Annotated in this window: 42 protein-coding genes (1 of these 42 running past the window's edge); 25 read left to right on the top strand and 17 right to left on the bottom strand. The window is 54.5% G+C overall.

Going from position 1 to position 57,671, the window contains the following annotated elements; translation table 11 throughout:
- The 4 genes from G491_RS0102410 to G491_RS0102395 form a co-directional block, all read right to left on the bottom strand.
- A protein-coding gene (locus tag G491_RS0102410; protein ID WP_028313453.1) for an ATP-binding protein crosses the window boundary here: on the bottom strand, positions 1 to 693 show its 5' portion. The gene continues 51 nt to the left of window position 1, outside the view; the window shows 693 of its 744 coding nt (coding positions 1-693); it begins with the start codon at positions 691 to 693; its stop codon lies beyond the left edge, outside the window.
- 373 nt (positions 694 to 1,066) lie between these two features.
- Complete coding sequence (locus tag G491_RS0102405; RefSeq protein WP_028313452.1) at positions 1,067 to 1,501, bottom strand: Hsp20/alpha crystallin family protein; 435 nt, start codon at positions 1,499 to 1,501, stop codon at positions 1,067 to 1,069.
- 132 nt (positions 1,502 to 1,633) lie between these two features.
- A complete protein-coding gene (locus G491_RS0102400; protein WP_028313451.1) occupies positions 1,634 to 2,734 on the bottom strand; it encodes a hypothetical protein in 1,101 nt (366 codons plus the stop codon).
- A 36-nt stretch (positions 2,735 to 2,770) separates the two neighbouring features.
- Positions 2,771 to 4,174, bottom strand: a complete 1,404-nt coding sequence (locus G491_RS0102395; protein ID WP_028313450.1) for a TIGR01777 family oxidoreductase — start codon at positions 4,172 to 4,174, stop codon at positions 2,771 to 2,773.
- 114 nt (positions 4,175 to 4,288) lie between these two features.
- On the opposite strand from G491_RS0102395, the gene G491_RS35245 reads away from it, so the two are divergent.
- The 3 genes from G491_RS35245 to G491_RS0102380 all read left to right on the top strand — a co-directional run bounded on the left by G491_RS35245 (position 4,289) and on the right by G491_RS0102380 (position 6,520).
- A complete protein-coding gene (locus G491_RS35245) occupies positions 4,289 to 4,537 on the top strand; it encodes a hypothetical protein (RefSeq protein WP_157467932.1) in 249 nt (82 codons plus the stop codon).
- A gap of 141 nt (positions 4,538 to 4,678) precedes the next feature.
- Complete coding sequence (locus tag G491_RS0102385) at positions 4,679 to 5,305, top strand: TetR/AcrR family transcriptional regulator (RefSeq protein ID WP_028313449.1); 627 nt, start codon at positions 4,679 to 4,681, stop codon at positions 5,303 to 5,305.
- An 84-nt stretch (positions 5,306 to 5,389) separates the two neighbouring features.
- On the top strand, positions 5,390 to 6,520 hold the full coding sequence (locus tag G491_RS0102380; protein ID WP_028313448.1) for an Acg family FMN-binding oxidoreductase: 1,131 nt from the start codon (positions 5,390 to 5,392) through the stop codon (positions 6,518 to 6,520).
- Positions 6,521 to 6,544: 24 nt separating this feature from the next.
- On the opposite strand, the gene G491_RS0102375 is transcribed toward G491_RS0102380, so the two are convergent.
- The 6 genes from G491_RS0102375 to G491_RS0102350 form a co-directional block, all read right to left on the bottom strand.
- Positions 6,545 to 8,275: a glycosyltransferase family 39 protein gene (locus G491_RS0102375; protein WP_028313447.1), complete on the bottom strand. Its 1,731-nt coding sequence runs from the start codon at positions 8,273 to 8,275 to the stop codon at positions 6,545 to 6,547.
- A gap of 160 nt (positions 8,276 to 8,435) precedes the next feature.
- Positions 8,436 to 9,704: a mechanosensitive ion channel family protein gene (locus G491_RS0102370; protein WP_028313446.1), complete on the bottom strand. Its 1,269-nt coding sequence runs from the start codon at positions 9,702 to 9,704 to the stop codon at positions 8,436 to 8,438.
- A gap of 110 nt (positions 9,705 to 9,814) precedes the next feature.
- Positions 9,815 to 11,755 (bottom strand): acetate--CoA ligase, encoded by a 1,941-nt coding sequence (gene acs, locus G491_RS0102365; protein ID WP_028313445.1) that lies wholly within the window; start codon positions 11,753 to 11,755, stop codon positions 9,815 to 9,817.
- Positions 11,756 to 12,245: 490 nt separating this feature from the next.
- Positions 12,246 to 13,007, bottom strand: coding sequence for a glycerophosphodiester phosphodiesterase family protein (locus G491_RS29140; RefSeq protein WP_051326981.1), 762 nt, complete (start codon positions 13,005 to 13,007; stop codon positions 12,246 to 12,248).
- 239 nt (positions 13,008 to 13,246) lie between these two features.
- A complete protein-coding gene (locus G491_RS0102355) occupies positions 13,247 to 13,615 on the bottom strand; it encodes a response regulator (RefSeq protein ID WP_035217536.1) in 369 nt (122 codons plus the stop codon).
- Between the two features lie 389 nt (positions 13,616 to 14,004).
- Positions 14,005 to 14,421, bottom strand: a complete 417-nt coding sequence (locus tag G491_RS0102350; RefSeq protein WP_028313443.1) for a nucleotide triphosphate diphosphatase NUDT15 — start codon at positions 14,419 to 14,421, stop codon at positions 14,005 to 14,007.
- A gap of 109 nt (positions 14,422 to 14,530) precedes the next feature.
- On the opposite strand from G491_RS0102350, the gene G491_RS0102345 reads away from it, so the two are divergent.
- From G491_RS0102345 to G491_RS0102305, 7 genes are all read left to right on the top strand, one after another.
- Positions 14,531 to 15,193, top strand: a complete 663-nt coding sequence (locus G491_RS0102345; RefSeq protein ID WP_028313442.1) for a DUF7986 domain-containing protein — start codon at positions 14,531 to 14,533, stop codon at positions 15,191 to 15,193.
- Between the two features lie 148 nt (positions 15,194 to 15,341).
- Positions 15,342 to 15,611 carry a DUF3781 domain-containing protein gene (locus G491_RS0102340; RefSeq protein WP_028313441.1) on the top strand — a complete coding sequence of 90 codons (270 nt, stop codon included), beginning with the start codon at positions 15,342 to 15,344 and terminating at the stop codon, positions 15,609 to 15,611.
- Positions 15,612 to 16,107: 496 nt separating this feature from the next.
- Positions 16,108 to 17,202, top strand: coding sequence for an acyl-CoA dehydrogenase family protein (locus tag G491_RS0102335; protein ID WP_015947090.1), 1,095 nt, complete (start codon positions 16,108 to 16,110; stop codon positions 17,200 to 17,202).
- Between the two features lie 101 nt (positions 17,203 to 17,303).
- The gene (locus G491_RS0102330; protein WP_015947089.1) at positions 17,304 to 18,494 is read left to right on the top strand and encodes an acyl-CoA dehydrogenase family protein; all 1,191 of its coding nucleotides are present in this window, start codon (positions 17,304 to 17,306) and stop codon (positions 18,492 to 18,494) included.
- A 29-nt stretch (positions 18,495 to 18,523) separates the two neighbouring features.
- The gene (locus tag G491_RS0102325) at positions 18,524 to 19,048 is read left to right on the top strand and encodes a hypothetical protein (protein ID WP_028313440.1); all 525 of its coding nucleotides are present in this window, start codon (positions 18,524 to 18,526) and stop codon (positions 19,046 to 19,048) included.
- 426 nt (positions 19,049 to 19,474) lie between these two features.
- On the top strand, positions 19,475 to 20,788 hold the full coding sequence (locus tag G491_RS0102315) for an arylsulfotransferase family protein (RefSeq protein ID WP_028313438.1): 1,314 nt from the start codon (positions 19,475 to 19,477) through the stop codon (positions 20,786 to 20,788).
- Positions 20,789 to 21,108: 320 nt separating this feature from the next.
- Positions 21,109 to 22,155, top strand: coding sequence for an acyltransferase family protein (locus G491_RS0102305; protein WP_028313436.1), 1,047 nt, complete (start codon positions 21,109 to 21,111; stop codon positions 22,153 to 22,155).
- 77 nt (positions 22,156 to 22,232) lie between these two features.
- Here the strand turns inward: G491_RS0102305 and G491_RS0102300 are convergent, their stop codons facing one another.
- Positions 22,233 to 22,946 (bottom strand): HD domain-containing protein, encoded by a 714-nt coding sequence (locus G491_RS0102300; protein WP_051326980.1) that lies wholly within the window; start codon positions 22,944 to 22,946, stop codon positions 22,233 to 22,235.
- A gap of 363 nt (positions 22,947 to 23,309) precedes the next feature.
- Here G491_RS0102300 and G491_RS0102295 point away from each other — a divergent pair, with 363 nt between their 5' ends.
- The 3 genes from G491_RS0102295 to G491_RS0102285 all read left to right on the top strand — a co-directional run bounded on the left by G491_RS0102295 (position 23,310) and on the right by G491_RS0102285 (position 27,135).
- Positions 23,310 to 23,744, top strand: a complete 435-nt coding sequence (locus G491_RS0102295; RefSeq protein ID WP_028313434.1) for a response regulator — start codon at positions 23,310 to 23,312, stop codon at positions 23,742 to 23,744.
- Positions 23,745 to 24,102: 358 nt separating this feature from the next.
- Positions 24,103 to 25,587 (top strand): DEAD/DEAH box helicase, encoded by a 1,485-nt coding sequence (locus tag G491_RS0102290; RefSeq protein WP_248635296.1) that lies wholly within the window; start codon positions 24,103 to 24,105, stop codon positions 25,585 to 25,587.
- 48 nt (positions 25,588 to 25,635) lie between these two features.
- Positions 25,636 to 27,135, top strand: a complete 1,500-nt coding sequence (locus G491_RS0102285) for a glycosyltransferase family 39 protein (protein WP_028313432.1) — start codon at positions 25,636 to 25,638, stop codon at positions 27,133 to 27,135.
- On the opposite strand, the gene G491_RS0102280 is transcribed toward G491_RS0102285, so the two are convergent.
- On the bottom strand, positions 27,048 to 28,469 hold the full coding sequence (locus G491_RS0102280) for an MFS transporter (RefSeq protein ID WP_028313431.1): 1,422 nt from the start codon (positions 28,467 to 28,469) through the stop codon (positions 27,048 to 27,050). The two genes, G491_RS0102285 and G491_RS0102280, sit on opposite strands and share 88 nt — an antisense overlap.
- 190 nt (positions 28,470 to 28,659) lie before the next feature.
- Between G491_RS0102280 and G491_RS0102275 the strand changes: the two genes are divergently transcribed.
- The 5 genes from G491_RS0102275 to G491_RS0102245 all read left to right on the top strand — a co-directional run bounded on the left by G491_RS0102275 (position 28,660) and on the right by G491_RS0102245 (position 37,682).
- Positions 28,660 to 30,369, top strand: a complete 1,710-nt coding sequence (locus tag G491_RS0102275; protein ID WP_028313430.1) for a long-chain-fatty-acid--CoA ligase — start codon at positions 28,660 to 28,662, stop codon at positions 30,367 to 30,369.
- A 511-nt stretch (positions 30,370 to 30,880) separates the two neighbouring features.
- Positions 30,881 to 32,974, top strand: a complete 2,094-nt coding sequence (locus G491_RS0102265) for a ribonucleoside triphosphate reductase (RefSeq protein WP_028313428.1) — start codon at positions 30,881 to 30,883, stop codon at positions 32,972 to 32,974.
- A gap of 547 nt (positions 32,975 to 33,521) precedes the next feature.
- Complete coding sequence (locus tag G491_RS0102260) at positions 33,522 to 34,052, top strand: REP-associated tyrosine transposase (RefSeq protein WP_028313427.1); 531 nt, start codon at positions 33,522 to 33,524, stop codon at positions 34,050 to 34,052.
- A gap of 352 nt (positions 34,053 to 34,404) precedes the next feature.
- The gene (locus tag G491_RS0102250) at positions 34,405 to 35,097 is read left to right on the top strand and encodes an anaerobic ribonucleoside-triphosphate reductase activating protein (protein ID WP_028313426.1); all 693 of its coding nucleotides are present in this window, start codon (positions 34,405 to 34,407) and stop codon (positions 35,095 to 35,097) included.
- 152 nt (positions 35,098 to 35,249) lie between these two features.
- Positions 35,250 to 37,682, top strand: coding sequence for an efflux RND transporter permease subunit (locus G491_RS0102245; protein ID WP_028313425.1), 2,433 nt, complete (start codon positions 35,250 to 35,252; stop codon positions 37,680 to 37,682).
- Between the two features lie 4 nt (positions 37,683 to 37,686).
- Here G491_RS0102245 and G491_RS0102240 read toward each other — a convergent pair whose 3' ends face one another.
- The 3 genes from G491_RS0102240 to G491_RS33250 all read right to left on the bottom strand — a co-directional run bounded on the left by G491_RS0102240 (position 37,687) and on the right by G491_RS33250 (position 39,551).
- A complete protein-coding gene (locus tag G491_RS0102240; protein WP_028313424.1) occupies positions 37,687 to 38,202 on the bottom strand; it encodes a cache domain-containing protein in 516 nt (171 codons plus the stop codon).
- A 280-nt stretch (positions 38,203 to 38,482) separates the two neighbouring features.
- Positions 38,483 to 38,764, bottom strand: coding sequence for a hypothetical protein (locus tag G491_RS0102235; protein WP_028313423.1), 282 nt, complete (start codon positions 38,762 to 38,764; stop codon positions 38,483 to 38,485).
- A gap of 94 nt (positions 38,765 to 38,858) precedes the next feature.
- Entirely contained in the window at positions 38,859 to 39,551 is a 693-nt protein-coding gene (locus tag G491_RS33250) for an XRE family transcriptional regulator (protein WP_015947072.1), read from the bottom strand.
- 144 nt (positions 39,552 to 39,695) lie between these two features.
- Between G491_RS33250 and G491_RS0102225 the strand changes: the two genes are divergently transcribed.
- The gene (locus G491_RS0102225; protein ID WP_015947071.1) at positions 39,696 to 39,959 is read left to right on the top strand and encodes a MerR family transcriptional regulator; all 264 of its coding nucleotides are present in this window, start codon (positions 39,696 to 39,698) and stop codon (positions 39,957 to 39,959) included.
- Between the two features lie 75 nt (positions 39,960 to 40,034).
- Here G491_RS0102225 and G491_RS29130 read toward each other — a convergent pair whose 3' ends face one another.
- Positions 40,035 to 41,990 (bottom strand): PAS domain-containing hybrid sensor histidine kinase/response regulator, encoded by a 1,956-nt coding sequence (locus G491_RS29130; protein WP_084511251.1) that lies wholly within the window; start codon positions 41,988 to 41,990, stop codon positions 40,035 to 40,037.
- Positions 41,991 to 42,459: 469 nt separating this feature from the next.
- Between G491_RS29130 and G491_RS29125 the strand changes: the two genes are divergently transcribed.
- From G491_RS29125 to G491_RS0102180, 4 genes are all read left to right on the top strand, one after another.
- Positions 42,460 to 49,227 carry a C25 family cysteine peptidase gene (locus tag G491_RS29125; protein WP_157467925.1) on the top strand — a complete coding sequence of 2,256 codons (6,768 nt, stop codon included), beginning with the start codon at positions 42,460 to 42,462 and terminating at the stop codon, positions 49,225 to 49,227.
- An 857-nt stretch (positions 49,228 to 50,084) separates the two neighbouring features.
- Complete coding sequence (locus G491_RS0102195) at positions 50,085 to 51,119, top strand: DUF2333 family protein (protein ID WP_028313421.1); 1,035 nt, start codon at positions 50,085 to 50,087, stop codon at positions 51,117 to 51,119.
- Between the two features lie 12 nt (positions 51,120 to 51,131).
- Positions 51,132 to 51,686, top strand: coding sequence for a hypothetical protein (locus G491_RS0102190; protein WP_028313420.1), 555 nt, complete (start codon positions 51,132 to 51,134; stop codon positions 51,684 to 51,686).
- A 188-nt stretch (positions 51,687 to 51,874) separates the two neighbouring features.
- On the top strand, positions 51,875 to 53,572 hold the full coding sequence (locus G491_RS0102180) for a DUF6909 family protein (protein ID WP_028313419.1): 1,698 nt from the start codon (positions 51,875 to 51,877) through the stop codon (positions 53,570 to 53,572).
- On the opposite strand, the gene G491_RS33245 is transcribed toward G491_RS0102180, so the two are convergent.
- Positions 53,573 to 55,834 carry a hybrid sensor histidine kinase/response regulator gene (locus tag G491_RS33245; RefSeq protein WP_051326977.1) on the bottom strand — a complete coding sequence of 754 codons (2,262 nt, stop codon included), beginning with the start codon at positions 55,832 to 55,834 and terminating at the stop codon, positions 53,573 to 53,575.
- Between the two features lie 441 nt (positions 55,835 to 56,275).
- On the opposite strand from G491_RS33245, the gene G491_RS0102165 reads away from it, so the two are divergent.
- Both G491_RS0102165 and G491_RS29115 read left to right on the top strand, forming a co-directional pair.
- Positions 56,276 to 56,482, top strand: coding sequence for a hypothetical protein (locus tag G491_RS0102165; RefSeq protein WP_028313417.1), 207 nt, complete (start codon positions 56,276 to 56,278; stop codon positions 56,480 to 56,482).
- Positions 56,483 to 57,201: 719 nt separating this feature from the next.
- The coding region (locus tag G491_RS29115) for a POTRA domain-containing protein (RefSeq protein WP_035217527.1) at positions 57,202 to 57,671 on the top strand (470 nt) is incomplete at its 3' end.

Genomic DNA, 57,671 nt, shown 5'->3' with positions numbered 1-57,671 from the left:
GTTTCGTCCGATTTGGATCAGCCCGATGGGCATGTCCACGCCGGCCTTTTCCACGGCCTTCTGTGCGGCGTACACAAAACCCTTGCAGCATGGCACGTCCATAAACATGACGGTCAGGGACTTGGGCGTGGCGCCTTCCAAAATCTGGGCCAGCTTGTCGATATGGGCCTGCAGGTCGTCCAATTTGGGGCAGCCCATGGCGATGGCTTTATTGGGCAGCACTTTCTGATGAAGCGCCGGGTTGGAAGCCGCCGCGCAGTCCGCCAAAAGCACCAGGTCGGCGCCTTTTAAAAACGGCGTGTTGGGCCCCATCAATTGCAGCTTGACGGGCCAGTGGCCCAGAGAGGAAGCCCCGGCTTCTCCGGGAGTCCCCTGGGGGGGCATGGTCATGATCATGGCCTGGGAGGACGGGCAGCCGAATCCGGCGGGCGCCTTGGGCGCACCATCCTTCATCTTGGCCATTCTTTCGTGCACGGCTTCCTCGTCAAACTCAGGGGCTTCCCGTTCGATGAGGTGCAAGGCGTCCTGGGGGCATTCGCCCAGGCAGGCGCCCAGACCGTCACACAGAATGTCCCCGACGAGCTTGGCCTTGCCGTCAATGATTTCCAGAGCCCCTTCCGCACAGGAGAGAATGCACTGTCCGCATCCGTCGCATTTTTCCTCGTCGATCTCGATGATTTTTCTAAGAGCCATGGTTTGCCTCCTGTATTTGTTTGGCCGGTATTTTCGGTCGTTTTTTTTTGTTATGTCCGGGGAATTGGGTTCCGTCCCCGTTGTTGACTCCAGTTATAGGACGGAAACAGCGAGCGGTCCTTGACCTGAGTCAAGAATGAAAACTTTTTTTGAATTTTTTTAATTGGGGCTGATTTTCTTTTTGAAGCAAAATACATACCACTGGATTCGTGGGCATGTACGGGAGACAAATGGGCAAACTGGTCCGACCAGTAACCCAGTGAACCAGTTGGCGTTGGATTGTGATTTTGCGCGTGAAGAAAAAACAGGCGCCAGGGCAAAGCCTGGCGCCTGGTTAATTTCCATTCAGGCCGGGGAGGCCATTGGGGGTATATCAGTTGATCTCGATTTTCCTGGTTTTTTCCTCCTCAGTCTTGGGAAGGACAATCTTCAATACGCCGTCGGCGGTTTCGGCTTTGACGCCGCCCAGGTCCACGCCGTTGGGGACTCGCAGGCTGCGGGAAAAGCTGCCGTAGCTGCGCTCCACCACGTGGTAGGTATCGGTTTCCTCTTTCTTTTCCTGCTTTTTTTCACCCTTGATGGTGAGCAGGCCTTCACTGAGGCTGATGTCGATGTCTTCCTTGGCCAAGCCCGGGATTTCCGCGGTCACCACGTACTCCCCTTCGTTTTCCGCAACATCCAGAGAGGGGACCCATTCCTTGTCTTTGGCAAGCCCCAGGCCGAAGTCTTCGAACATGCGATCGAACAGGTCCCAGGCGGGACGAGCCAACAGTCCTTGCCTACGAAGTTCAGGTAAATATGCGTTCATAATCGCACCTCCTTTAATAATTATATCAAGCGGTTAATGCCGCCTTACCGCAACTGTAAAGTAATCATTTTCAAAAGGCAGTCAAGGAGGTTGCACAGCAATTTTTGATTTTTTGAGGTGCGTAGAACAGCCCTAAATCGGCCCTGGATCGGCCAGTCTGTGGGTGAAAAATATGGTGTACAACACGGCTATGTAACCGCCCACGGCCGCAAAGGCCAGCATGGGATGCAAATGGCCGATGGGCGCCAGCCCGATAACCACAAACCAATGCCAGCCGATGAGTGTTTTGGAATTCAGGCTGATGGGAAAGTCGTAATACCTGGCAATGACCGCCAGCCCGCACAGATTCCAGCCGTACAGGGAGGCGAAGGCATGGAGCCGAAGCAGCCATCTGTATTTTTCGGAGGCGTATCCCGGGCCTATCTCCAGGAATATGTAGGCGATGCCCGTGACGGCCGTAAACAAAAGAAAGCCCAGGCCGGAGGTCAGGAATTGCTTTTGCTGCTGGGGCAGGCCCAACTTCATGTGGATGCCCAAAATCATGATGACGGCGGCGAAAAGGCACAAAGTCACCACCACCTGCCAGGCAAGTTGCTCGAATATGATGAAGATGAAAAAAATGATCACGCCCAGGTTGATGGCCCAGAACCCCAACTCCTTCAAAGGGCCGGCCGCGCCTTTGTCGCTTTTTTCCATGTAAGAGAAAATCAGCGACATGGTGATGAGGGAGGACGGAAAGCTGAATCCCAAAAAGAACACGTTCAAGGTCAGCTTGGGCAGATAAATCCAGTGCATGAATTGGTTGTTCAATATGACGGCCGTGGAGATGAACAGGCTCATGGACAGGCACAGGAGCGAAGCCTGATGAAACTTGGCGGAGACCGGCTCGTTTTTCCGTACGAACCCCCATGGAAACACGGAGAATTTTTCCATGCGGATGCTTTCCACGATTCCGGCCATGATGACCGATACGATCATGGCGGTGATGTACATTTCCAGAAACGCCAGGATGGCGTACCCGATTCCCAGGATCAAAAAGCACGTGGTCCGGAGCGTCAGGCGTCTTTTCTCTTCGCTGAAAAGCAGGATGATGGTTCCGCCGCTGCACAGGTTGAAAAGGAAAATGTGCAGCCTTTCAAAGCTGTGGGCGGAGGTTACGAAATAATCCAGGTATCCGAAGGCCAGGGCCAGGGACATGAGGCTTGCAAAAAAAATTTTCAGTCCGGAGCTCATATTTTCCTCTATCTTTTCAGGGCGGCGTCCAAATTATTATTCCTTCTCATCCTGCTGCAAAGACTCCCCGGTTTTGCCGAGCATATGGCGCAGGGCGGCTTCCAGGCCGGGATACCGGAAATCATAGCCCGAGCCCGCCAGTTTTTCCGCACTCACCCGTGCGCTGGCCAGCACCACTTCCCGGCCCTTCTCCCCAAAGACCGCGTCCACGGTGAAGGCAGGAACCGGAAAGAACGCAGGACGCTTGAGCACGCCGGCCAGAGTCCTGGTGAATTCCAGGTTGGAGACCGGCTCCGGCCCCACGATGTTCACCGGGCCTTCCACCTTGTCGCTGCAGACCAGGTGGAACAGGGCGCCCACGGCGTCGTCTATGCCAAGCCAGCTAAGATATTGTTTGCCGCTCCCCACCTTGCCGCCCAGGCCCATCCGGAACAGGGGCAGGAATTCCGCCAAGGCGCCTCCCTGGGGGGATAAAACCACGCCGATCCGGCCTAAAACGGTGCGGATGCCCGCATCCACGGCCGGCTGGGCCGCCTTTTCCCAGCGGTCGCACACCTCGGATATGAACAAATCTCCGGGGCCGTCCGATTCCGAAACAAGGCGGTCGCCTGTATCCCCGTAAAATCCGATGGCGGAAGCGCTTAAAAACACCTTGGGCTTGGGATTCATGGCTGCGGCTGCCTGGGCCAGAAGCCCGGTTCCAAGCTCCCGGCTGTCGATAATCCGGCGTTTTTTCTTGTTGGTCCACAATCCCTGGCCGATGTTGTCTCCGGCCAGATGAATGATGGCGTCCGCGCCGTCCAGGTCCCTGGGATTCAACTTGACGTGGACCGGGTCCCAGAAGATTTCGTCTTCATTGGCGGGCTGTCGGCGAACCAGCTTTTTGACCTTATGCCCGCCCGTGGTGAGGAACGGGACCAAAGTCCTGCCGATCATGCCCGAAGCGCCGGATATGACAATGGTCATGGGTTTGGCGGCGAGTTTTTTATGCAAAGCCACGTCCTGGAGCACGGTTTCGTGCCGCCACGTGAACATGGTTTCCAGTTGCTTGGCGGTCCACCATCCGGCCGCCGGGCTGGAAACAAAGGATAAAGGCAGGCGGTATTCCACGTTGTCTTCGTAAATGCAGTCGCCGTTATCCGGGTGAAACCGGTGCTTGTGAATCCATTCCGCAAAGGGGCCGCTCACCTGCTGGTCCGCAAAAAATCGGTTTTCCTCCAGGGCGAAATGCTCGCTGCGCCATTTATAGGCGATTGGGCCTGTTTTCAAACGGAGCGTAACCCTGCTCCCTACTTCCAGGAGTCCGGTCTTTTCCAGCACGGCCATGTCGGTCCAGGGAGGCGTCAGACGCTCCAAGGCGCCGGGCCTTGCATGCCAGGCAAAGACTTCCTCCACCGAAGCGGGAATGCGGGATTTTTTGACAAATATGGTATTCGGCATAATGGGTTTGCCCCTTTTATTCAATTTGCAGCGAAAAACGATTTCTTAACGGCTGCGTACATTGTCATTTTTCAACAGCGCCCATGATTGTGCATCAAACGGAATTTTTATCACATGACACAATGTAATCTGATTATCATCGTCTGGCAAGGGTTTGGAGGAACGTTCACCATACTTATCTCCACATTCTTCCTCGCTAAATTGCAGGCCTGTCAGGGAGATAGGCTCATGTCCCCGGAAATCTATAGCTCCCTTGAATGCTCCTTCTCCACGAAAGTCGTCATCCCGGCGAGGGCGGTCCGCTTTTCGGGGCCGTCCCGCAAGCCGGGACCCGGCGTCATCTTGGACCTGCCTTTAAAATAATTTCTTGCTCGAACGCAATTTGAAATCTGTTCGTTTGCTTTTTTGGAGGGACAAGTAAAAAAAACTTGACGGCAGGGGGCTTTGTACATTAAGTCACCAGTTAGTGACTTTTAGGGCGGACGCCTCAGAAAAAGGATAATCATGAAAACCCCCACACGAAATAGGGAAGCCACCAGGCTCAAGCTCATCAACGCCGTGGGCCAGGTGCTGGCGGAAAAAGGCTTCACCCATTTGGGCGTCAACGCCGTCGCCAGGCAGGCTGGGGTGGATAAGGTGTTGATTTACCGCTATTTCGGCGGGATGCCCGGGCTCATCAAAGCCTTTGGGCAGGAGGGAGACTTCTGGCCGTCCATGGAGGAGCTGGCCGGGGGGGATATCGACGCCTACCGGGTTCTTCCGTTGGAGGAAAAACTCAAGATCATGGGCCGGAACTATCTGGAGGGCATCCGCAAGAGGCCTTTGACCCAGGAGATCATGGCCTGGGAGATGGTGGAGCGCAACAACCTCACGGAAGAGCTGGAGATCATCCGGGAAACCCGGATGCTGCGCTTTGCTGATCTCTTTCTTCAGGTGGGCGAGGAGGCCGTGGACGTCATGGCGGTGATCGGACTGATGGGAGCCGGTTTAAGCTATCTGATCTGCCGGAGCCGCAGGATTCGCTGGTATAATGGGATTGATCTGGAAAACGAGGAGGGCTGGAAGCGTTTGGAAAACGGGATCGATCTTGTGGTGGAGGGGGTTGCAGGGCTGATGCAGGCGCGGGACTAGCCGGGTGTTTGCGTACATATTCGGGCTAGGGAGCGCGCTTTTTTTTATTTATAATGTCACCAATTAGTGACAAAGGAGAGACTGATGAACAGTCGACGCAGCTTTATGAAAGATGCTATGGCCGCAGGCCTGGCTTTCGCCGCCGGACCTTTACTTCCCGCCCGCGCCTCCAATCCCCGGGCCTTCCGCCGGGAGGCGCTTCCGGATAACTCCCTGTCTTTTCTCGACGGCCCTGAACAGGAAATTCTTCATCTGGCCAGCCTGGCGCCCAGCGGCCATAACAGCCAGCCATGGAGAGTGCGGGTTGCAGGACCGGGGCGTTGGATCGTGGAGGCAGATCCGGCCCGCCGGCTGCCTGCGGTGGATCCCGAAAACCGGGAGCTGCTTTTGTCTTTGGGCGCTTTTGTGGAGAATTTATCCCTGGCGGCTGGCGCTTTGGGCTTCCGGGTGGAAGCGGAAACCATAGCGGAAGGCCGGGGGGACAGGGATATTGTGCGGATTTCCCTAATCCCAGACCGGCGCCAGCCCTTTCCTGGGGAGTTGATGCGCCTGCGCCGCACCGTCAAGACGGGGCAAGCGTCCAGGGAGATTTCTTCCAGGGACATAAAGGCCCTTTTTCAGCATATGGACGGGCTCGCCCATTATTTTTCCTGCGGTTCGCAGCACGCCTCCTGTATTCGGGATGCGACTGTCGAGGCGTTTCGCGCCCAATCCTTTCGGGACGACGCCCAGGAGGAGTTGGTCAGGTGGCTGCGCTTGTCCAACCGTTCCGTAAAAGAACACAGGGACGGGTTAACCGTCGCGGGCATGGAAATCAGCGGCATGACGGGCTGGTATTTGCGGAATTTCGGAAAGCCGGAGGATTTTTTAAAGAAATCTTTCAGGGAGCAGGGCGCGGACCTCGCAGCCAAAACGGCCGCCGAAGGCGCGGGGTGGATTATCATCACAAGCCGCGGGGATTCGGTCGGCGACCTCATAAAAACAGGACGGCGCTTCGAGCGCATGGCCCTGGAAGCCAGGGCTCTCGGCATTGGAATTCACCCCATGACCCAGGTTCTGGAAGAAGCGACCGGCCAGGATGCTATCGCAGCCAGCCACGGCAGGCCCATGCATCTGCAGTTTGTGCTGCGGGCGGGATATGTGGAAAAATATCCCAAGCCGGTTAGTCCCCGCCGTTCATTGCCAAGTTTTGTGCGCGGCCCTGGGGCGGTCTAATCAGCAGGGAATCATGGGGCGTTTTCAATCAGCGGTTGCGCCGGGGGCGTCTTCTCCGTAGACGACAGCGAAAACCTCTGCATCTTCCGTCTCAAATGAGGGAGTGGGATTTTTTCCTAACTTGTTTTCGGGAAAAAAGCCCTTTTTGGTTACATAAAAAATAGTCGCCCCTTTTTTTAGATCGCACTCATTTTCGACGTTGGGGAGCCCCGCCCTATACATATAGTATTCGGTGGTTGCATCCGAATTGTGGCCGTGAGGGATCATCATGTCTCCCTTTTTCATGTGGGTCGATAGGTAGCACACGACTTTATGGGCATCCGGGAAATACCCCGTCGCCGGATTGACCGTCACGGGATCCTGGACGGCCGTCACTATAGCAGCCGTCAGGGAAAGGACCAGCAAAACGCTTTTTCCTGTTTCTTTGAATTTGCCGGCCAATAGGCAATAGCCCGCGTCCATCGCAACAAGGGCGAAGGGCGGCAGGTATATCCACGTTCTGGGAAAAGGTATGGACCGTTTGGCCAACAGAATTATCAAGCTGCAAACGAGAATGATAGGCGCCAGCCAGATTCCCTGTTGGTTTTTTAGCCGGGACAAATGAAACAGGCCCAATGCCAGTATAATAAAAAGCAACATCAGGACGACCGGAGACAGCCCCAGGGCCATCTGATTTCCCATTTGAGCCAAATGTTCCGGCAGTTTTCCCAAAAAGAGTCCCAAAGGTTTGGCTTTGACGAACTTGTTGCTGATTATGTGGCTCACCCCGTTGCTTGCTATGATCACGGGAGTATATAAGAACAGGGCTCCCGACAGGCTAAAGACGGCGCAGGGCGCAATAAAGCCGGCTGCAATGTCTTTGGGGCGGGCTCCGTTGATTTTCATGCAGGCCGCCGTCCAGACGGTGATTCCCGCAGCCGGAAAAAGAAATGTCGGGACGTCGAATATTCCCAGGCTGATGATCAGAGAATAAAGAAAGCATAAGGGAAGGTTGGGCTTTTCCGCCAGCCTGAGTCCTGCAATAGCAAGGCAAATGCTCAGCAGGCAAAGGATGGTGTATCCCCGGGCCATGGAGCTGTACAATATGAAATACGGAAGGACGGCTGTTAAGGCCGCAGCAAAAAAGCCGGATTTTCTGGATTTGAGAATCAGTCGCGTCAGCAGAAAAACGGCGGGAATGCATAATACTCCCGCGGCAATGGACGGCAGCCGGATGGCGAAAGGACCGGTTCCAAACAGCGTTACGGAAAGTTTCACGAACAAAGTATGAAGAACGTGATTGTTCGGGGCGGAATAGGAGAATAGATATAGAGCGCCGTTATTGACAAATTGGAGAAATGTGTGGGCCTCGTCAAACCGCATGGGTTGAAAAGCAAAATACACCCTGATGCCCGCGCCGATCAGCACAAAAGCGCCGATCCAGGCCCATTCCCCGCGGGTTTGGGTCTGGCTTCCCGCCCATTTCAGCAAGTCCATGGCTTCCGTAAAAAGCAGCTTGCTCCAATCCGTAATTTTTTCCGCCAGGGTTCCCGCTTTTCTCTTGAGAGAAAAAAAGGCCGCCAGGGCCAGCGCTATAAAAATCATTCCCCAGACGCTAAAAACCAGGTCGCACATAGGGCCGTGGGACGCCCAGAGGGGGTGGGGGGCTATTTCGCCGAAAACTTCGGCTGAAAAATGGAAATTTCCGAATAGGAATAAAATGCAGCCAGCTATGGCAAGGCCGCTGATTTCGATCAGAGGGTAATGTTTTTTCATCCCAGTAAGACGTCCAATTCCGGCAAAGCTGTTGTCAGAGAGAATATGAAACGGAGCATGGTAATTCTGTGGGTCTACTTAATGCACTGAAGCCCTATACACAACCCAAAATAACAAGATTTCCGCCAAAATGGAGTAAAGAAAATACAACAGGGGCCGTTTATCCTTCCTTGTTTTGGAATGCGCCCCAGTTGCGCATATCCCTGCCCGTGGGGTTTTGAAAGACTCCCAGGTCGAATTCCGGCAGAATCGCCAGCAAATGGTCGAATATATCGGATTGGGCGGCCTCGTAATTGGCCCAAACCTTGTCTTTGCAAAACACGTAAATTTCCAGGGGCAGGCCGTTTTCTCCGGGCGGGAGCTGCCTCACCAGGAATGTCATGTCCGGATGAACCAGGGGGTGGTTTTTCAGGTACGCGCTGACATAGGCCCGGAACGTGCCGATGTTGGTCAGCTGGCGGCAATTGATCTTATTTTCTCCGTCCGATCCCAGGGCGGCGTTGTGTTCGGCCAGTTCAACGCCTTTGTCTTCCATGTACTTGGAGATGTAACGGATGCGGGAGAACCGCTGCATCATGTCTTCCGTGCAGAATTTGATGGTGTTCATATCAATGTGTATGGCCCGCTTGATCCGTCTGCCGCCGGACTCCTGCATGCCCCGCCAGTTCTTGAAGGAGTCGCTGATGAGCGCGTAAGTGGGCACGGTGCTGATGGTCTTGTCGAAATTGCGCACCTTGACGGTGGTGAGGGTGATTTCCTCCACGTCGCCGTCCGCCCCGTATTTGGGCATTTCAATCCAGTCCCCGTGCTTGAGCATTTTGTTATAGATCAATTGAATGCCCGCCACAAAGCCTAAAAGGGGATCTTTAAACACTAAAAGGAGAACCGCGGTCATGGCGCCAAGACCGCTTATGAAATACACCGGGGTTTTGTTGAAGACCACGGAAATGCCCAAAATAAGGGCGATGAAGTAAACCGCAATCTTAACGACCTGGACGATGCTGGTCAGGGGGATTTCCCTGGAAACGGCCAGGTTTTGATACATGGCGTGCAAGGCGTTGATCAAAGCCGTGATCACCAACATGCCCGTAATGATGAAATACAGCCTGAGTCCGCCTTGCAAAGCCAGCCGGGCCTGGGGGTATCCCGCGGCCAGCAGGGGCAGGGCGAAATGCACAACCAGGGCGGGCGCCAATAGGGAAAGCCGCCTGAACACCTTATGCTCAACCAGGACGTCGTCCAGGGTGGTTTTGGTGGCCGCTTTCAACTTGGGGATGACGGTGTCGGCCAACCGGCGGGCCGCATAAAGGGCGGCGGCGCTGAGAATGACCGTCGCCAGGACCACGATGATTCTTGCCAGGAATTCGGCGGTCGCCTGCGATAACTCCGCCTTCATCAGTATTTGTTCGATCCATTGAAGCTGGGCCATTAAGCAATCCTCGCTAAAAAAAGCAAAGCGCGGCCTTAATTAGGAACGGCCGCGCTTTAGTATCAGTTGTTATTGAATTTCAGATCCATAATGGCGGATCTTACAAATTATCACCTGCAGGCGTCAATCCTGTTTTTAATCAGGGCCTCCACCACCGCCGGGTCCGCCAGGGTGGAGGTGTCGCCCAGGTTATCCAATTCGTTGCACGCCACCTTACGCAAGATGCGCCGCATGATCTTGCCCGACCTGGTTTTGGGCAGGCTGTCGGTAAACTGCAGCACTTCGGGCGTGGCGATGGGGCCGATGTCTTTACGGACGAACAGGGAAAGCTCCTTTCTAAGTTCCTCCGACGGCTCATAACCGGAGGACAGGGTCACGTAGGCGTATATGGCCTGGCCCTTGATGTCATGCGGAAAGCCCACCACCGCCGCTTCGGAAACCGCCGGGTGCGCCACCAGGGAGCTTTCGATCTCCGCGGTTCCCAAACGGTGGCCGGACACGTTGATGACGTCGTCGATGCGGCCGGTGATCCAGTAATACCCGTCCTCGTCCCTGCGGGCGCCGTCGCCGCTGAAATAAGTTCCGGGGCACTGGATGAAATAGGTGGACTTGAACCGCCGGTGGTCGCCGTATACGGTTCGGGCCAGGGCCGGCCACGAGTCCAGCATAACCAGGTATCCTTCCCCCGGCCCTTCCAGTTGGTTGCCTTCTTTATCTATCAGGGCCGGCTGAATTCCGAAAAAGGGCCGTGTGGCCGAACCCGGCTTTAAGGCTGTTGCGCCGGGTAAAGGCGTAATCATAATGCCGCCCGTCTCGGTCTGCCACCAGGTGTCCACAATGGGGCAGCGCTCTTCGCCCACCACCCTGTGATACCACAGCCAGGCTTCCGGGTTGATGGGTTCGCCCACCGTGCCCAGCAGCCTCACGGATGTGCGGGACGTCGCCTTCACCGGCCCGTCCCCCTGCTGCATGAGCGCCCGGACCACCGTAGGCGCGGTGTAGAAAATGTTCACCTGATGCTTGTCGCAGATTTGCCAGAACCTGGAAAAATCCGGATAATTGGGGATGCCTTCAAACATGATGGTGACCGCCCCGTTGGCCAGGGGGCCGTATATGATGTAGCTATGGCCCGTCACCCAGCCGATGTCGGCCGTGCACCAGTAAATGTCGCCGTCGTGATAGTCGAAAACGTACTGGTGGGTGAGGGATGTATATACAATATAACCGCCTGTGGTGTGCAGCACCCCCTTGGGCGTGCCCGTGGACCCGGACGTGTACAGGATGAACAAGGGATCTTCCGAATCCATGCTTTCAGGCGGGCACTCCGTGCTTTCCTTGGCTGTCAATTCATGCCACCAGAGGTCCCTCCCCGCCTTCATGGGAACGTCCGCGCCGGTGTGCTTGACCACAATGCATTTCTTGACCATGCCGGCCTTGTCCATGGCCTCGTCGGCGGCTTCTTTCAGGCCAATCGCCTTGGGGCCGCGCAGGCCCTCATCCGCGGTAATGAGAATGGTGCACTCCGCGTCCGTGATCCGGTTCGCCAAAGCGTCGGGCGAAAAGCCCGCAAACACGATGGAATGGATGGCGCCGATGCGGGCGCACGCCAGCATGGCAACCGCAAGCTGGGGAATCATGGGAAGGTAGATGGAAACCCGATCCCCCTTTTTGACCCCGCAGGATTTCAAGACGTTGGAGAAACGGCACACCCTCTCGTAAAGCTGGCGATAGGTGATTTTCTCCTCCACCCCGGGCTCGTTGCCCTCAAAAATAATGGCTGTCTGATCCCCCCGCTTCTCCAGGTGCCTGTCCAAACAATTGTAGGCCACGTTCAGTTTGCCGTCCAAAAACCATTTGATGTCTACGTCCCCGTTAAAACTGGAATTCTTGACCTTGCTAAAGGGCTCGAACCAGTCAATGCGCTGCGCTTCCCGAGACCAGAATGCATCAGGATCGTTGACCGATTCATCATACATTTTTTGGTAACGCGCGTCGTCGCACCATGCTCTTTTTTGCCAATCTTCAGGGACGGTGAAAAGGTTGTTTGACATGCTTGCTTCTCCTTTGCTGAAACGGTTCCTGTTACAAACAACGAGCAGCTTCCAAACACTAAACCCACTACAGGCGAGGGCTTGATTTTTGATTTTAAAAGAGACGAAATAAAACTTCGAAAAAGGATATTTACTAGCCAGAGGCAACTTGGAGATTACGGCTGAACTGCTTGGATAAAGCCGGGGAACATCCCGTCGGCCGACAGGACGACTTCCGGTAAGGTTGATACAACGATATCACGTTCAATGGTTTTATGACCATAAAAAAATTGGGTAAAAAATTTCACTCGAAAACATTTTTCTTGTGTGAGCGGCGTTCAGGCCCATAACAAGGGAGAGTTGCTGAATAAGCGCCGCTTCTCCCTGGAACTGCGCTTCGACCTGGAGTCGATTTGTCCTTTGGTTTAACTAAATCTTCGGGCGCGGCATTAAGTCTGAGAAAAGGCGCCCCGCTCTGAATACCGGGCGCAGCCGCCCCTCCATCCCTTAACTATGAATTGCGGCTGAAGTACTCCCGGACCTTTTCCGGATGGTTGGTCGTGATGGAATGCAGGCCCATGCCCCGGTACCACGACGCCTGCTGGGGCGTGTCCACAGTCCACACGTGAACCTCCAGGCCCTGGTTGTTCAAATACTGCACCAGGGTTTTGTCCAGGGACTCCTGCTGTTCGATGCTGATGCCGTCCGCGTTAGCGGTCCGAGCTTTTTTCAAGAGGCCGGAGGGCGTGTTGGCCTGATAGGGCAGGTAGGTTTCCTTTAAATAGCTGGAAAGCCAAAAGCCCTTCACCTCCGGGACGGCTTCCTTCCAATCGCGGATGACTTCCGGGTTAAAGCAGATGACGGCGATGTTTTCCGGGGGCGCCGGAGACTCTTCCAGAATCTGTTTTAAAACCGGAACGATTTCAGGGCCGCATTTGATTTCTATGAACAAACGCTTTCCTTCGGGCAGAGTCTCCAAAACTTCGGAGAGCAACGGCAGGTGCTCCCCTTGCCGGATTCCCTTGCCAAAGGCGCGTTTGGCCTTTTTATAGGATGCCTTGGCAATTTCAAGATCGCCGAAAAGCGTGCGGGATATAACCGGGTCGTGGTGGCACACGATCAGGCCGTCGCGGGTAAGGTGCACGTCGGTTTCTATTCCGTCCGCATTCTGGTTCCACGCTTCATCAAAGGACGCCAGAGTGTTTTCCCTGGCCGCTTCAGGAACCCCGCGGTGGGCGATGATCAGGGACTGATAGGTATGTTGCGAATCCAAATGATGGGTCCTGACGGGCGCTGAATTTGGCATATAATTAGGAAGCCTTGGTAAATGGTTAAAGAACGCGAATCAATCCTATTATACTAATATAAACACACGGGAAGATTTAATAAAGTCTATAATGGAAAAAATTGGAAAGAAAAAGTCCGGTGGAGAAGCGCAAAGGCGTAAAAGCCCCGCCCTCCGCGGGTTGCAGCACGACAATCGCCAATGGGGGAAGCCCGGGAAACCCGGGGCTACGCCAGCAGGGCCTTGACCGCGCTTTTCAGGTCCCCCATCCCAAAAGGCTTGGGAAAGGTCCTGTGCGCCCCCTTGTTCCGGGCCGAGGCCAGATCCACCCCGCCTCCCCCGGAAGCATTGGCCGACATGGCGATGATTTTGACGTGGGGAAAGCTCCTGGTCACTTCATCGATCACTTCCAGGCCGTTTCGCTCCGGCATGGCGAGATCCGTAATGATCACGTCAAAGGGCTCTTCCCTGTAAATGTTTTGAGCCGCCATTCCATCCGAGGCCTCATAGACCTCATACCCGTCCGATTCCAGAACCTGGCGCAGCATGCTGCGAATCATGGATTCATCGTCAACAACAAGAATACGGGATTTCATGGCTTTCATTTCCTGTGTCCGGGTTATCCGGCCTGGCCGGAAAAGGGGCGGGCCTTAAGCCTCGCCCGGCGTTTTGTATGTAGGCACTGATAAACAGCATATTAGGCATAGATCTGAAGCAATTAGTATGCCATAGTAAGTCATAAATCACTTTAAATCTTGGATTTACTAATTTTATGCTATTATTAAACCATTTGTTAAGTATTTTAAATGATATTTTTTGGTAAATTTTAAGGCTTGAGTAGGAGTCGGAAAGATGATTCAACTATTTACAGCGTCAAAAATCTTGGCTAACAATTTGAAAAAACGTCAATTTTCCTGCATGGCAGGAATAAATGAACAGAGTGCGGGTAAAGGCGTTCTAATTTTGCGCCAAGGCCGCGCCTCAATCATGGCGATGCAACTGATCGGGGAAAGCCTTTCATTAAGAGATTCTGCAGGGATAAAAACCGGGGTTCAGGCAAGGCGTCCGGGGCGAACCACTCCCACCCGGAACACTTGTGGGGCTCCCTTAAGGTCAAGTCCCCGGAGGCGTACTCGCAGACCATGAACAGGGTGATGTAATGCTTGCCCTCCTTTTCAAACAGGTCGTTGGTGTAAGGGCCCGGCCGCATGTTTTTGACGGACATGCCGGTTTCCTCCATGACCTCGCGGACCGCGCACTTTTCCGGGCTTTCCCCAAACTCCAAATGGCCGCCGGGCAAGGCCCAGGTTCCCTCGCCGTGGGCGTTTTTCCGCAATCCAAGCAAAACCTCGCCCTCCTTATACACAATCACCGCAACCCCGATCCGGGGGATTTTTTTCATGGCCTCGGCTCCTTCTTAAAAATCTGGACTTCTCAATGTCAACTCCTATGCTCTTTCCTGATTGTATGCTATTTTACAAATAATTTCATCCAAGGAGAGAAAACGCACCATGATTCCCAATGACTTGGAAAAGACCGTAAAAGAATACAAAAGGGTCTGGCCCATATTGACCCAACTGCAAATGGAAATTATTGGGCTGGCGAAAAAGGACGCGTTTTTGGCCTGCGCCAAACGCCTGGGAATGTTAGCCAGGCAGGACGGCAAAAAAGTCGTGGTTTTTGAACATGAGTTGGAAAGCGACGTTTATCATGATTATCTGATTTACATGCACCGGCCCCGGGGGATGAGCCTTGTCCGGCAAATGCTTAACCTCAACCGCTATCCCCAGGGAAGCGACCAAAAAAATTTGTTGGAGAATATGGTCAAGGCCCGCTTTTCGGTTTTTTGGGTAAAAGAGGTCATCCGCCCTGCAGGCTTTATCGGCCTGGATATCGTGAGCGGCGAAGAGAATTTTATTCTTGACCGGTCAATCGCTAAACAAGATGCTGTGGGAGCAGTGTTAGGATTGCGAATTTTTCCTTTCGGGGATATCTGGATGCATACGGGAGCGAATCTTTCTATAGGGCGGCTTGAAGACCAGAGCGAAATCCAACCCCAAAATAAACTTCTCACTGAAAAAGAGGAGCGGGAATTGAATGAGGAGGCCATTTTCAGATACCGGGAAGTGCTTCGTGAACAAATGGAGCAGGAGGACGGCCCCGGTTATTATTAGGGCCTGCTTTTATAATGACTCAGTCGTGTTAAGTCTTATTGCGTAGGGCCTTTAATGAGAACAAAGCGCCTATAATGCAATCCGCCGTCCTTGAGACGTGCGACCCGCCTCCGACCGCCTTGTCAAAAGCAGGGAGGGAACAAAAGGAATGGACGAAGATTTAAGAACAACCATAGCGGATCAATTCAAAAACACCCAATTGGGGTTTATGAGGATCAAGAAAAATCTCGGGATAACGCATTTTTCTGATATTGAAACGGAAAAATTTCTAAAAAGGATAATTTTGGCAACGCCCATTGCCGCCATAGAAAGCAAGGGTAAAAATCACTATTTCACCTGTTCGGCATTTAATGCCGTCTTAACTATTAATGCCAATTCGTTTACCATTATTACCGCAAAAAAAATAACGAATGATTGAAAGGCGTTGGGGCCTTTGAGCTCAGTCCAGGGGGGGCTTCCCTATTGGACGCAGCGGCCAAAGCCCCTCAAATCGTTCGGCAACAGGCGCCCGGGGGGCATCAATGGGCGTTCATAGAAAGCATCCGTTCAATATTGGGAATTCAATTTTACTAGTTTAGTCAATTATTGCTAAATAATAGGTAATTTATTCAATTATATACCAAAAAGTAATTTGCTCCTTGTTTTTTTTGTTAAATCAAAAAAAGCACTAGTTTTCTTTTTATTTTTACTTGTAAAAAAAATGACCGTGTGTTCAAAAAAAGATTGACTAAGCGAAAAAAATCTTTATGATGGCCCAAAGACTGACACGTCAGTCTAAAATAGCGCCTGCTCAGACCGGGCCGTCCCAAAAACAGGCCGGATCGCTCTCCCAAACCGGCCCCCTTAGGGACGCACGATGCACCAGCCCGGTATTTTCCGAATCGATAGCAAAACGAACACAGATGGAGGGTACTATGTTTGATTTGTCGTTGTCCAAGGAACAAAAAATGGTGAAGGACTCCTTTTCCAAATTGGTGAAGGATCTCATCGCCGACAACGCACACGAAATGGACGAAGCCGGGGAGATTCCCGTGAGCGCCGTCCAAAAGGCCTGGGAGTTGGGTTGCTCCGTGTCCGGGGTGCCCGAGGAGTTCGGGGGGTACGGCATGGAGGATTCCCCCATTTTATCCGCCCTGGTTTTGGAGGAACTGGCCTACGGAGACATGGCCTACGCGGTCGCCGTCACGGCCCCCTCCCTGTTCATCACGCCCATCAACGACATGGGGACGGAAGACCAGAAAAAGGCCTTTTTGCCCAATGCCTGCACGGACGACTACCATGTCTACACCATGGCCATGTGCGAGCCCCATTTCGGAGCGGACGCGGTGAGCCTCAAGACCACGGCCGAAAAGAAAAACGGCTCCTACGTGCTGAACGGCGTCAAGTGCTTTGCACCCTGCGCCTCCCAGGCCGAAAAGATGCTGGTCTCCGCCAGCCTGGACGGCGAGAACAACCTCTTTGTGGTGGAGAAAGGCGCGGCAGGCCTTTCCGTCAGCGAAAAGGAAAAGAACCTGGGCCTTTACAGCCTGGAAACCAATACCGTCACCCTGGAAAACTGCGAGGTTCCCGCGGACGCCCGCATAGGCGGCGACAAAGGCGTGGATTACGACCGCGTCCTGGCCCGCTCCCGGGTCGCCATGGCTTCCATGGCCGCCGGCATGTGCCGTTGCTCGTTGGACATCGTCAAGCAATACGCCGTGGAAAGGGAGCAGTTCGGCGAACCCATCGCCCACAGGCAGTCCATCGCCTTTATGATCGCGGAAATGGCTTACGAGACAGACGCCATCAGGCTCATGGCCTGGCAGGCCGCCTCCCGCCTGGAAGCCGGCAAGAGCGCCAAACGGGAAGCCTACTTGGCCAAGCTGTACGCCGGTGAAATGGCCATGAAAATTTGCGACTACGGCGTCCAGATTCTCGGCGGTCACGGATACATCCGGGAAATGAACGTGGAGCGTTTGTACCGGAACGCCCGGAGCATCGCCTGCGTGGAAGCCTTGTCCATGGCCTAAGCGCCGCCAATCCGTCGCTGCAAGCGGAGGCGTGTTTACTAAATCCGCCGCCGCGCTTCAAATATGCAATGAATCATCCCTAAGATGAACAGGAGGATGTGATGATAAATCTGGAACTGCCTGATTACCTGGATAACATGAAAACCCAGATGAAGGGTTTCGCCGAAGGGCTTCTGCGCCCCATCGCCCGGAAATACGACGAAGCGGAGCACACCTACCCCGTGGAGCTGGACGTGCTCAAGGGCATGCCCGTCATGAGCCGCCCCAAGAAAAAAGCAGGGGAGGAGAAGCCCAAAAAGGACGCGGAAAGAAAAAACGGCTCCAATATGAGCCAGGCCGTCACCGTGGAATCCATATGCTGGGGCGACGTGGGCCTCATGCTCAGCATCCCCGGCGCCGGCCTTGGCAATGCAGCCATCGTCGCCGTGGCCACGGACGAGCAAATGGAGCGCTTCGGCTCCAAATGGGCCGCCATGGCCATCACCGAGCCCGGCTCCGGCTCCGACGCCGGCTCCATCCAGACAACAGCCGTTCTGGACGGGGACGAGTGGGTGCTGAACGGCGAAAAGATCTTCGTCACCTGCGCGGACCGTTGCGACGCCGTGGTGGTCTGGGCCAACGTGGATCCCAGCGCCGGCAAGGCGGGCATCAAGTCCTTTATCGTGGAAAAGGGAACCCCCGGCTTCACCCTGGAAAAGCTGGAGCACAAGCTGGGCATCCGGGCTTCCGATACCGGCACCTTTTTCCTCAAGGACTGCCGCATTCCCAAGGACAACATCCTGGGCAGCGCCGAAGTCAAGAAATCCACCGAGGGCTTCAAGGGCGTCATGAAGACTTTTGACAACACCCGCCCCATGGTGGCCTCCATGTCCAACGGCGTGGCCGGCGCCTCCCTGGAATTCCTCAAGCAAAAAATGGAGGAAGCAGGCATAGCCCTGGACTATAACGAAAACACCAACAACGTCAGCGCCATGCAAAAAGAATATTACATGATGGAAGCCAACCTGGAAGCCATGCGCCTCCTGACCTACAAGGCCTCCTGGATGGCTGACGAGAAGATTTTCAACAACGTGGAAGCCTCCATGTCCAAAGCCAAGGCGGGCCGCGCAGGAACCCTCATCACCCAAAAGGTGTGCGAGCTCCTGGGCTCCATGGGCTTCACCCGCGAGCACCTGGCCGAAAAATGGATGCGCGACAGCAAGATCCTGGACATCTTTGAGGGCACCGGCCAGATCCAGCACCTGATCGTGGCCAGGAATATCCTGAAACTCTCCAGGAACGAGTTGAAGTAACCATGTAGAATTTTGCGCTTGAGGAACCGATGCTCGAAGATTTTACCAAAAAGCAGACCGTCCGCGCAGGGCGTTTGAGAAAAGGCCTTTTAAAAACGCCGGTGGCCGGCTCCGCTTATAAAAAGGCCGAAGGCCTGGGCCTGAAAATGGGATTTGCCAATCTCATGTACAGTTACACCTGGCTGTTCAGGATGACGGCCTTCCGCCACGATTCCTTTAAGGAGCGTCTGGCGGAAAAGGAGTTCACCCTGCTTATGAAGGACAAGGAGGGGGCCTCCCAAAGGTGGTTTTGCTTTTCCGGCGGAAAGATCAGGACCATGGCCCAAAAGGGCCCGGAGCCGGATTTCTCCTTGATCTGGAAAACCATCCCGGCCGGATGCAAAATCATGGCTGACATGGCCATGGGCAAACCAAAGGTTTTGAAAAACGCAATCATAGACGGAAACTTACTCTTAGCAGGGGATGCGGCCATGGTGGCCTGGTTTTTGGAAACCAACAACCAAATGGCCAAGCTTAATCGAAAGAGGGCGAAACCCAAAAGCCGCATGGTGTAGGGGGGTGGGGCGCCGGCCGGAAGCCTACCGGCCGGCGTCCCCGACTATCCCGTCTCCCCTGCATTTATCTCCTGCGCCCGCCGCCGCGAAATCTTGATTCCGCCCAACCCGGAGCCGCGCCCAACCCGGGGCCGCGCCCATCCCGGGGCCGCGCCCATCCCGGAGCCGCGCCCAACCCGCCTCGGATAGCTTGTCCTTTAAAAGAAAGAATCATCCGGAAACGTTTTTTCTGGCGCTGCTTTTTTAGCAAGGGCGCCGCATGCGCCGAAGGCCTTGCTTCGCAGGGCTATCCCTTCGCTCCCCTTTTTGCCGTGACGTCTGTGGGTTAATTCTGGTATGACCTCCGTGTGAAGTAGATTCATTCTCCCAAAGACGCTCGCCATTTCCGGATCAGGTTTGGAAATCGCCTATAAGGAAGGTCGTTTAATGAAATCCAGATTCGCGTTGATTTATATTGTGGCAGTTCTTTTTTTTATCTGGGGCGTGCTTTTCGCCAGATATGAGTGCTTTCCATGGAATCTGGCGGGGGATTATCTTGTCCAGATAGAAGACTTTGCAAAAGGGGACCCTTTTGACGACACTCCGTTTTTAAAAAGGCTTCAAGGGGTGTTTTCCCAGAGCACCGTCCAGTTCGAGGGGGGGAAGTACAACGTCATAGGGGCGGAGCAATCGCTTGCGCCCGATTTCTTTTATGCCGGCCAGAAGAATCTGCCGATTTTGCTCACGGCGAAAGAAGATGGGGCCTATCTTGTTTACGGGGTTTTTCACGATGCATCGGACGACATTTCCCCTTACGCCCTGCTGATCGGCGTGGACGGCCGCACCGTCAAGCGATCATGGAAAATCCCCTTCCTGGAGCAAAGCAAGCACGTAAGGCGCATGCTTATAACCGCAGAGGGCGATCTAATCACGAACAATTCGGACGCCCTCAGATGCTATTCCTGGTGCGGCGACCTGAAATGGGAAATCCCGCCCAGCGGTTTCCACCACGAAATGGATGAGTACGAAGGCAAGGTGTACCTCTGGAGGGGGGACGCTGTGGCAGCCGTGGATCTCCATGATCAAAGCGTCAAGACCGTTTTGAAAATGAGCGATCTTATCCTGAACAATCCGGACGTGAGCCTTTTAAGGGTTCCCTTGAACGACGCCTTCCGTTATTCCGAGGACTATAGGGAAAATACGGCTTATGACGAGAAGGATCCGGATTTGAAAAACAAGACAAAGGCCTACCGATGCGATGACCCGTATCATCAGAACTCGGTGATGGTGAATAAAGGCGTCTGTTCAAGGTATCCCAAGGACGCCCTGCTGCTGAGCTTCAGGCATCTGGACGCCGTCATGGTGGTGGAGCCCCGCACCGCCAAGATTTTGTGGATGGAGCGCTTTGACCGTCAACACTCTCCAAGATGGCACGCCGACGGCATATCCGTCTTCAACAACCGCACCCACTTTGACGCCACCAAAATCGAATATGTGGGCTTTGACGGCGCAAGGGAAACGATTGTGGACGGGGAAAAGTATAATATCCACCGGAGGATAACTGGAAACCATCGTTTTTTGAAGGACGGGTCCATGATGTTTCTTGGCAACCCGCCGGAGTTTTTTCATTTGGACGAGCAAGGGAGAAAAATCACCCATTTTATAAACCTGTATGACGACAGGTCTCTCATCGTCACCAATGCTTATTATATCGAGCAAGCAGACCTGGATCGGTATGAATCCCATTGCAAGGGCGAGTAATTTTAGGCATAGCAAGAACGGCGTCTAACAGGCGCCGCGATAGTTTACGCGTAAACAGCAGGAATTATCTGTCTGCCCAAAAACAAAATTGCAATTTTTCGAGTTTAATGGTAATGATATACGGATAGGCGTGAGATTTTTTCATGCCAAATGGCCTTGGAATCCCCTAAAAATCACTATGCATGTCTATCGCGCGCCGACGCCTCTGAGCGTTAAGGCTGAGTTCGCTTTGCAAGCGCCGGACAAGGCGGGGTTTCGCCTTTTTTTTAAAATCGCCCGTTGAGGCGTCTCATCCGAATATCATTTTACAAAAGAGTCCTATGAACGGCAATGCTTTGACCCAGGAACGGAACGCAGGCTACGATTTTTTACGGTTTATCGGAATTTCAGCCATCATTGGAGCGCACGTCGATCTTCCTCCGCTTTTTTTTCAGTTTAGAAACTTTGACGTCCCCTTGATGGTTTTTCTGGCGGGCATATCCTTTTCTCAGTTTTCATCCGCACACTATACTTCGTATTTCAAATACGCCCTATCCCGCTTCCATAGAATCATTCTTCCCACCTGGATATTCCTGGCGCTGCATAATTTTGTCTATTACATGCTTTACGACAAAGCGCCGGACTTGAATATTATAATATCCCAAATCACCCTCATAGGCGGGACCAAAGTCGGGATTTGGATAATCAGGACCCTGGCGATTGTCGCACTCATTGCGCCGCTTTTGAATTATCTGAATAAGATCTCCAAAAAGGATATCGTCTTTTATATCGTAATTTTTCTGATATACTTCTCCTACGAGATTTTAATCAGAGTTTGCTTTCTGCACCGGGAAAAAATCAACATAATCCTGATTTTTAGCTTAATGGCCCCGGCAATGGCTTACGGCAGCATTTTCCTGTACGGGTTGCGGGCTCGGTTTTTTGGGAAAATATCGTTAATCGTTCACATGGTTATCGCCCTATCCATCTATATTATATATACTTGGTTAATATATGGCTACGCGGGCAAATTCGTTCAAACGCAACTGTTTAAAAATCCTCCCCAGATATATTATTTTTCCTACGCAATGCTCATGACGATTGTTCTTTATTATATAGTGCGTTTCCGGAATCCAAAAATCATGAATTTTCGCCTGTTCCGCTTCATCGGCCGGTCAACGCTTTGGATTTATTTATGGCATTGGATGTTTATTCTGATATTCCAGTATATAAAGCTGTATTCAAGCATCATAACCAGATACTTTTTGGTTTACGCCTTGGCGGTCGCAACCGTTTACATTCAAACCATGATTGTCGAATGGGCCGTCAAAAAGATTCCCATGAAAAAGGGCCGCCAAAAATTTATCAGAACGGTTTTTACAGGATGATCAGTGCGGGCCGCCGTGGAAGGGTCTACCCCGGATTCCCGGGGGCGTTCCTTTGAAAACTGAGGAAAAAGCCCGTTTTACTTCAACCCTTCGTATTCCGCCAAAAAACGGGCGAAAAAAGCCGTCATAAAGGCGTGGCGCTTGCCGGCGATGCGCTTCCCCTCCCGGGTTTGCATTCGCTCCTTGACCTTTTTCAGCTTCACCTCAAACTCCCGAAAGCCCGTGTCGTCCTCCGTATAAGGCTTGGACTTAAAAGGATCTTTGCCCGGGCTGTGCAGCCTCGCTCCAACCTCTCCCGCAAAGGCGAAGGCCCTGGCTACTCCGATTGCGCCGATGGAATCCAACTTATCGGCGTCGAACAATACCTTGGCTTCCAGGGTTTCGGGCGCCTCTCCTTTGCGAAATCGGTGGGCGCGGATGCAATGGAGAATGTTTTCCGCCTTATTGGGCGGCAATCCCAATTCCTGAAGCAAGGGCGCAGCCATCTCCGCCCCCTTTTGGGCGTGGCAAATGGACCCGTTGGAAGCGTCCTGCCTGGCCCTGCCTATGTCGTGCAGACAGGCGGCCATAACCACCACCTCCTGGTCAGCGCCTTCCGCTTCTCCGATTCGCCGAGCCAAGGCAATGACTCGCTGGGTGTGGTCCCAATCGTGACTGGTGCGCGCCTTGGCGAAAAGGGCCCGGGCCGCCGCCTCCACCTGATCGGCTAATGACTCCCCTTGATTTTTATCTTTTTCCATGCTTGTGTACTCCGGCGGGTCCACAATGCCTATCTTTTTGGAAAAACTCAATAATTTGAATTCCTTTCCGAATTTTCGAATATTTACAAAATTTTGGATCAAAAAACAACATATAAGGGTGTATTTTTATGGCGAATTAGGGTGTGAATGGCGTCACATTTTTATTGTGAAACCCTTCATTGAGAACTGTCGCTAATAGGGATACTAATAACACACTAAAAAATTGGGCGGTACGCTTTTTTAAAAAAAGGCGGCCGCTTTTTTTGTCATCGATTTCTCCATTCTATCCTCTGGGAATCTGCCGGCTTCCATCCATCCAGCTGATGAACCCTGTAAAGTCATGTTCAAGAAATTTCCCTTTGCTTCCGATAAAGGTTCAAAAGAACGTTTTCGCCATAAGAAAGGGACTTCGATATGGGATGCAACACATCAGAAAAAGGCTTGATCCGCAACAACCGCATATTATTTGTCGATGACGAGGAAAACGTAACATCCATAATGAACATGATGCTGGAAGGCTTGGGTTATGAGGTGACCAGTCATGCGGACGGCGCCAAGGCTTACGAGGATTTCACCCAACGCCCTGACGGGTACAGCCTGGTTATTTGCGATCAGGTAATGCCCGGCATGTCGGGCATGGATTTGCTGGAAAAAGTGAGAGGCGTCAGCCCGGAGACGCCGGTGATTTTATGTACAGGCTATACAAGCGACGAGTTGCAGGAGCAAGTTAAGAAGAAATCCGTTTCCGCTGTACTCACCAAGCCATTCGCCATGCAAAAACTGGCCCGCGTAATCAGCACCGTTTTGGACAACGCCTACGAAACACAAGCGTATGGCTGCGCGTCTTAGCGCCGCACGCGCTCTTTCATAAAAAAATGAAGGGGCGCCAAGCCCTCGTAAAAAGGCATTGCAAGCCCCTTCGCTTTCCAATTGGCAGGCATATCCTGCAGGCGGAAAGCGGCGGGGCTTTGTCATTTAATTCCAGAATATTAAAGACCTTTCTTGCCAATTGATTCAAACATGCTATAGTAACCGGGTTATGAAATATCAATCAACCCGGCTGGGAGGCCTGCGTGAACCCCATGATTCGCGTAAAAGCCCGCCCGTCCGGTGGTTATTGATTAGAAAACCAGCCGCCGGGCCGCCTTGATTAGGGCGCACACCGGCTTCCGGCTGGCCGAATATACGAAAGTCCCGGAGCAGCCGGGTGGGAAAGGATAGAATGACCCAGGATTCTGAAATCGATCAGACTGAAGAAAGGGCGGCCGGACCGCGCTTCCTCACAAACACCACATTTGCGGACTTTGATCTGCCGGAAACATTGCTGGAAGGCCTGAAGGACGCCGGCTTTGAACGTTGTACGCCTATCCAGGCCCAGGTTCTGCCCGTGGCCCTTTCCGGCAAAGACATCGCCGGACAGGCTCAGACCGGCACGGGGAAGACGGCCGCTTTTCTCGTTCCCATGTTTTCCAAACTGTTAGGGCTGGAAAAACGGAGTAAAACCCTGCCCTCCGCCCTGATTGTGGCCCCCACCCGGGAGTTGGCCCTGCAGATATACGAAGAGGCCGTTGTTTTAGGCGGGCACACGGATTTCACCATCGCCCAGGCCATCGGCGGCATGGATTACCGCAAGCAAATGGACATCCTCAAGCAGGGGGCCGACGTTCTCATCGGCACGCCGGGCCGCATTATCGACTATTACAAACAAGGCATTTTCAAGACCCACGCCATTAAATCCGTGGTGATCGACGAGGCGGACAGGCTTCTGGATTTGGGCTTTGCAAAGGACATGCGCTACATCCTGCGCAAAATGCCCCATTACGAAAAGCGCCAGTCCATGCTTTTTTCCGCCACCCTGTCCTACAGGGTTTTGGAACTGACCTACGACTATATGAACCTTCCCGAGTTCATATCGGTCACGCCCGAAGAAGTGACGGTCAAGGGAATCGACCAGATTTTATACCATGTGGGCCAGGATCAGAAGCTCCCCTTGCTTCTTGGCGTTTTTAAAAACGAGGATTGGACCCGGGCCCTGGTTTTTGTAAACACCAAGTCCGGCGTGGAGTTTGTGGCCCATAAATTGAGGGGAAACGGGTTCCCGGCCGGCGGCATTACCGGAGACCTCCCCCAGCGCAAACGATTGCAATTGATGGAGCGCTTCAAGAACGGGGAGCTTTCCATTCTGGTGGCCACGGACGTGGCGTCCCGCGGCATCCACGTGGAGGACGTCAGCCATGTCATTAATTACGACCTGCCCCAGGACCCGGAAAACTACGTCCATCGAATAGGCCGTACGGCCAGGGCGGGCAAGACGGGCAAGGCAATCTCCCTGGCATGCGAGCATTACGTGTTCCACCTGGAGCCCATGGAGGAAATGATCGGCTTATCCCTTCCTGTGGAATGGCCGGAGGAAGAGTACTTTCAGGAAGACAAAGCCGGACCCATGCCGGCCAGAAAACGCGGCCCCAAGCCGGACCAGGGCCAAGGCAGGGGCAAAGGCCGGGGAGGAAAGCGCGGCGGAAAGCCAGGGGGAGGACCCCGGCGGAGGAAGCCCCGCAAGGAAGGCGGAAGCCCAAGCCCCGAAAACGCCCCCGTCCAGGCCGATGGAGAAGCCCCGAAAAAGAAACCCAGGAGAAGGCGCCGCAGAAAAAAGAAGCCCGCCGCCTCCCCGCCGTCCGAAAACCAGTCCTGAATCCATCCGCCCGGCTGCAAAACCGGGCGGTAAACCCAAAAACAATCCATGACCAAACCCGCCCACCCAGCCTGTTATCCTATCCTGTTCCTGGCCGCTCTGGGCTGCCGGCTCATTTTTTTTTACAACCACGGGACGGCCGAAGTCTTTGGAAAATACCCCTATTTCGCGCAACAATTGCTTCAGGGCCGCGACCTGGGAGAGCGTCTCCTGGACCTGAGCCCCCTGTACCTCTATTCCATGGCTTTTTGCATGGGCCGCCTGGGCCTGTCCATCCACGCCCTGGAAGCCGTGCAGCTTTTTCTGGGCGCCCTGAACGTCCTGCTGATATTCGCCGTGGGGCGCCGCCTTATGGGATGCCTTGCAGGGTTCTCAGGGGCTTTGTTATACGCCTTTCACGGCAATATCATGGCCTTGGAATCCACCTTTGAACCCCTGGTCCTGCTGCTTTTCTTAAGCCTTTTGTGCATCCTGTTTTTGGTTAAAGCTCAGGACTCCAAAAACAACTACAACAAGCGATTCAAGCTCATTGCCGCGGCCGGGCTTTTCGCCGGATTGGCCCTGATAACCAAGCCCAATTTCGGGCTCTTCTGCCTGGGAATAGCTTTCTGGCTTTTTGCGGCTTTCGACCCAGGCCTCAGCTTAAAAAGGCGTACAGCCCTGGCCGCTGTTTTTTGCATTCTGGCCGGTCTCGTCATTCTGCCGATCTCCGTGCGGAACTATATTAAGTTTGATGATTTTGTGGCCGTGTCCGACTCCTACGGCAGGCTTTTTTATAATGGAAACGGGGGCGCGGCAGCGGCGTTCTTTCCCCAGAACCTGGAAGGCCAGGACGCAGTCCCGGACGGAAAGACGGACCCGGATCACAGCCACGTCTTTTTTCGGGAAAGGGCGTCCGCCATGGCCGGGCGGGATTTAAAGCCGTCGGAAAGCGCCCGGTTCTGGTTTCTGACGGGCTTGAGAGATTTAAAAGCAGACCCCAAAAGGGCGGCGGCGCTCTGGAGCCAAAAGGCGGCGCTTTTTTTTCACGGATACGAAAATCACCTGATCGACAGCGCTTACTTTAAATGGCAATGGACTCTGAACAAGCCGTTCATCCCTTATATTCTGATTTCATCCCTGGCGTTAGCTGGAATGATATTGAATAGCAAACGCTGGCGGCGGCTTTTTCCGTTGTATTGCCTGGTTTTCAGCTTTTTGATTTCCTGCACCATCTTTCTATCCGGCTCCAGGTACAGAGCCCCGGCCCTTCCGGCTTTATGCCTGTTCGCCGGGTCCGTCATAGCTTATATGCAGGCTTGGATTGGTCAACGGGAATGGAAAAAGGCGGCCGCAATGGCTTTGGTCATTGCGCTTTTAATCGCAGGAGACTCATTGCTTTTTAAAGAGCCGGCCGCAGCCCATGACCGGGCGTTCCAGCCGGAGTTGCGCAGGCAATATGAAGAAGAGCATCCGGAATCCTATTCCTCGGAAACCGTTCCTTTGCCCCGCAGCGCTGCAAGCACGGCGCCCGCCAAGGCTGCGAATCCGCCGCACATCATGGCTTGATGGAACGCCGCCATAAATCCTTCCACATGTTGCGCGCTGTACGAGTCCAGAGTCGCTCCCGGGTAAACGGAGGTGTACACGGCGGCAAAAACCGTACTGGCCATGGCGATGCCCATAACCATGCCCATGTTCCTCGCCGTCGCTATAAGGGCGGAAGCAATGCCTCTGCGATTGACCGGCACGGCGGTTATGGCGGCGGCGTTATTGGGGGACGTGAACAAAGACGTTCCGAAGCCCGCCAGGGCCAGCCTCCAGAAAATGGGAAAAATATCGGTGGTGGGCTCCATAAACATGAAGGAGAAAAACGAAGCGGAAAGCATGAGCATGCCAAGGGTGCACAAAAGCCTGGACCCCAGCCGGTCGGACATGGCGCCGAAGATGGGGGCGCCCACCAGCATGAATAAAAAGGGAACCACCAGCATTCCGCCGGCCCCGGCGTCCGAAAAGCCTCCCGGATACTTAAGATAAAAAGGCATGAGAAAAATCAGGCAAAACAGGCTGATAAACAGGGTTACTGCAGCGCAGAGCGCGCAAGCAAACAGCCTGATTCTAAAAAGCTCCAGGTCCACCAAGGGGTGGGGCGCTTTCACCTCCACAAATATAAACAAGACCGCGCCTACGGCAAAGGCCGCTATCAGGCCGACTATGGGAACGGATGTCCATCCCATTTCCTTGCCCATGGATATAGCCAGGGTAAACGACCCGAACACCAGGGCCAGAAGCAAGGCGCCTATCCAGTCGAAACTTTCCCTTGGGCCCGAAGCCTGGCTTTCCTTTAAAACGCGGTTGGCGGCAATGATGGCGCCCAGCCCCACCGGGAGGTTGATGAAAAAGATCCAGTGCCACGAAAAATGCTCCAGGATCAGGCCGCCCAGAGCAGGGCCAACGGTCAGGCCCGAGGCCACCACCGCCCCGATCATGCCCATGGCCATGCCCCGCTCCTCGGGGGGGAAATTGTCCGCGATCAAGGCGGGAGTGCACGACATGATCATGGCCGCCCCCATGCCCTGAAGAGAACGGGCCGTAATCAATACGCCCGCTGACCCCGCCAGTCCGCACAAAAGCGACCCCAGGGAAAACACAAACAGCCCCCGGGTGTATACGCGCCTTCTGCCTATCATGTCCGAAAATCGGCCGAAGGACAAAAGCAGGCACGATATGGTCAAAAGATAAATAAGGGGCACCCAGCGAATGGTTGAAAGGCTTACGCCGTAGCTTTTGAGAATGGAGGGCAGGGCGATGTTCACGATGCTTCCGTCCAGGGTGGACATGAAAATCCCAACGCCTACAATGCCGAATACAAACCATTTTCCTATTGCAGAATCCGTTTTCATGGAAGAACACTTGTGCACAATTTATGCTAAAAGGCAAATCTTCGTGCTTGCAAAACAAAAAAAATCCGGGTATTCTGTTTTAAATCGTCCGAACGTTCAAATCTCACTCGCATTACTTCAGCCTTACTTTCATTTTCAAGCCGATCTAACCAAAACTAGCCTCACCAATTTATTGAAAAGGAGCAGCCCCATGGCAAAAAATTTCAAGTATTGGCCGGATGGTTGGCCCGAGTCCCTCAATTACCCCAATGTCCCCGTTTTTAAACTTTTGGACCAGACGGCAAAAAGATCTCCCAACAGGCTCGCCATGATTTTCGGGGGCATGGAACTGACCTTTTCCGAGCTGAAAAACCTGACGGAGCGGTTTGCGAACGCATTGAAATCATTGGGCGTGGGCAAAGGCGATAAAGTGGCCATACACCTGCCCAACTGCCCCCAGTTCGCCATTGCCTATTACGGCGCATTAAGGACCGGCGCTGCGTTTACGCCGGTTTCTCCTTTATTGTCTCCTTCGGAGATCGAGCATCAGCTTAACGATTCCCAGTCTAAGGTGCTTGTGTCCCTGGACCTCTTGTATCCCGGGGCGGCCGAGGCCGTGGCCAAGACCACGGTTTCCAAGGTCATCACAACCAGCATCGCAGACTGCTTCAGCGCGGTCATCCAGCCCCTCAAGCCATTGGGCAAGTTTCCCGTGGAAGGAACCCTGGACATGGCCCAGCTTCTGGCCGAGCATCAGCCGGATCCCCTGGCCGTGGAAATCGACGTGGAAAAGGATCTGGCGCATTTGGCGTACACCGGCGGAACCACCGGGGTTTCCAAAGGAGTCATGCTGACGCACAAAAATGTGATTTGCAACGTGCTGCAGTACTCCTGCTGGTTTGCAGGCGCCCAACTCATACTCCGGGAGGACGGAACCTTTGGCCCCGATTATCCCCCGGACGTGGATCCCCACGTGGACCGCATGGCCGTTACGGACGAGGAAACCGCTCTGGTGGTCGTGCCCTGGTTCCACGCCATGGGAACCATCGCCTACCTCAATAATCCGGTTTACGCAGGCTCCACCATGGTGGTTTTCCCCAGGTTCGATCCCGTGGAGTACATCACCGCCATTGGGAAATACGGCGCAACCACCCTGGGCGGCGCGCCCCAGCTTTTCGTACCTCTGGTCAACCTGCCCAATTTCAAGGATTACGACCTCTCAGGCATCAAAATGGCCGGATCCGGCGCAGCGCCCCTTCCGGTTCCGGTGCTTAAGCAGTTGGAGGAGTCCTTCACCGGAATCGTCCTGGAGGCCTACGGACTTACTGAGGTCTCCATGGGCGCCACATGCAACCCGCCCATCAAAGGCCAGACCCGGGCCGGCTCCGTGGGGCTGCCCATTTTCGACACGGAAATCATCATTACAGATCCCGCCTCCGGCGATGAGCTTCCCATCGGCGAGGAAGGCGAGATCTGCATCAAAGGCCCCCAGGTCATGCAGGGGTATTGGGGCCGCCCGGAAGCCACCGCCGAAGTGCTTAAAGACGGCTGGCTCCGCACCGGCGACATCGGCCGCATGGACGACGATGGATTCCTGTTCATCACGGACCGCATCAAAGACCTCATTCTATATAAAGGATATAACGTCTACCCCCGCCAACTGGAAGAAGTCCTGTACGACCACCCGGCCGTGGAAAACGCCGCAGTGGTGGGAAAAAAGGACCCGGACGCGGGCGAAAAGCCCATCGCTTTTGTGCAGCTCAGGTCCGGCATGGACGCTACGGAAGAGGACATCATGGAGTTCGTCAATTCCAGGGTGGCGGCCTATAAAAAACTCCGCGGCGTGATTTTCGTCAGCGAAATCCCCGTCAGCGGCGCCGGCAAAATCCTGAAGCGCGAGCTGAGAAAGCAACTGGAATAAAAGGCGGAAGCCACAACATATTGTAGAGGGCGTTGGAGGTTGCCGCAACCCCCAACGCCCTTCTTATTTGCCGCCTCTTTCACCGTTTAAAATATTTTTCAGGCCGATTCCACTATTACCCAGCCCAAATTTTAACGCCCTGCGTCATCAAATCAGCCCCCTTTAAAACAGCCTTCATCGGCAAAATTTCCCCCGTTCTTCATGACGCAAACGGGCGGCGCTAAAAACCCGCGATCCGGCCTTGAACCCCAATATGTCTGAAAAATAATCTTGACAGACACAATATGTAGTGGTAATCATGTTTCCACACTTAAAGCAAATCACTGCTTGCATTACGAATTACATCATTATCCCAGTTCTGGAGATTTCCGGTTTTTTTTCTTTTATCGGGTAGGACGTGACACAAATATCAAGGAAAAAACGAGGGCGGAACTGGCGCCTGACCAATGACTTCAAATGGCTTAACTGCTGAGAGAATCCAAAATACTGCCCTGTAGCGAGCGAGGTGCCCATGTTTGAACAGATAAAAAAGCGCGACGGCCGGATTGTTCCGTTTGATGCCGCCAAGATTACCAACGCCATAGCCCAGGCCGGCAAGGCAACCGACGAGTTTACGGAGCGGGAGGCGAGAAAGCTCACCCTGAGGGTGGTGACCCTGGCCCATGACATGCGGCTGGGTTCCATTCCCGAAGTGGAGGAAGTGCAGGACATCGTGGAGCATGTTTTGCTGGATTCTCCCTATTTTATGAGCGCCAAGGCTTACATTCTGTATCGGGAGCAGCACGCCCAGATTCGCCGGATCACCCGGGAGGACCGGATCGATCTGGTGGACCACTATATCAACCGCCTGGACTGGAAGGTGAAGGAAAACAGCAATATGTGCTATTCCCTCCAGGGGTTGAACAATTACATCTCCTCGGACATCACCTCGGAATACTGGCTGGGCAAAATTTATCCGCCTGAAATCCGCCGCGCCCATAAGTCCGGCGATATCCATGTGCACGACCTCAGCCTGTTGTCCGTATACTGCGTGGGATGGGACTTGCAGGACTTGCTCTTGGAGGGATTCAAGGGCGTGGCCGGCAAGGTGGAAAGCGGCCCCCCGCGCCACCTGCGCTCTGCATTGGGCCAGATCGTCAACTTTTTCTACACCCTGCAAGGCGAAGCTGCGGGCGCTCAGGCCCTGTCCAACTTCGACACCTTGCTGGCGCCTTTCGTCCGTTTTGACGATTTGGATCAGAAAGAGGTCAAGCAGGCCCTTCAGGAATTTGTGTTCAACATCAACATCCCCACCCGCGTTGGATTCCAGACGCCTTTCACCAATATTACTATGGATCTCCAGCCCGCCGCCACCCTGAAGAACGACCGGGTGATCGTTGGCGGTGAATACCTGGACGAAACCTACGGCGAGTTCCAGCATGAAATGGACATGATCAACAAGGCCTTCGCCGAGGTCATGATGGAAGGCGACGCCAAGGGCCGGGTTTTTACGTTCCCCATCCCCACATACAACATTACGCCGGATTTCGACTGGGACAACCCCAACCTGGAGCCTGTCTGGAAGATGACCGGAAAATACGGCATTCCTTATTTTTCCAACTTCGTGAACTCCGATATGTCGCCCGAAGACGCCCGCTCCATGTGCTGCCGCTTGCGCCTGGACAACCGGGAGCTGCAAAAACGGGGCGGCGGCCTTTTCGGCGCCAATCCGCTCACCGGCTCCATCGGCGTGGTGACCATCAACCTGCCCAGGCTGGGTTTTCTGGCTGCGGACGAAAAGGATTTTATGGAGCTTTTGGACGGCCGCATCGAGCTGGCCCGCCAGAGCCTGGAAATCAAGCGTAAGGTGCTGGAAAAGTTCACGGAAAGGGACTTGTATCCCTACTCCCAGTTCTATTTGCGCAAGGTCAAGGAAGGCACGGAAAAATTCTGGACCAACCATTTTTCCACCGTGGGCATCATCGGCATGAACGAAGCCTGCCTCAACCTCCTGGGCAAAGACATCGGCACGCCCGAAGGCCAGGAATTCTCGGGCAGGGTCATGGACCACATCCGGGACGTCCTTTCCGCCATCCAGGAGGAAACCGGAGAGATGTTCAACCTGGAAGCCACTCCGGGGGAAGGCACCTCCTATCGTCTGGCCATGGCGGACAAGAAAATGTATCCGGAAATCCTTTGCGCCAACGAACCCCAGGTGCAGTCCGGGGCCTCTCCGTTTTATACCAATTCCACCCAACTGCCCGTGGATTACACGGACGACCTGTTCCAGACCCTCAAGCTGCAGGACGACCTCCAGGCCAAGTACACCGGTGGGACCGTGCTGCACATCTTCCTGGGAGAGCAGGTGACCGACTGCGATACGGTCAAGAACCTTCTTCGGAAAATTACGTCGGGCTTTAAACTGCCCTACATGACCCTGACCCCCACCTTCTCCGTCTGCCCCTCCCACGGATACCTGGCCGGCGAGCATCACGAATGCCCCCGGTGCCAGTCGCCCACGGAGGTGTATTCCCGGGTGGTGGGATACCTCCGTCCCGTCCGGCAATGGAACGACGGCAAACAGGCGGAGTTTTCGTTGAGAAAAACCTTTAGCGTTGCTTCCTGATCGGAGCGCCCGGCCCGGCCGGGGGCTTCGATGTTTATAAGAGGGAAGAGAGGAGGACGGCCCGGGGGGAGCCGCGCATGTTGATCTCCTAAGGAATTCGTGCACGACTCCAACAGTTGACAGGCTCTGACGCGGCTTTGCACCCCATCTCCACCTTTGCTCCCCCCGGAGCTTCTTTCCACTCAATCGGTCCGGGCGCTTAGGCGCCCGGATTGATGACCGCCGCCCTATTGCTCAATCAGTTTTATAGGTCTGCATGAAAGACTTCTTTGCTTGAGAATCCAGTATGCATTCCCACGCGAAGCATGGGAACAAGTTGATATGAGACTGAGTGGAAGGGAACTATCAACCATTTTGTTATATTGCATGAACGAAGAGCAAAAACATAACTCAATGCACTCCAACTAATTATTTTAACAAAAAGAATGATGAATTTCAGGACTGGATAGGAATATACGAGTTGGAGGTTTTTGGGGAAGAAATATAGCGGAAGCGATGAAACTTCTCGTTCCCATGCTGTGCGTGGGAATGCATACAGGAGCAACTCGTGGGCAGAAGCCGTTACACGTTCAGGCAGCAGGACGCGCCTTACTTTGTAACCTGCACTGTCCTTAACTGGCTCCCTGTATTCACCCGCCCTGAACCGGTGGGCGTTATTATTGACTCCCTAAACTTTCTCAAAAAGGATGGAATGAAGGTATACGCTTACGTCATCCTGGAAAATCACATGCACTTAATCGCCCAAAGTGGTGACATGGGCAGAGACATAGGGCGCTTTAAGGCCCACACGGCAAAGCAGTTGATCGCCTTGCTAAAGGATTTTAAAGCAAAGACAATATTGGATCAGTTGAGATTTTATAAAGAGGCTCACAAACAGGATCGGACATATCAGTTCTGGCAGGAAGGCGCCCACCCTGAGCTGATCCACACGCTTGATATGATGCGGGAAAAGGTGGAGTACATACACCAGAACCCGGTGAAACGCGGCTATGTAGATAAGCCGGAAGACTGGAGGTATTCCAGTGCACGGGACTACATGGGGCGGCAAGGGATGATTGAAATTTGTAAGCAGTGGTAAGTCCGGTATGCATTCCCACGCAAAGCATGGGAACGAGAAGACGGGGGCGATCCGGTTAGGCTGGAACAACGTCTTCCTGGCTTGATGGGCCGGTATGCATTTCCGCGCAAAGCATGGGAAGGAGAAGGCGGGGGCGATCCGGTTGAGTTGGACAGCGCCTCCATGGCTTGATAGGTAGGCGTGCATTCCCAGGCGTGGCACGGGAACGAGAAGGCGGAGGCGATCCGGTTGAGTTGGACAGCGTCTCCAGGGCTTGATAGGTCGGTATGCATTCCCACGCAAAGCATGGGGGCGAGTTGATGCACTCCCGCGCAAGGCGTGGGAGTAAGTTGATATAGGAAGGTGTTGTAAAATGGTTTTCGGCGGCATTCAAAAAACTTCGCTAATAGACTTTCCGGGCAGGGTGGGGTGCGTCCTTTTTACGGCTGGCTGCAACTTCAAATGCCCTTACTGCCACAACCCGGAATTGCTGTCCTTTTCCACGGCCCAGGTCATCAAAAATAACTGGGTCATGAGTTTTTTGAAGGAGCGCACAGGCTTCCTGGACGGCGTAGTCATAACAGGCGGAGAGCCCACGCTGCATAAGGACCTCATGGATTTCATGGCCGCCATCAAGGACATGGGCTTTGAACTCAAGCTGGACACCAACGGAAGCAGGCCGGGCGTTCTGGGGCAAATCCTGGAGAAAGGCCTGGCTGACTATGTGGCCATGGACCTGAAAACCGATCCCGCCTTGTACGCGGAAATGGTGGCTTCGCCTGTCGAGCCCGAAAAAATCCGAACGAGCATCCAAACCATTCTGGATTCCGGGACGCCCCATGAGTTCCGGACCACCTGCGCCCACCCCATGATTGACGCGGACATACTGGCCGGTCTGGCGGACCAATTGTCCGGCGCAGATCTATGGGTCTTTCAGGAGTGCCAGGGGACCAGAATGCTGGAGCCCGACTTTTTGGAAAAGGCGGAAATAGTTTACACCCGTGAAGACGTGGAAGCCTTCGCCGCCCAGGCCTCTTCCTGCGTTAAAGAGGTCCGGGTGCGATAAACCCCCGCCGCTGTATGTCCCATTTTACCCTTACCCTTTTCCGGAATTCTTGCTTTTTCCCGGCAATCTCTCTATGATTTCCTTCCGAAGCGCCTTGGAACCTCACCCCCTCTTGCTGCATTTCGTCTGAATTAAAATGGAAAGGACTTTGTATGAAAGCCCAGACCCGGAGAAACGGCCTGGTAGACTGGTTGAGCGCCCTGTTTGAGCAAATCGCCGGCTGGTCCTACGACCATAGGCTGATTGTGCTTTTCCTGTGCCTTGCCGTTTTGGGAGGGAGTCTTTTTTTCGCCGCGCAGGTCCGGCAGGACAACAGCTTTGAGGCTTATTTCGACCGGAGCGATCCCGCCTACGGCGCATTTCTCCAGTTCAGGGAGGATTTCGGCTCCGATGAAATATCCTACATTCTATACGAAGCCCCCGGGATTGAGCACGGCGTCTGGAACCTGGAGGTGATGGAAAGAATCCGCGACCTGACCGAGGCTCTGGAAGACCAGGTCCCGTTTGTGGATAAAGTCACGTCCCTGGCCAACGCCGAGTTTATTGAGGGGGACGAGGACGAGCTTTTGGTTTACGACGCGTTGGAGGATTTTCCGGAAACCCAGGAGGATTTGCTCGCCTTCAGCGACCGGGTGATGTCCAAGCCTTTTTTCGTGGACGCCCTGGTCAGCGAGGACAGGAAGTACGCCGCCATCGTCATTGATATGGAGAAATCCAGCGTGGACCCGTTGGACGAGATTGTCCTCGACCCCGGGAAAAGCTCCAGCGACCTGGACAACCTCTATCCCCAGGCTGCAAACAATAAAATTGAGGAGATCCTGGCCCGCCCGGAATACTCCAAAATTAAATTTTACCACACCGGCGACGTGCCCCTTAACGCCTTCTATAACAAGACCACCACCAAAGAGAGCCTAAATTTGGGTTTGTTGGCTTTTGGCATGATAGCCCTGGTTCTGGGCCTGTTTTTCCGAAAATTCATGGGCGTGATCGGCCCGCTGGCGATTGTGGCTTTATCCGTTGTTTTGGTCCAGGGATTCATGGGAGTCATGGGGTGGAGCCAGGACCTCATGTTCATCATGCTGCCTGCTATTCTCACGGCTGTGGGCGTGGCGGACGCCGTCCACGTCTTCGCCGAGTTTCGGACCTTTTTCGCCGAGTACAACGACCGGCGTCAAGCCGTGGTCCGCACCCTGTACCTTGTGGGGGCGCCCTGCCTGTTCACCTCCCTGACCACCGTGGTCGGCTTCGCCTCCATGAGCATATCGCCCATCAAGGCCATCCGGCATTTCGCCTTGTACAGCGCCGTGGGCGTCGCGGGGGCTTTTTTGTTGAGCATCACGCTTTTTGTGGTGTTTTTATCCCTGGGCAAAAGGCGTCCGGCCAAAAAGCCGACCAAAGCCCAAAGGGCTTCGGCCAAAGGGGGCGCGGCCTTCAAGGCGGGATTGGACGCAGTCAGCCGCTTTAACATCCGCCGCAGAAAACTGATTGCTGCGGCTTCCGTACTTATCATCGTGATTTCCTGCCTGGGAGCGGCCCGGCTTACGGTGGACTCCAGCTTTTTGAACGAGTTCAGCAAGAACGTGAAAATCCGGCGGGTGACCGAATTTGCGGATAACGTCATGGGGGGGAGCGCCAGCTTTTCCTACATATTCGAGTCGGAAGACTATAACGGCATCCTGGAGCCGGAAGCCCTGGCGGAAATCGAGGCTTTTCAGAAGGAAGCCGAATCCCATGGCGTGGTCATTAAGAGCAATTCCATTGCGGATATTTTAAAGGATTTGAACCGGGCCTTCCATGAAAACCGGGAGGAGTATTATATTTTACCGGACTCCATGGAACTGGGCTCCCAGTACATGCTCTTGTACGAAAGCTCCGGCGGGGACGAGTCCCACGACTACATCTCCTCGGACTACCAACGCGCCAATGTGGAGCTGCGCTGCAAGATGGTGGAAACCAGCAAGTATCAGGCTTTGGTTGAGGACCTGGAGGAATACTCCCTGGCGCGCACCGGCTCCCCGGTTCCGCCCCCGGTATACACGGGCATGGGCTCTTTGTGGGTCAAGCTCCTGGATTACATCGTCCGGAGCCAGATTCAGGGATTCGCCCTGGCTTTCACCATGATCGCCATTATGATGTGCCTGGTTTTCGGCTCCGTGCGCACGGGGCTTCTTGCCATGATTCCCAACCTGACGCCGGTCCTGGTCACCCTGGGATACATGGGGTGGGCGGGAATCCACCTGGATTACGTCAAGCTGCTTATCGCCTGCGTGGCCATAGGGATCGCCGTGGACGACACCGTGCATCTGATCACCCGGTATCGTCATGAGTTTTTCACCCATGGATGCTACGAAAAAGCCCTGCTCCCCTCCATGCGGGAGGTGGGCAGGGCCTTGTTCATTACCACCGTGGTGCTGGTGTGCGGCTTTATGGTTATGGCTTTTTCCGAAATGGCCAGCCTGGCGGCCTTCGGCATCCTGGTGGCCGCCACTGTGTTAACGGCCCTGCTGGCGGATTTTTTTCTGTTGCCGGCGCTGGTGCTTTTGGTTAAGCCCTTTGGCCCGGAGTTCAATCCGGAAAAGGATTAGCCGCTTATTTGTTGGCCGCGTTCAATTCGTCCAGGGAAATATCTTCGTTCCAGATTCCCGCGCTGACGATCCAGGGGGTTCCGGCGACGGGCAGAGTGAAGGAAACCTTTCTGGCAACTTCCTCCGTGCCGGGCTTGTTCCACCAGTACTCGCCCCAGTAGCCGTTGGTCTGAACGTCGTCTTTTTCCGTTTCCTCACAACTCATTATGAGGATGGGGCGGCCGGTTTTTTTGCACTTGATCACGCTGGGGTCCATCTGGCGCACCTGGGGAACGGGATGCCCCACCACTTTTTTCTGGGCGCAGTCCGTCACAATGACGTAGGTGTCCTTCCAGGCGAATTCCCCATTGGGATCGTTAAAGGCCGCCAGGCCATCTTCTCCCAGTTCTCCCATCAGATAAGCGGCCTTGGCCACCATGTCGTATACTTCCTGGGGCGTGGCCGACTCTTGGGCCCATGCCGAAAAACCCAAAGAAAAAATCATAAGGGATGCCAGCAGGGCAACGGTCAACTTCTTCATCAAAAAAACCTCCATTGTTGATTGAAAACAATTCCGGGGAAGACCCCGGGGCGTGCATCATGTCCGGAGGATGAAGAAGCAAAACTCATACCAAAAGGATGTGCAGGGCGGGGGGGGGCTGATTCCCGGGAGGCGGCGGAGCCGGCCAGGGAGAAAAGCATCAACGAACTAAAACAGTCATAAAAACTTTTTTCTTCTACTTCCTTCACGGTGATTGGCAAATGCGGCTTAGGCCGGGTCATAAAACAAGGCCTTATGCCGGTTGGCCGAAGTCTGTTCATCACGAACTTGCCAGGTCAAGAAAAGTCCTTCTCTTAAAATGCTCCAAAACCTCCCGCCAGTGCCTTTCCAAAAGCTGATCGCGCTCCGCCTGCAGCAGGGTTCTCCAGACGGGCTCCTCCTCATAGCGCATGTCCTGCACCAGGATTTCATGGGCCCTCCACTGCGGCCCTTCATATTCCGGATGGGTGTGGATCAGGCGGGCTTTTCCTTGAGACCATTCCGGGTCAAGGAAGCGGTAGGTGTTTCCGTTTTTCAGGCGGGCGGTGGTTTCTGGAATCATTGAAGGGCTCCGTGTCGCTTTAATTTGCGGGATTACGGAGACCATTGTATAATACTTTGGGTATTATGTCAATGTTTTTTAAGCTGATCACCCTTCAGGATATCTCATGGCCCACCCAGATAACCCTGCCAATAATTCGAAAATAGGCGCTTTGGTCCAGGCAGTAGGGCGGTTCGCCCGACTCCTTGCCTGAGTGGACCCATAACTCGGCGCCCTGCCATTGGAGGTTTTTCACTTTGGTGTGGGCGCCCTCCACCAGGGCGTAGGGCCTGCCGCTGATGACGTCTTCCGGGCCGGAAAGGCTTTGGTCCACCAGGACCACGTCTCCGTGGCAGATGACCGGGTACATGGAGTCGCCCGTCACCTCAAACAAGGCCAGGCTCTCCCCGCCCCCTTTGGAGGCGATCCAATCCGCCCGAAAGGCGAAATTGGCCTCCACTTCATCCGAGGAGCTCAGGCTTCCCGGCCCCCCGGACAGGCGGGCTTTGTATTTGGGAACCAGGGCGAACTCCGGCCTTCCTTCTCCGGAGGGGCCTTCCCATCCTTCGGGCCGGGGTGCGGCCCCTTGAGCCAGCAACTCCTCCACATCCATATCCAGGGCTTTCAGAAAACGGTTCAGGGTCTTTTCGCCCATGCCCTTTTCCCCCTTTTTGATGGCGTTCAGATGCTGGGCGGAAATGCCGGTCCTGCGGGCCAGTTCGGCCATGATCCATCCCCGCTGCCGGGCCTGTTTCCAGACGCTTTTCCATAGGATCAGGGCTACACTTTTGGGGTATTTCTCAACCATGATGACTTTTTGACTGATTTTAATATTGACTCTTAATACTTTTAGTGTTACTATTTCCCCAAAATACTACCGAGGCTGTTAAGAAGCATACCAAAAACCCATTCTCTGTGCAACTAAAAAGGCTATTTGAGAAAGGATATTGTCATGTCCGCCAATACCATTTTGTCAGGCAGAGACCAAATTCAAAAATTTTTGGGACGCTCCTGGAAAACCGTCAGGGCCTGGATCGATATGGGCGCACCCATAGCCAAGCTGGAGGGAAGATGGGAGTCCGACGTGGAACAGTTGCTGGAATGGAGGCGCTCCCAGATCGCCTCGTCCGTGGATAACGCCTGGAAGCCGGATCAGGGAGGAAATCCGCCCTGGCGCTCCCCCGCCGGCAAGGCCGGGAGGCCGCCCTTATGCTGAGGATGGAAGGCGCCGGGGGATGCGCAAGGATCATTCAGATCGTCATTATGTTGACTGTCCCGCCAAAGTTCTGACTCAATTGGCTTGGATTGCGTGGATTTTGCCCGCCAGTTCTTCAATGTCAAAGGGTTTTTGGATAAACCCGTGGCACCCCATCTCCATCAGGCTTCGGGCCTGCCCCTCCACACTGTAGCCGCTGGACAAAAGAATCCGGGCCTCGGGCGAGGATTTTCGGATAATTTTGAGAGCCTCGTCCACGCCGGATCCAGGCATGATCACGTCCAGGATGACCAGTTTGATGTCCCGGGCGTTTTGGCGAAAAAGCCGCACCGCTTCCGATGCGTCCGCAGCGGTAATCACTTCGTATCCCAGTTCATGGAGCATCCGCCCCCCCACGTCTCGGATCATGGCCTCATCGTCCGCCAGCAGGACCAAACCCCGGCCCCGATGCAGGGCCGGCGCCTGATTTTCCGGCGCAGCTTCCCGGATGCAACCTTGGGAGGCGGCCAGAAAAACGGAAAAGGTGGCGCCCCGGCCTTTTTCGCTGTAAACATGGATGAACCCGCCGTGGTTCTTGACGATGCCGTAGGCGGAAGCCATTCCCAGGCCCGTGCCCCGGCCCATCTCCCGGGTGGTGAAAAAGGGCTCGAAAATGCGCTTTCTGGTATCCTCATCCATCCCCACGCCCGTATCCGTAATGGAAATTTTGGCGAATTTTCCGGGTGCGACTTCCATGCCCCGGGCTTGAACCTCGTCCACGGTGCAATTGCAGGAGCGTATGAACAGATCGCCCCCCGGGTCCATGGCGTGCCACGCATTGACGTATATATTCAGCAAAACCTGCTCGATCTGGGCGCGGTCCACCTCAGAGGCCCAAAGCTCCGGGGACAGGTCCAGATGAATGCGGATTTCCTTTCTGGCCCTGCCGAACATGGCCGCCGTATTTTCAATGATCGTATTGAGATTGTGGGGCCTGACCTGGTACTTGCCGCCTTTGGCGTAGCCCAGCAGCTGGCTGGTCAATTCCGCCCCGCTGCGCACGCACTGCTCGATGCAGCGAAGGCTTTTCGCTTTTTTCCGGTCCAGGTCCGAGGATAGCAGCATGAGCGAGGCGTGGCCCTGCACGGCCATCAGCAGGTTGTTGAAATCGTGGGCGATCCCGCCCGCCAGGGCGCCCAAAGCCTCCATGCGCCGGGCCTGCTGGATTTGCTCCTCCCTCTTCCGGGATTCCGTGACGTCCCGCACCAGGACCAACAGGGCGGGCCTTCCCTCCCATTCGATCACGGCGGCGGTCAGCTGGGCGTTGATGCGCTTTCCCGACTTGGCGATGGCGTCGAAGTTATAGGGATTGGGAACCTTTTCCCCCTTCAAACGTTTTAAATGCGCATTGACGACGCGCTCCCGAAAATCAGGGTGCACCAAGTCCAGCAAATCAATTTCCAACACTTCTTGGGGCGTGTATCCCAGCATGTCCGCGGCGGCCTTGTTGAAAAAACAAAGCTCCCGGTCCTGAATAATGCATATGGCGTCCGAAGCGTTTTCCACCAGATACCGGTATTGGGCCTCTGATGCGCGAATTTGCGCCTCCGCCTGGAGCCTGCGCGTAACGTCCGTGAAAAAGTGCAGGACCGCCGCCTTCCCTTCATAGGGGATGGCTGCGCCTCTGGACTCCAGGTATCGTAATCCCCCGCTCTTATCCATAAGCCGCACCACCCAGAGCTTTTCCTCCGGCTCCCGGCCGTCCAATCGCGTCAAGTAGCGCTCCATGGCCAATTGCCGGTCTTCCGGGTGGAGGAATTCCAAAAAGGGCTTGGAACTCAGCTCCTCCAGGGTTCTTCCGGAAATTTCCATGGCTTTTTTGTTGGCCGCTTGAATCACGCCGTCCTGGGTGATCAACACCGCTTCATTGGCGTTATTTATGACGGCTGAAAAAATATCTGAAGAATCGCCAAGCCGACTCAGGTCTCGGGCGCAGTGCGGGCGTTCTCTCCCCTTTGCGCAAGGCAAGGGGCTTTTAGGCTGTGTTGACATGGATATGAAAGACTCCCCCCCGTTAAAAACCAAAGCCGCAATAAAAATCGTAGGGCGACCCAGGTCTTTTATTCTCGCATTTATTATAACCCAATAATTTTAAAAAGCAATGGTTTTTGCTAAAAATACAGGATATTATCAATGCTGATGCAAAGGCTCCATATAAATTTTCAAGACGCCTTCATAAACGCGGCGCCGCACTATGTTGCAGCATCCAAACCAAAAATGGTCAGGTGAATGAGACATAATACCCCTTGTTTATCGGCAGATACGGAATATTTGTTGTGCTCCGCGTAAAAACATGCAAAATTTTCAGCACCCTTGGCTCCAGAAAGGTCCGGCGCTACTACGCATGATAGCGGCCTAAGAACGGTACGTATGTTGCTTGCACATCTTGCTTGGGCTTCGCCCACTCAACAAATGCTAAGAAAAATATCCAAGAATAACCAACTGCCAAAGGAGCAATCCCTTGAAATCAAGATCCGCATTTACAATCTCCGGTTGGATAGTTTTATTAATCGCGTTGTTTGCCACTGGATTTGTCAGCCCGGCCCTGGCGGTCGATTCCCAGTCTTTTCAGGCGGATGATTCCCTGGCGGAAATCCGGGAAAAAATCGAACTGAACGGATACAGCTTCACGGTTTCCGATAACGCCGTATTCTCCCTGCCCCAGGCTGAAAAGGACAGGCTCCTCTCCCGGCGCCAAACCACGCCGGGCATGGAACGGAAAGCCCTGCCCGACCCGGGCCCCCTGGCCGAACATCTTGACCTGCCCCTGCCTCCCTCCTTTGACTGGCGGGATGTGGGCGGCAAAGCCTACATCGGCCCTGTCAGGAACCAGGCGGGTTGCGGCTCCTGCTACGCATTCGGGGCGATAGCGGCGGCGGAAGGAACCTACAACCGGGCCACCAACAGTTACGGCGCCAATGCCGCGGATTTTTCCGAAGCCTTTTTGGCCTTCTGTCAGGGCAATGACTATTACGAGCATTTTTACGGTTGCGAGGGCGCCGATTACGAATACATGGAGCTCCAGGCCATTGTGGACCAGGGCGTCATTACAGAAACCCTGTATCCATACTCGGATGACGATTCTCAGGACTGCCCCTTTGAAACCTATCCCCCAACGATCGGCTTCCAGTCCTGGCATCGCATCGGCTGCCAGGATATCGACTCGATCAAGGCCGCCATCATGACTTACGGGGTGGTGGACGCGGCCGTTTACGTCACCAGCGCTTTTGAGGCCTACGACAGCGGCGTGTACGAGGATGACAACAACGGCTGCGACGCCTGGGGCTATCCCTGCTACTATGCAACCACCAACCACGCCATCGCCCTGGTCGGCTGGGACGACAACCCGCCGGAAGGCGGAGGAGGATGCTGGATTCTCCGCAACTCCTGGGGCGACGCCTGGGGCGAAGACGGATACATGCGCATCCGGTACGACTCCGCCGCCGTGTCCTGCGCGGCCTGCTACCTGGTGTACCAGCCCATGGGCCCCACAGTGGAGACCGGTTCGGCCACGGGCGTCAATGCGACTACCGCTCAACTTAACGGCAGCGTCAATCCCAACGGGCTGGAGGCTGAATTCTATTTTGAGTACGGAGATACAACGGATTTTGGCCAGTCTACGCCTAAGGAGCTCGTCGCCACAGGAACCGCCAACGTGGCTGTCTCCCAAGCTCTGGCGGGCCTGGATCCGGTCACTACATATTATTACAGGATTTGGGCCGGCAATGCGGACGGCGTCAGCATGGGGGCCGCCGAGTATTTTACAACAGCAGGCGACCCCATAACCCCTACTGTGGAAACCCTGGACGCTGAGGTGGAATGGAACTCCGCCTTTTTAACTGCAAATGTCAATGCACACGACGCAGCAACCGAGTATTATTTTGAATACGGACCGGACGCCTCTTACGGCATGGTGAGCGACGAATCAGGCGTTGTTTCAGGAACCCTGAAAACCAAGGTCGGCATCGAGATTGACGGCCTGGACTGGGACGCGGTGTATCATTATAGGGTGGTTGCATCCAATGAGGCTGGAACCGCTTCCGGCGCGGACCGGACTTTCGTCACGCCTTCGGCGCCGAATCCCCCGCTTGCCCAAACAAACGCCGCCGGACCTGTAGGCGCTCAAATGGCCGTCCTCAACGGAACCATGGATCCCAATAACGCCGAAGACTGCGACGCCTATTTTTATTTCGAATTCGGCCTTACGAATGAATACGGCTCAACCTCAGACTATTACGCCGTTGAGGAATACAGCGCTCCTTCGGATGTCCGTGCAGTGTTGTACGACATGGACCCCATGACCACCTACCACTACCGGCTGGTGGCCGGGAACGTCCTCACCGAAACCGTGGGCGAGGACCGGACATTCACCACCGGGCAAACCGTTTATCAGGAAGATTTTGACCATAATGCCTTTGAACCCGACGACTGGACCCAGGAGGTAGTGGACGGAAATGGGGCCTGGGTTTACTCCATGGGGACCGTGGGGAATTACTGGGGGTATTCAGCCCTGCTTTGCGGGATAGAAGACGGGGACAACGTCCGGCTCGTGACTCCGCCCCTGGATCTTTCCGGCGCCGTCTCCCCCACGGTCAGTGTTATTTATGACGGAGATCTTGTTCTCTTATACAAGACCAGCGAGGGGGATGATTGGACGTTTCTCCCGGAGAATCTGGACAGTTCGCCAAATAGCAATTATGCAGTGGTCAACCTCCCCAACCCCTCTTCCACCTATTACCTGGCCTTTGACGGCTTCGCCTACATGGAGGAGTGCATCGGCCTATACGACATTGTCTTCGGCGCTCAATCATGGGGGGCTGACGCGCCCATCGTGACCACGGACGTGGTTACGGACACGACCTCCGTCTCCGCGACCCTGGAGGGGGAAATCCTTTTCGAAGGCGGAAGCAGCCTGACCGCCCAGGGATTTTGCTACAGCACAAGCCCCATGCCCACCCTGGCGGACGGCGTCCTGCAGGTGGAAAACCAGGCGGGCGCTATTTCCGGCCAGTTAACCGGCTTGACGCCCAACACGCGGTATCATGTCCGGGCCTATGCAACTAATGCCTCGGGCACGGCATACGGAAAGAACATCGAGTTCCGAACCGAGGAACTGGACGGCCCGGTCGCCCAGGAAGGAACCGATATCTACGCCAACCAGTTCACCGCAACCTGGGATCCCGTGGACGGGGCGGCCGGCTATTATGTGGACTTGTGGACCTATCCCACGCCTTTAAGCACAAAAGGGACCGAGTCCGTTCGCAAAACCCTGGACGGTAGCCTGACCATGGAAGACGATCAAATCAACGCGCAATTCCTCTTTGACAAAAACGACCTCGGCTTCTCCCGGAAGGACGGATACGTCCACGTTTCCCTCAAGGATGGAGTTCTGCCGGACCAGGAACCGGGAACTCCCAGTATGCCGGCGTTTTATGCAAACATTCTTCTGCCGTCAGGCGCTTCCGCCGAAAACCTGACCGCAACCGCCTCGGAAAACATTGTCCTGGAAGACGCCCTGGCCTATCCGGCCCAGTACGCCTCCTCTCCCAGCCTGCCCGCCCCGGAGTGGACGGATCCCGATACGGCGGTTTACGCATCGGCTTCTCCCTGGCCCCAGGCCTTGGCCTCCATTGAAGGCGTATACTCCATGGGGGGCAATACTTTCGTCTCCCTGCGTCTGAACCCCGTGCGCTATATTCCGGCGAAGGGGGAAATCTCGCTTGCCTCCGCAATCAACGTGGCCATAGATCTGTCCGCGGGCCGCAAGTCAACGGTCGCCGCATCGCCCTTGTTTATGGAAGCCGTGAACACCATGGTGGTCAATCCCCAGGAAGGCGACTCCCGAAAAAACCTGACGACCGGCAGCACGGTTGATTATCTGATTATCACTACGCAAGCCCTGGCCGCCGCGTTTGAAACTCTGGAGGTCCACCGTACAAGCATTAGCGGCATGGCCTGCGCGGTGGAGACCGTGGAGGACATCGAAGTCAATTACCCGGGCCTGGATTCCCAGGAGAAAATCCGCAATTGCATCAGGGATTATGTGGAGAACCAGGGGACGACTTTCGTAGCCCTGGGCGGCGATGACACGGTGGTCCCGGCCCGCATGTGCTACATTGCATACGCTTATTACGAAGAGGAAACCCCGGCCGACCTGTATTACTCCGATCTGGACGGAGACTGGGACGCCAATGGAAACGGCGTTTACGGCGAGGTGGATGACGATCTGGACTTTGCCCCGGACGTCTTTGTAGGCCGCATTCCCGTCCGGAACGCGGATCAGGCATCGGCCTACATCAACAAGCTGATAGCCTATGAAACCAATCCCGAAGCCTGGGGCATGGAAAAAATCCTGCTCATGGGAACGCAATTGCGAACCACCTACTGGAACGACGACCGCCCCTCGGACATCATTGGCGACGGCTATCCCGAATTCCGGAATCCTCACCATCCCAGCGTCAGCGATTCGGAAATGTGGACCCGCAGAATGTATCGGGACTCCATCGCCCCCAACTGGCAGCCTGAAACATTGGGCTTGGCTTTTGACACCCTCACAACCTGGGACGCCGCTGACGGCGGGGATTATGACCTAAGCCCCGGCGCCATGAACGCAGCCATGGATCGGGACTGGACCCATTTGTATTTCAGCGGCCATGGAAACTACACAGTTTGGGCGGCGGAAGACAATGCAGGATATTTTTCCGATGACGCCCTGGCTTTGGACGGCCTTAGCGCCTTTGTGTACACCATAGCCTGCATGAGCAACGGGTTTGACAGCGTTGCAGACCCCTGCCTGAGCGAGGCGTTCATTCGCAACCCCGACGGCGGCGCCCTTGCCTATATGGGATGCAGCCGGTATGGCTGGGGGGTGATGGACAACGCCCCTGCCGAGAATTATTCGCCTCATAACAACTCCGAACTGTTTGCGGAAACCTATTACAAACGCGCCCTGGGGTCCGATTTTATCTCCTCGGGCGAGGCCTTCGCCCTGCACAAGGCCGATCTGGCGCCCATGGCTGTATACACCGGTGTGCACCGGTGGCTGCAGTTGGGCATCAACCTCATGGGCGATCCTGCGATTATGCAGGGCGCTTCCTACGTTCCCGGCTACTACCGTTACTACGTGGGCGACGCAACCAGCTTCACCTTCACCGGACTGGACAGCGGCGCGACCTATTACTACCAGGTGCTGGCCGAAGACGGCGTGAACCCCTTCTCCACTTCCAACGGAGTGGTTGTGACGACAAACGCCATGGACATCTCCCTGGATAACGATTCCGTGGACGAAAACTTGCCGTCAGGATCTGACGTGGGCGAGTTCTCCACAGCGGACCCGGAATCCGCAGGCCACACCTTCACCCTGGTTTCCGGAGAAGGCGATTCCGGCAACAGCCAGTTCACCATGGACGGGACAACCCTCAAAACCGCCGCCATGTTCGACTATGAAACCACGGATGAGTACAGCATCCGGGTTCAGACCAACGACGGCTCCGGCGTTTACGAGGAAGTTTTCACCATATATATAAACAATGTCCCGGAGGCGGACATCGCTTTGGATAAAAACGTGGATGACGCCATGCCGCCCGTGGGCGGCCAGGCGGTGTACACCATCACGGCAGCCAACCTGGGGCCGGACGACGCTTCCGGCGTTGAGATTGTGGATCTTCTCCCGGCCGGCCTGAGCTACGCCGGCAGCGCAGGGGAGGGCGCCTACGACTCCGGTTCCGGCCTGTGGACCCTGCCGTCTTTGGCGGACGGCGCCTATGAGTCCCTGGTGATCACCGCCACGGTGACGGCCTCGGGAATAATCACCAATACCGCGGTCCTGTCCTCCACCATTTCCGTGGAATATAACTCCGCCAACGATCAGGCCTGGGCCGTGATCGACACGGACACGGACCGGGACGGTCTGGGCGACGCCCTGGAAGCCGCCTATTGCACCAGCCCGAACGACAGGGATTCGGACGACGACGGCCTCATGGACGGAGAGGAAGACTTGAACCTCAACGGCTTTGTGGACGCAGGCGAAACCTCCCCCTGCAACCCGGACTCCGATAACGACGGCGTCTGGGACGGCGTGGAGGCGGGCCTGACCGCAGCCGACGTGGACGCGGACACGGACCTTGTCGTGTTCAAGGCGGACGAAGATCCTTCCACCACCACCGACCCGCTCAACCCGGACTCGGACGGCGACGGCTGGATGGACGGCGAGGAGGATGTGAACGGAAACGGTAAGGTGGACGAAGGCGAAGCCGATCCCCTCAATCCGGCCACGCCTGTGGAAACGCCGCCGGTAGTCATCCAGACCATCCCCCAGGATCAGGCCGGCATCGCGGACGACCAGCGCATTGCGACCAATACATGCTTCGCCGTATTCCTGAAAGACGAGGACGGCATTGACCTCACCGATCCCGTGAGCGTTATTTTCACCATAGACGACGGCGTCAACGCGGTTTACGAACGAAACCTGGGAGACGCGGATACGGTGCGGATCGTCAAACTCACCGATGACCCGGATACGGCCGTTACAAGCCTGTGGGCTGTGTACAACCGGGCCTCCGAGCCTGTGCTGGATGCGGTCTATCCCTACGGCGCAACAGTCCAAATCAGCGTGGACGCAAAGGATCGGCGCCTGGATTATATGGATCAGGCGGCCTTCGGGTTTAAAGTGGAATCCCAGCAGCAGCAGGAGGACGCCGCAAACTCCCAGCCGGAATTTCAGCCAGTCGATCCGTCCGACTCTGCATTGGGCGGTGATTACGACACGGGCGTGGAGGCGGCCGAAGCAGGTCTGGCGGGCGCCAAGATCGTATACAACAGCGGCCAAGACCCGGCCCCGTACTTCGGCCCCTCGGATGAAATTCCCGGCCTGAATGTTGACGGGGCGGAGCGCGCCGGCGCAGCCCTCAACCTCCAGCCCCCGGCTGTCTTTGCAACTCCGGTCAAGGTGTTCATCCCCTACACCGGAGACAAGGAGCTCACCGAGGCGCTCATCTATCTTTACGACGGAACCGAGTGGGTGTTGGCTTGCGACGGCGCAGGCAATGTGGCGACGGGAGGAGAAGGCTGGATGGTTCCCGGCTCCCGGGTGAATCATCCTGAAACCACGCCGCCGACCATAGAAATCCAGGTGTACCATTTCACCGGGGTGCAAACGGCGATCAAAGAGGACGCCCAGGTCCCGCCCGACTCCGACTCGGACAACTGCTTTATCCGGGCCTTGAAATAACAGCCAACCATAACGGCCCGGGCTTCTCCGCCCGGGCCGTTTTTATCCCCACCCAAATGTGGTGAATCTGCCGTTAATTCGATTTCCACCTAATCTGCTTAATACATCAACAAAAGCTATTCTTAAGATATTTTCTTGCCTTGTCTCCCCCAAGATAATATATCTCCCTGCTATCAACGAAATCATAATGGTTATTTTCTTGCGACGGAGAATGCGATGCATGCATTGCATGAAAGCGATTTACTATGAATTCAACAAGCAAAGAGCATAAACCGCCTTATGGGAAGAAGCCTCCCCATAGCCTGTATGCCGTCGGATGGGGATGGATCGCGTTAGGGAGCCTTATGTTGGTTTCCGCGGCGGGGTTCGCTGCATTGCTATTCTCAGCCGGAAGCGGCCTGTTGGATGATCCCGGGGCGCTTTCGTTTTTGAGATGCGCCGCTTTGTTTTTGATTGCCCTGGCCCCCATGGGCGTCTCGGGGCTGGCGTCCGCCATTCAATTTCTCAGGCTCAAATCTTGGGCGCGCACTGCGCTTGAGCTGCTAAGTTGGATTTGCGTCCTGTTTTTTCTCGGTTTGGGCCTTTTAGGGATCATCTCCAGGGCCGCGCCATATTTGGCGCCCGGCCCTCTGGAAGGATTGGGGACGACGGAGCTATTCATATTGCTATTTATTATCGCAGTGAATATGGTCCCCTTTGCATTAGCCGTAATAGCCTTGAGGGGCCAGGATGTGAGAAACGCATTCAATGCCTCAACTCAGCCGGAATTGGACCGCCCGCCGCCGGTTCCGTGCGCCGATAAATGATGATAATTTAGCCTACACAAACCAACATTAATATAGGGAGTGGCATGAACGATGGATGTCAATTCGTTTATCAATGAGTTGGGCGCTATCTTAAGTTTGAAGGTTTCAAGGCCGGTGCAGCGGCTTTTGAAAGCCCTTGTCCGTTCGCCTTTGTATCTAAGCCCTGAAGCAAGAAAGTTTTATCTCAGTGGGGTCAAGGATATGTCCTCCATTGATTTGTTAATGGAGGCAAAAAAGGAAGACGCCAATTTTTTGATGACAGTCAGACAGGCGTGGCTGGAAAAGGTGGATTTTAACCTGGTAAACGCCCAGTCCCTTTTGGCCGACATGAAATCTTTCTCCATATACAGGTCCTTACTGGAAGACCTGCAGGAGGCGGAGGATGAATCGGACCAGGAGGATATTGAGATTGAACCCCATTGGATGGATTTGGCGGATCAGTTTTATAGAATGAGAAACGAACCCTGGAGGAAGCAGCTCCTTATAAACGCCGTGAAGGATGAGGCCAAAAATCCCGGAAAAATTAACAATAAAACCATCTGGAACATCGCTATGATGGAGGAGGCTGATTTTCACGATTTATTCGACTTTTTAAGAAATGCAGCCTGCTTGTATATTGACGGTGAATTTCAGGGATACATGGTTATCGGGTATTATGCAGAAGTTTTAAAAAGAGCGTATGACAAGTCCCTGGGAGGAAAGGGCCGCTTTGAACATTTGATTAATCGTCTTGAAGGGGAAGGAAACTTGACTCAGGGCAATGGTTCTCTGACAATTAACGAAAATTCCATTATTGAATTGATCTGTAAAACACAGAAAGTGACAATTATCGGGAATGGCTTGACTGATGAGAATCCGGATATCAGCTTTTTAAAGCAGAGAGGTGTGGATGTCGGTGATGAGCAAAAGAAATCCCAACTGTTCGGATTGCCCTTAAATTCCAGAGGACTCCAAATATCCAAATACTGTGATTGGACCATGGATGCTCAAGCAGAAAAGGAATGCATCGCTGCTTTAAATTTGCAAGCGAAAGACAATAATCTTTCGATAAGAGTATTGTCTTTGCCGGCATCCCAGCTGGAATAAGGCGTAAAGGTTATGAAAAAAATGGCTGAACAGAAAAAACGGCCGATGCGTATAACGGCGATTGGATGCATAGAGCTTGTTTTAAGCGGGGGCATGGCCTTGGCGACCGGCGCCGGCTTCCATTATTTTTCCGCAATTGACGAGGCTTGGCGGAGTCAGCCGGAAATCGCCTTTCTGGCCAAGTTTTTCCCCTTTATTTTGGCATGGATGTTTATAATCACGATATTATTATTCATCTCTGCAATATTTTTCCTAAAATTAAAACCCTGGGCGCGCAGGACGCTGGAGGCGGCGCATTGGATCGCCGTTGCAGGCATTACAATATGCACGGTTTATTGGCTAGGCTTTCTGGCGGCAAACGCAACAGTCTACGGAGAATCAACGCGAACTATGATTGCCCTCGCGTTTTCAAACGCAGTGCTTGCTGCGATGATGGCGGCCCCTTTTGGTTTTACGTTGATTCTACTGCGCGCCAGGGATGTCAAACAGGCTTTCTCAGACCTTGCCGAACAACACGATGGACAAGGGCTGACGCCCCCGCCTCTTCCCGGATCTCAATCCAAGTAGCCCGGCGCAGGTAATTATCAATCCATATTATTCCTGTTATTCACACTGGTTTAAAAAGGGATTGCCCGCCGCCTCCGCCGAAAAATTCGGCCTGATGTTTGCAAATTCCTTAAAAGGATATAAAATAAGGCGATTCTTTAAAGGCAGCCTTATTGTTTAGCGGACAATTTTTCCGGAAAGGAATGTTCATGTACGAAGTCTCCGAAGCGCACAAAGCGCGATACGCCATTCATCAGTTCAAGGTGATCACCGACTCCCTGGCGATCCGTGGGTTTTACCGTCCTTCGGGGAAATTCGGCAAGGCTTTGGAAAATTGCCTCCGGAGCCTGAGCCCGGAGATATACGGGTCCCTGAACGACCCCCGGGTGGTGGAGTTGAAGGGGCTGGAGTACGTGATCGACCGCCTGCCCCGCGGCATTGAGGAATGCACCCGGGTGATTCTCACGGAGGAGGACCCCTTCAAGGACTCGCCTTTTGAGCGGATAGAGCCGTTCAAGCGCCGCAGAACCTCCTACCGGATCAGCGACAAGGAAATCTGCTTTGTCATTTCCAGGGGCCTGAGCGAGATTTACGACATCCTGACCCACATGACCTTCCTGAATATGGAGGCGGCCAAGATCCACACCAAAATGCGGGACGACTCCGGAAACATCACCGTGGAGTGGGCCGAGCTGGAAAAGGTCGCCCTGCGCAAGGAGCCTGTGTCACGGGATAAGGTGGATCAGGCCTTGTGGAACCTCAGTATCATCCTGGGCCGATCCTACGGAGAGACCAAAGCCACCTATGAATACCTGGAAAAGACCAAGGTCGAATACAAAGCGAATAACGGCTTGTTTTCCCTGGTGTACCGGCTGGGCAAGCGGATCGATGAGGAGTCTTCCTCCCGCGAGAACATGCTGGTTATTTATCTGACTCCCTCGCTCATGAACATTATCGGCCACCAGAAATACGGCCGCCAATGGGGGGCGGACATCAAGGAAAAGCTGGCGGAGCTGGGGCTTAAGGACCGGCCTCTCCACATTGTCAGCGCCAACCTCCACAGCGTGGTCAACACCTTGTATGGATACGCCGCGATCAAGGAGGTTCATCCCGATATTGCGGCGTTGGGTGACGTCTACGCGTTTTTTGACGCTCTGAAGGCCCACGGGGACGACGTGCTGGCCTTTGCCGAGAAAAACGGCGTGCATCCCATGCCGGATCAATCCGGTTCCCATATCGATTGCCAGATTATAGATACCGCCCCCCTGAAGTGCGTGGAGGTGCACCCGGGCCTGGATATTGAAACGTGCACCCAGGACGCCAACCCTCCCGTCATTCTGGTCATGGACTATGCTTTCGGCGCCCAGGCCTTTGAGCTGATGGAAAACCTGCTTAAACCCCTTAAGAAGGATAATGGCGAGATTCGCTTTGATATCCGTTCCGTCTCCGTCATGGGCAAGGCGGGAATTCTGACCGGCAAGCAGGGAGACATCATGCTGGCCACGGCCCATGTGTTTGAAGGAACCTCGGACAATTACAACTTCCGGAACGACATGGTCCCCGAAGATTTCAATGCGGAACAGCACAGCGTTTTCGTCGGCCCTATGGTCACGGTCCTGGGAACCTCCCTCCAAAACCGGGACGTGCTCCTAAAACTTAAGGATGACTGGAAAACCATCGGCCTGGAGATGGAGGGCGGACATTACCAGCGGGCCATAAGCGCGGCGATCATCAAGGGCAATATACCGCCGGGAACCAGGGTCCGGTACGCCTACTACGCTTCGGACAATCCTTTGCAGTCCGGCCAGACCCTGGCCGCCGGGGCCATGGGCAAGGAAGGGGTGCGTCCGACGTATATGATCACCAAAGTGATCCTGGAAAAAATTTTCGACAAGTCCGCCGAGTGATCATCTGGCGTCCAGGACGCTCCTGACCACCAGGGCCACGTCCTTTTTGCGCATGGGCTTTTTTATGACGCCGTCCACTCCCATATCTTGCGCTTCCTGCAGGGTGAGCGCTTCGGCGAATCCGGTGCACAGGACCACAGGCAGGTCCGGCTGCATGGCTTTGGCGTCCCTCGCCAATTGAGCGCCCGTCATGATGGGCATGTGCAGCTCGGTGATAATAAGGTCGAACCTGCCGGGGGAGTTCGCCAGGGCGTCCAAAGCCTCCTTGCCGTTGGCCTCCGCGTGGACTGAATACCCCAGACGAGTCAGCACCTGAGTGTTCATCTTGCGGATTTGCGGATCGCTTTCAGCCAGCAATATGGTTTCGTTGTCCTTGGCCGCAGGCGCGGCGTCCATGGCCTTGGACCGCTTCTGTTCAATGGCCGGCAAATAGATTTCAAAAAGCGACCCTTTCCCCGGCGTGCTTACGGCCCTTACGTCCCCGCCGCAGTTTCTTGCGAATGCGTGAGCCTCCGAAAGCCCCATGCCCGTGCCGTCGCCCACGTCCCGGGTGGTGAAATAGGGCTCGAAAATGCGATCCATGATCATAGGATCGATGCCCGCGCCCGTATCCCTTACGCTAATCTTTGAGTATCTCCCGGGAGGCAGGGCGAAATCAGGGACTTCTTCAGGCCTCAGCAAGGCTTCTTCCAGAGAAACCTCCAACTCCCCGCCCTTGTCGCGCATGGCGTGAAAAGCGTTCGTGCACAGGTTCACCAAGGCTTGGTGCGCCAGGGAGGGGTCGGCCATGACCGCCGGAGCCTCGTTGGAGATGTCCTGCGTGATCTTTATGGTGGCCGGCAAGGTCCCCCGCATAAGCCGCACCACCTCATGCACTATAGGCCCAAGCTCCGTGGCCGCATGCTGTTCCTTGCTTTTATGGGCGAAGGCCAGGATCTGGTGCACCAGGTCCTTGGCCCGGTTGATGGCTATGAGCACTTCCTGAAGATTATGGGCGGCCGCGCTGCCTTTGGGGATGTCATCCACGGCCATTTCCGTGTATCCCATGATGGGATACAAAATGTTGTTGAGGTTATGGGCGATGCCTCCGGCCAGGGTCCCGATGGCCTCCATCTTCCGGGTCTGCCTCAGGTTTTCCTCCAGACGCCGCCGGTCCGTGATGTCCCTGCAAAGACCCAAGGTGGCGGGGCTGCCCTCATGGGGGATCACTTGGCACACTGTTTCGAGCCACATCAGGGTTCCGTCCTTTTTGTAAACCCGAACGATCTGGTGAGGGTCCACCTTTTTTCCGGCGAGGCGGTCCAAAAAGCGCGCGGCGAGTTCCGGATAATCGTTGGGGTGAACCAGTTCAGCCAACTCCTGAATCGAAAGGGCCCGCAGATCCCTGGCCGAGCGCCCCAGCATTTCCTCCAAAGCGGGATTGCAGTAAACCACTTTTACGGGCTCGTTCCGGATTATTCCCACTCCCTGGAGGGATTGCTCCACCAGGGTCCGGTACATGATCTCCCGTTTTTTCAATTCGATTTCTGCATTTTTCCGGGCGGTTATATCATAAATTACCGCCATGATCGCCGTGGCCTCGCCTGACTCGTTCTTGAGCATCCCGCCTGAGTGCCAGGCGGGAAAGGTGGTTCCGTCTTTGCGAACGTGTCCCACCTCTCCTCGAAAGGACCCCGCCTCCAGGGTTTTGTTAATAAAAGGCAAGACGTCCAGCCGCATTTGATCCGGGGTGTGGAATGTACTCAGATTTTTTCCCTGCAGTTCCTCCACTTCATATCCGTGCATACGGGCCCAGGCTGTGTTGGCAAAGGTAAGGACTCCGTCCATGTCGGCCACGGCAATGCCTTCCGTGGATTGCTCCACGGCCGCCTGCAATTCCATGGCCTTGATTTCCGCCTTTTTTCTGTCCGTCACATTGGCGCCGACGAAAACAAGGATATCCTCTCCTTCCAACCCTACAAAAAAAATGTACTGCCCATGAAGCCAAACCCAGTCTTCTCCCTTGCTTCTGGCCCGAATGTCCCCCACTGACGCGGGAGTGTTGGGCGTCTCCATGCATTCGGCGATGACGGCATCCACCAGGCGCCAGTCTTCCCGGTGTATAAAGGGCTGAATTGTATTGCCTATCAGGTCTTCGGGTTCATAGCCGAAGGATCGGACGGTGGGGCTGGCGTAGATGATCTCATGCTCTTTGGTATGGGCGATAATAATGTTGGCGCCGCATTCCGCCACAGCCCGAAAAAACGCCTGGCTCATCTCCATAATCCAACGGGTCCCCTGTGTATGAAAGGCGGGGGGAGCCTTTCACTTTTTTTAAAATTAATATTTTAAGATGAGGTCATTAATATTCGTCTAACGAAAATGGGTCAAGAAAAGAATCGTCCGCAAGCGAACCTTTGCAGCGGGGAGGATGGCCTTTGACGAACCGTTTCCAATAAAATGGTCAAAGCTCTATTTGTTTTGTGTTGTCCAATGCCCCAGTCATGCGATTTTGGAATAAAACTTGCTTAACCCCCTGGCTAAAGAAGTAAAAAACCATAGATACGGCACGGAAAGGGGGGGATACTTTCAGGCCCCGGCTGATCAGGGGCTTTTCAATACTTTTCCAAAGATATCAAAACAGCCTTTTGCGTCAATAACCTGGCTGTCCGGCGGAAAATTGGCGCAATCCGGCCAAAGGCAAGGCAAAGCGAGCGGCGTTTGATGAAAATTATGCCGCTCAGGGCGTATAACGAGCAATTTCCGCTTGCGATGGGCGCCATGGCTTTGAACGACGGTCAAGCCTTTGCAAAGGCGGCCGTGCTGATCCGGGTGCAGGCGTGGGAACGGCAAAAAAGAGAGGTTCGAAAATCTTCGGGGCCTTCCATAAATATGGCGGGCGAGGCGATGATGGACGCACGTACAAAATAGCCTATGCCGACAACCGATTCATTCAACATGTTGTATGAATCGCGCTAAACGCCCGTTTGCTGCAATTGTTGCGCATGTCGGCCGGGCCCGTTTATAGAGAATGCATGCCTTTTTGATGCATCCTTTATAATTTTATTTAAAAATGTGAAATAGATCATAGCCATGACGCAATCTTTTGGCTATGCTGATTGACGATCAGCTTGTCAAATATACTTTTTCGGTCTTGTCGGAAAAAAGCTGGAAGCCATAAGTTTTTTTTAATTGACTCCATGCTGCGGAAGTTGATAAGTATGGTCACGGGATATTGATGGTAAAAAGTGAATCAGTTTTCGAGATTGGAAACAGCCCAAGGCGTTAAGCGTTCCGGCGATCTATGCAAAAGCCCGTTTTGCGGCCGGAGAATTGATGTTCGTCTTGGGTGCTCCTGTTTTTTCCAAAACAGCACTCCTTTACAATCTCACTTCTGCCTTTTTCCTCAATATTCCAAAATATCCCTAAAGTATTTGTTATGTAGGCAAAGTTTTGTTTTTTAGTAATTGCTGAAAAGCAAAGCGGGTTAACAAGTATTACACCATCGATATCCTGAGTCTTACAGTTTTGGGCCGACAGAGTAGGCTTTGTTGGCTGTCGCTCGTGAAGTGCGTAAACCTGTTTGTAGTTATTTTGAAGCTGTGTAGAAACATAAGTGTTTTTATAAACTGGAATAATAGGAGGCTACGGTGAGGAACACGCTAAAGCAGGTGATCATTTTGGGGCAGGTTATATTGTGGCTGGCAATGGCCGCGGTAACCTGGGCTGGACAAGAGCCCGAAGAATCCGTTGTGCCGGATAGCGGCATGCCCGGTGCAGTGGAGAGATCGCTCAAAGAGCGGGAAATCCCCGCTCATTCCCGGCTGCCCGAGATCAGCGTTCAGGACGAACAGAGCGCGGTGTTCAAGGGCGGGGAAGGTGTGACGTTCCGTTTATCCAAGATCTGTTTTGAGGGTCAGCGGGTTTTCGCGGACCAGGATCTCCAGGAGGTGGTGGCGCCGTACGTGGGCCAGACCATGGAGGTGAGCGCCCTCAAGGAAGTGACGGACGAGGTGACCCGGTTCTACAAAGAGAACGGGTACTTCCTGTCCCGGGCCTATGTGCCGCCCCAGTGCATCAAGGAAGGGGAGGTGCTGATCAAGGTTCGCGAGGGCCGCTT

It is taken from the genome of Desulfatibacillum aliphaticivorans DSM 15576 (assembly GCF_000429905.1).
GTDB classification, from domain to species: domain Bacteria; phylum Desulfobacterota; class Desulfobacteria; order Desulfobacterales; family Desulfatibacillaceae; genus Desulfatibacillum; species Desulfatibacillum aliphaticivorans.
This window is presented reverse-complemented; position numbering and strand designations above follow the sequence as displayed.

Bases quoted from the DNA above. Each gene is read 5' to 3' on its own strand.
- G491_RS0102375 (WP_028313447.1), bottom strand. From the start codon at position 8,275: ATGAAAAAACATTACCCTCTGATCGAAATCAGCGGCCTTGCCATAGCT.
- G491_RS0102340 (WP_028313441.1), top strand. From the start codon at position 15,342: ATGGACGAAGATTTAAGAACAACCATAGCGGATCAATTCAAAAACACC.
- G491_RS0102315 (WP_028313438.1), top strand. From the start codon at position 19,475: ATGAAATCCAGATTCGCGTTGATTTATATTGTGGCAGTTCTTTTTTTT.
- G491_RS29130 (WP_084511251.1), bottom strand. From the start codon at position 41,990: ATGTCAACACAGCCTAAAAGCCCCTTGCCTTGCGCAAAGGGGAGAGAA.
- G491_RS0102245 (WP_028313425.1), top strand. From the start codon at position 35,250: ATGAAAGCCCAGACCCGGAGAAACGGCCTGGTAGACTGGTTGAGCGCC.
- G491_RS0102370 (WP_028313446.1), bottom strand. From the start codon at position 9,704: ATGGCCCAGCTTCAATGGATCGAACAAATACTGATGAAGGCGGAGTTA.
- G491_RS33245 (WP_051326977.1), bottom strand. From the start codon at position 55,834: ATGGAGATGAGCCAGGCGTTTTTTCGGGCTGTGGCGGAATGCGGCGCC.
- G491_RS35245 (WP_157467932.1), top strand. From the start codon at position 4,289: ATGACACAATGTAATCTGATTATCATCGTCTGGCAAGGGTTTGGAGGA.
- G491_RS0102335 (WP_015947090.1), top strand. From the start codon at position 16,108: ATGTTTGATTTGTCGTTGTCCAAGGAACAAAAAATGGTGAAGGACTCC.
- G491_RS0102295 (WP_028313434.1), top strand. From the start codon at position 23,310: ATGGGATGCAACACATCAGAAAAAGGCTTGATCCGCAACAACCGCATA.
- G491_RS0102350 (WP_028313443.1), bottom strand. From the start codon at position 14,421: ATGAAAAAAATCCCCCGGATCGGGGTTGCGGTGATTGTGTATAAGGAG.
- G491_RS0102165 (WP_028313417.1), top strand. From the start codon at position 56,276: ATGAAAATTATGCCGCTCAGGGCGTATAACGAGCAATTTCCGCTTGCG.
- G491_RS0102265 (WP_028313428.1), top strand. From the start codon at position 30,881: ATGTTTGAACAGATAAAAAAGCGCGACGGCCGGATTGTTCCGTTTGAT.
- G491_RS0102235 (WP_028313423.1), bottom strand. From the start codon at position 38,764: ATGATTCCAGAAACCACCGCCCGCCTGAAAAACGGAAACACCTACCGC.
- G491_RS0102405 (WP_028313452.1), bottom strand. From the start codon at position 1,501: ATGAACGCATATTTACCTGAACTTCGTAGGCAAGGACTGTTGGCTCGT.
- G491_RS0102400 (WP_028313451.1), bottom strand. From the start codon at position 2,734: ATGAGCTCCGGACTGAAAATTTTTTTTGCAAGCCTCATGTCCCTGGCC.
- G491_RS33250 (WP_015947072.1), bottom strand. From the start codon at position 39,551: ATGGTTGAGAAATACCCCAAAAGTGTAGCCCTGATCCTATGGAAAAGC.
- G491_RS0102225 (WP_015947071.1), top strand. From the start codon at position 39,696: ATGTCCGCCAATACCATTTTGTCAGGCAGAGACCAAATTCAAAAATTT.
- G491_RS0102380 (WP_028313448.1), top strand. From the start codon at position 5,390: ATGAACAGTCGACGCAGCTTTATGAAAGATGCTATGGCCGCAGGCCTG.
- G491_RS0102325 (WP_028313440.1), top strand. From the start codon at position 18,524: ATGCTCGAAGATTTTACCAAAAAGCAGACCGTCCGCGCAGGGCGTTTG.
- G491_RS0102330 (WP_015947089.1), top strand. From the start codon at position 17,304: ATGATAAATCTGGAACTGCCTGATTACCTGGATAACATGAAAACCCAG.
- G491_RS0102385 (WP_028313449.1), top strand. From the start codon at position 4,679: ATGAAAACCCCCACACGAAATAGGGAAGCCACCAGGCTCAAGCTCATC.
- G491_RS0102395 (WP_028313450.1), bottom strand. From the start codon at position 4,174: ATGCCGAATACCATATTTGTCAAAAAATCCCGCATTCCCGCTTCGGTG.
- G491_RS0102285 (WP_028313432.1), top strand. From the start codon at position 25,636: ATGACCAAACCCGCCCACCCAGCCTGTTATCCTATCCTGTTCCTGGCC.
- G491_RS0102280 (WP_028313431.1), bottom strand. From the start codon at position 28,469: ATGAAAACGGATTCTGCAATAGGAAAATGGTTTGTATTCGGCATTGTA.
- G491_RS0102250 (WP_028313426.1), top strand. From the start codon at position 34,405: ATGGTTTTCGGCGGCATTCAAAAAACTTCGCTAATAGACTTTCCGGGC.
- acs (WP_028313445.1), bottom strand. From the start codon at position 11,755: ATGTCAAACAACCTTTTCACCGTCCCTGAAGATTGGCAAAAAAGAGCA.
- G491_RS0102180 (WP_028313419.1), top strand. From the start codon at position 51,875: ATGTACGAAGTCTCCGAAGCGCACAAAGCGCGATACGCCATTCATCAG.
- G491_RS0102195 (WP_028313421.1), top strand. From the start codon at position 50,085: ATGGATGTCAATTCGTTTATCAATGAGTTGGGCGCTATCTTAAGTTTG.
- G491_RS0102240 (WP_028313424.1), bottom strand. From the start codon at position 38,202: ATGAAGAAGTTGACCGTTGCCCTGCTGGCATCCCTTATGATTTTTTCT.
- G491_RS0102190 (WP_028313420.1), top strand. From the start codon at position 51,132: ATGAAAAAAATGGCTGAACAGAAAAAACGGCCGATGCGTATAACGGCG.
- G491_RS0102305 (WP_028313436.1), top strand. From the start codon at position 21,109: ATGAACGGCAATGCTTTGACCCAGGAACGGAACGCAGGCTACGATTTT.
- G491_RS0102275 (WP_028313430.1), top strand. From the start codon at position 28,660: ATGGCAAAAAATTTCAAGTATTGGCCGGATGGTTGGCCCGAGTCCCTC.
- G491_RS0102345 (WP_028313442.1), top strand. From the start codon at position 14,531: ATGATTCCCAATGACTTGGAAAAGACCGTAAAAGAATACAAAAGGGTC.
- G491_RS0102355 (WP_035217536.1), bottom strand. From the start codon at position 13,615: ATGAAATCCCGTATTCTTGTTGTTGACGATGAATCCATGATTCGCAGC.